44 protein-coding genes (2 of these 44 cut by a window edge) are annotated in these 57,671 nt (G+C 52.9%); 18 read left to right on the top strand and 26 right to left on the bottom strand.

The window, feature by feature from the left end; all coding sequences use genetic code 11:
• From ABD931_RS20400 to ABD931_RS20380, 5 genes are all read left to right on the top strand, one after another.
• Positions 1-1,449 carry the final stretch of a SusC/RagA family TonB-linked outer membrane protein gene (locus tag ABD931_RS20400; protein WP_345269771.1) on the top strand. The gene continues 1,986 nt to the left of window position 1, outside the view, so the window shows 1,449 of its 3,435 coding nt (coding positions 1,987-3,435); its start codon lies off the left edge, out of view; the stop codon is at positions 1,447-1,449.
• A gap of 22 nt (positions 1,450-1,471) precedes the next feature.
• Positions 1,472-2,917, top strand: coding sequence for a RagB/SusD family nutrient uptake outer membrane protein (locus ABD931_RS20395; RefSeq protein WP_345269770.1), 1,446 nt, complete (start codon positions 1,472-1,474; stop codon positions 2,915-2,917).
• A 147-nt stretch (positions 2,918-3,064) separates the two neighbouring features.
• Positions 3,065-4,366, top strand: a complete 1,302-nt coding sequence (locus tag ABD931_RS20390; protein WP_345269769.1) for a mandelate racemase/muconate lactonizing enzyme family protein — start codon at positions 3,065-3,067, stop codon at positions 4,364-4,366.
• Positions 4,367-4,374: 8 nt separating this feature from the next.
• Positions 4,375-5,697: a mandelate racemase/muconate lactonizing enzyme family protein gene (locus ABD931_RS20385; protein WP_345269767.1), complete on the top strand. Its 1,323-nt coding sequence runs from the start codon at positions 4,375-4,377 to the stop codon at positions 5,695-5,697.
• Positions 5,698-5,863: 166 nt separating this feature from the next.
• Positions 5,864-6,271, top strand: a complete 408-nt coding sequence (locus ABD931_RS20380; RefSeq protein WP_345269766.1) for a Dabb family protein — start codon at positions 5,864-5,866, stop codon at positions 6,269-6,271.
• 385 nt (positions 6,272-6,656) lie between these two features.
• Here the strand turns inward: ABD931_RS20380 and ABD931_RS20375 are convergent, their stop codons facing one another.
• Entirely contained in the window at positions 6,657-7,271 is a 615-nt protein-coding gene (locus tag ABD931_RS20375; protein ID WP_345269765.1) for an RNA polymerase sigma-70 factor, read from the bottom strand.
• Positions 7,272-7,600: 329 nt separating this feature from the next.
• Positions 7,601-9,925, bottom strand: coding sequence for a TonB-dependent receptor (locus tag ABD931_RS20370; RefSeq protein WP_345269764.1), 2,325 nt, complete (start codon positions 9,923-9,925; stop codon positions 7,601-7,603).
• 382 nt (positions 9,926-10,307) lie between these two features.
• Between ABD931_RS20370 and ABD931_RS20365 the strand changes: the two genes are divergently transcribed.
• The 7 genes from ABD931_RS20365 (at position 10,308) to proC (ending at position 18,172) form a co-directional block, all read left to right on the top strand.
• Positions 10,308-10,823, top strand: a complete 516-nt coding sequence (locus tag ABD931_RS20365) for an RNA polymerase sigma factor (RefSeq protein ID WP_345246811.1) — start codon at positions 10,308-10,310, stop codon at positions 10,821-10,823.
• Positions 10,824-10,968: 145 nt separating this feature from the next.
• A complete protein-coding gene (crtID, locus tag ABD931_RS20360; RefSeq protein WP_345269763.1) occupies positions 10,969-12,498 on the top strand; it encodes a bifunctional phytoene desaturase/3,4-desaturase in 1,530 nt (509 codons plus the stop codon).
• A 15-nt stretch (positions 12,499-12,513) separates the two neighbouring features.
• Positions 12,514-13,350 (top strand): phytoene/squalene synthase family protein, encoded by an 837-nt coding sequence (locus ABD931_RS20355; protein ID WP_345269762.1) that lies wholly within the window; start codon positions 12,514-12,516, stop codon positions 13,348-13,350.
• Positions 13,351-13,619: 269 nt separating this feature from the next.
• Positions 13,620-14,414: a bacteriorhodopsin-like gene (locus ABD931_RS20350; protein WP_345269761.1), complete on the top strand. Its 795-nt coding sequence runs from the start codon at positions 13,620-13,622 to the stop codon at positions 14,412-14,414.
• A 167-nt stretch (positions 14,415-14,581) separates the two neighbouring features.
• A complete protein-coding gene (gene gatB / locus ABD931_RS20345) occupies positions 14,582-16,096 on the top strand; it encodes an Asp-tRNA(Asn)/Glu-tRNA(Gln) amidotransferase subunit GatB (protein WP_370469341.1) in 1,515 nt (504 codons plus the stop codon).
• Positions 16,097-16,104: 8 nt separating this feature from the next.
• Positions 16,105-17,238 carry a redoxin domain-containing protein gene (locus tag ABD931_RS20340; protein ID WP_345269760.1) on the top strand — a complete coding sequence of 378 codons (1,134 nt, stop codon included), beginning with the start codon at positions 16,105-16,107 and terminating at the stop codon, positions 17,236-17,238.
• Positions 17,239-17,368: 130 nt separating this feature from the next.
• Positions 17,369-18,172 carry a pyrroline-5-carboxylate reductase gene (gene proC / locus ABD931_RS20335; protein WP_345269759.1) on the top strand — a complete coding sequence of 268 codons (804 nt, stop codon included), beginning with the start codon at positions 17,369-17,371 and terminating at the stop codon, positions 18,170-18,172.
• 91 nt (positions 18,173-18,263) lie between these two features.
• Here the strand turns inward: proC and purB are convergent, their stop codons facing one another.
• The 8 genes from purB to ABD931_RS20295 form a co-directional block, all read right to left on the bottom strand.
• Positions 18,264-19,604 carry an adenylosuccinate lyase gene (purB, locus tag ABD931_RS20330; protein ID WP_345269758.1) on the bottom strand — a complete coding sequence of 447 codons (1,341 nt, stop codon included), beginning with the start codon at positions 19,602-19,604 and terminating at the stop codon, positions 18,264-18,266.
• Positions 19,605-19,616: 12 nt separating this feature from the next.
• Complete coding sequence (locus tag ABD931_RS20325; RefSeq protein WP_345269756.1) at positions 19,617-20,492, bottom strand: DUF1207 domain-containing protein; 876 nt, start codon at positions 20,490-20,492, stop codon at positions 19,617-19,619.
• A 78-nt stretch (positions 20,493-20,570) separates the two neighbouring features.
• A complete protein-coding gene (locus ABD931_RS20320) occupies positions 20,571-21,935 on the bottom strand; it encodes a dipeptidase (RefSeq protein WP_370469340.1) in 1,365 nt (454 codons plus the stop codon).
• A gap of 165 nt (positions 21,936-22,100) precedes the next feature.
• A complete protein-coding gene (plsY, locus tag ABD931_RS20315) occupies positions 22,101-22,754 on the bottom strand; it encodes a glycerol-3-phosphate 1-O-acyltransferase PlsY (protein ID WP_345269755.1) in 654 nt (217 codons plus the stop codon).
• A 162-nt stretch (positions 22,755-22,916) separates the two neighbouring features.
• Positions 22,917-24,200 (bottom strand): M16 family metallopeptidase, encoded by a 1,284-nt coding sequence (locus ABD931_RS20310; RefSeq protein WP_345269754.1) that lies wholly within the window; start codon positions 24,198-24,200, stop codon positions 22,917-22,919.
• 74 nt (positions 24,201-24,274) lie between these two features.
• On the bottom strand, positions 24,275-25,480 hold the full coding sequence (gene porV, locus ABD931_RS20305) for a type IX secretion system outer membrane channel protein PorV (protein ID WP_345269753.1): 1,206 nt from the start codon (positions 25,478-25,480) through the stop codon (positions 24,275-24,277).
• A 117-nt stretch (positions 25,481-25,597) separates the two neighbouring features.
• Positions 25,598-29,002 carry a type IX secretion system sortase PorU gene (gene porU, locus ABD931_RS20300; RefSeq protein ID WP_345269752.1) on the bottom strand — a complete coding sequence of 1,135 codons (3,405 nt, stop codon included), beginning with the start codon at positions 29,000-29,002 and terminating at the stop codon, positions 25,598-25,600.
• Positions 29,003-29,024: 22 nt separating this feature from the next.
• Complete coding sequence (locus ABD931_RS20295; protein ID WP_345269751.1) at positions 29,025-29,630, bottom strand: SprT-like domain-containing protein; 606 nt, start codon at positions 29,628-29,630, stop codon at positions 29,025-29,027.
• Positions 29,631-29,698: 68 nt separating this feature from the next.
• Between ABD931_RS20295 and ABD931_RS20290 the strand changes: the two genes are divergently transcribed.
• Positions 29,699-29,986: a hypothetical protein gene (locus ABD931_RS20290; protein ID WP_345269750.1), complete on the top strand. Its 288-nt coding sequence runs from the start codon at positions 29,699-29,701 to the stop codon at positions 29,984-29,986.
• A 77-nt stretch (positions 29,987-30,063) separates the two neighbouring features.
• Here ABD931_RS20290 and ABD931_RS20285 read toward each other — a convergent pair whose 3' ends face one another.
• From ABD931_RS20285 to glpK, 7 genes are all read right to left on the bottom strand, one after another.
• Positions 30,064-30,552, bottom strand: a complete 489-nt coding sequence (locus ABD931_RS20285; RefSeq protein WP_370469339.1) for a GtrA family protein — start codon at positions 30,550-30,552, stop codon at positions 30,064-30,066.
• 123 nt (positions 30,553-30,675) lie between these two features.
• Complete coding sequence (locus tag ABD931_RS20280) at positions 30,676-32,079, bottom strand: NADH-quinone oxidoreductase subunit N (protein ID WP_345269747.1); 1,404 nt, start codon at positions 32,077-32,079, stop codon at positions 30,676-30,678.
• A gap of 39 nt (positions 32,080-32,118) precedes the next feature.
• On the bottom strand, positions 32,119-33,612 hold the full coding sequence (locus ABD931_RS20275) for a complex I subunit 4 family protein (RefSeq protein WP_345269746.1): 1,494 nt from the start codon (positions 33,610-33,612) through the stop codon (positions 32,119-32,121).
• Between the two features lie 91 nt (positions 33,613-33,703).
• The gene (nuoL, locus tag ABD931_RS20270; RefSeq protein ID WP_345269745.1) at positions 33,704-35,632 is read right to left on the bottom strand and encodes an NADH-quinone oxidoreductase subunit L; all 1,929 of its coding nucleotides are present in this window, start codon (positions 35,630-35,632) and stop codon (positions 33,704-33,706) included.
• A gap of 43 nt (positions 35,633-35,675) precedes the next feature.
• Entirely contained in the window at positions 35,676-36,020 is a 345-nt protein-coding gene (gene nuoK / locus ABD931_RS20265; protein WP_345269744.1) for an NADH-quinone oxidoreductase subunit NuoK, read from the bottom strand.
• A gap of 118 nt (positions 36,021-36,138) precedes the next feature.
• The gene (locus ABD931_RS20260; RefSeq protein ID WP_345269742.1) at positions 36,139-36,969 is read right to left on the bottom strand and encodes an exonuclease domain-containing protein; all 831 of its coding nucleotides are present in this window, start codon (positions 36,967-36,969) and stop codon (positions 36,139-36,141) included.
• A 134-nt stretch (positions 36,970-37,103) separates the two neighbouring features.
• Positions 37,104-38,600: a glycerol kinase GlpK gene (glpK, locus tag ABD931_RS20255; RefSeq protein WP_345269741.1), complete on the bottom strand. Its 1,497-nt coding sequence runs from the start codon at positions 38,598-38,600 to the stop codon at positions 37,104-37,106.
• 297 nt (positions 38,601-38,897) lie between these two features.
• On the opposite strand from glpK, the gene ABD931_RS20250 reads away from it, so the two are divergent.
• Complete coding sequence (locus ABD931_RS20250; RefSeq protein ID WP_345269778.1) at positions 38,898-39,341, top strand: OmpA family protein; 444 nt, start codon at positions 38,898-38,900, stop codon at positions 39,339-39,341.
• On the opposite strand, the gene ABD931_RS20245 is transcribed toward ABD931_RS20250, so the two are convergent.
• Genes ABD931_RS20245 through ABD931_RS20235 form a run of 3 tightly spaced genes read right to left on the bottom strand, consistent with a single transcriptional unit; the run spans position 39,338 to position 42,798 of the window.
• Positions 39,338-41,200: a patatin-like phospholipase family protein gene (locus tag ABD931_RS20245; protein WP_345269740.1), complete on the bottom strand. Its 1,863-nt coding sequence runs from the start codon at positions 41,198-41,200 to the stop codon at positions 39,338-39,340. The two genes, ABD931_RS20250 and ABD931_RS20245, sit on opposite strands and share 4 nt — an antisense overlap.
• 42 nt (positions 41,201-41,242) lie before the next feature.
• Complete coding sequence (locus ABD931_RS20240) at positions 41,243-42,055, bottom strand: GNAT family N-acetyltransferase (protein ID WP_345269739.1); 813 nt, start codon at positions 42,053-42,055, stop codon at positions 41,243-41,245.
• Positions 42,056-42,072: 17 nt separating this feature from the next.
• A complete protein-coding gene (locus ABD931_RS20235; protein WP_345269738.1) occupies positions 42,073-42,798 on the bottom strand; it encodes an MIP/aquaporin family protein in 726 nt (241 codons plus the stop codon).
• Between the two features lie 76 nt (positions 42,799-42,874).
• Between ABD931_RS20235 and ABD931_RS20230 the strand changes: the two genes are divergently transcribed.
• From ABD931_RS20230 to ABD931_RS20215, 4 genes are all read left to right on the top strand, one after another.
• The gene (locus ABD931_RS20230; RefSeq protein WP_345269737.1) at positions 42,875-43,846 is read left to right on the top strand and encodes a zinc-dependent alcohol dehydrogenase family protein; all 972 of its coding nucleotides are present in this window, start codon (positions 42,875-42,877) and stop codon (positions 43,844-43,846) included.
• An 18-nt stretch (positions 43,847-43,864) separates the two neighbouring features.
• Entirely contained in the window at positions 43,865-44,980 is a 1,116-nt protein-coding gene (locus tag ABD931_RS20225) for an alkane 1-monooxygenase (protein ID WP_345269736.1), read from the top strand.
• A gap of 127 nt (positions 44,981-45,107) precedes the next feature.
• On the top strand, positions 45,108-45,800 hold the full coding sequence (locus ABD931_RS20220) for a MotA/TolQ/ExbB proton channel family protein (RefSeq protein ID WP_345269735.1): 693 nt from the start codon (positions 45,108-45,110) through the stop codon (positions 45,798-45,800).
• Between the two features lie 11 nt (positions 45,801-45,811).
• Positions 45,812-46,204 (top strand): ExbD/TolR family protein, encoded by a 393-nt coding sequence (locus ABD931_RS20215; protein WP_345269734.1) that lies wholly within the window; start codon positions 45,812-45,814, stop codon positions 46,202-46,204.
• 21 nt (positions 46,205-46,225) lie between these two features.
• Here the strand turns inward: ABD931_RS20215 and ABD931_RS20210 are convergent, their stop codons facing one another.
• The 6 genes from ABD931_RS20210 to ABD931_RS20185 all read right to left on the bottom strand — a co-directional run.
• Complete coding sequence (locus ABD931_RS20210) at positions 46,226-47,368, bottom strand: mechanosensitive ion channel family protein (protein WP_345269733.1); 1,143 nt, start codon at positions 47,366-47,368, stop codon at positions 46,226-46,228.
• A 126-nt stretch (positions 47,369-47,494) separates the two neighbouring features.
• Positions 47,495-48,943 carry a DUF1501 domain-containing protein gene (locus tag ABD931_RS20205; protein ID WP_345269732.1) on the bottom strand — a complete coding sequence of 483 codons (1,449 nt, stop codon included), beginning with the start codon at positions 48,941-48,943 and terminating at the stop codon, positions 47,495-47,497.
• Between the two features lie 8 nt (positions 48,944-48,951).
• Positions 48,952-52,506, bottom strand: coding sequence for a DUF1553 domain-containing protein (locus ABD931_RS20200; RefSeq protein WP_345269731.1), 3,555 nt, complete (start codon positions 52,504-52,506; stop codon positions 48,952-48,954).
• Positions 52,507-52,593: 87 nt separating this feature from the next.
• Complete coding sequence (locus tag ABD931_RS20195) at positions 52,594-55,962, bottom strand: DUF1553 domain-containing protein (protein WP_345269730.1); 3,369 nt, start codon at positions 55,960-55,962, stop codon at positions 52,594-52,596.
• A 70-nt stretch (positions 55,963-56,032) separates the two neighbouring features.
• Positions 56,033-57,556 carry a c-type cytochrome domain-containing protein gene (locus tag ABD931_RS20190; protein ID WP_345269729.1) on the bottom strand — a complete coding sequence of 508 codons (1,524 nt, stop codon included), beginning with the start codon at positions 57,554-57,556 and terminating at the stop codon, positions 56,033-56,035.
• A gap of 22 nt (positions 57,557-57,578) precedes the next feature.
• On the bottom strand, positions 57,579-57,671 hold the end of the coding sequence (locus ABD931_RS20185) for a hypothetical protein (RefSeq protein ID WP_345269728.1). Its footprint extends 1,905 nt past the window's final position; 93 of the gene's 1,998 nt are visible here — the last part of the coding sequence; the start codon falls outside the window, past its right edge; it ends in the stop codon at positions 57,579-57,581.

The raw sequence follows: 57,671 nt of genomic DNA, 5'->3' as shown, positions 1-57,671 counted from the left end.
AATAATCTGGTGCCGACGCTGAGTGCAACAAGCGGAATAATCTCTGGCGGAACCTCCGACGTATATGAGTGGTCGTTAGTATCCTATCTCGGCCGGCTCAACTATAATTATGACGGGAAGTATTACCTGACAGCCTCGTTTCGGACGGATGGGTCCTCCCGGTTTGGGTCGGAAAACAAATACGGGATTTTCCCGTCAGCGGCCGTAGCCTGGCGTATTTCTGACGAACAATTTTTAAAGGATGTTCGGTCTGTCAGTGAAATGAAGCTCAGGGCTAGTTACGGAGAAACCGGGAATAATAATATTGGGAATTACGAGCATTTTGCCACCATCAATTACCTGAAGTATGCGCTGGGGGAAACGGCAGCTTCCGGATTTGCGCCGGGCAAACTGGCAAATCCGGACCTGACCTGGGAAAAACAGAAATCGTTGAACCTGGGTATTGATGCCGCCTTTTTTAATAACCGCATCACGCTGAATGTCGACTATTTCCGGTCCCGCAACACCGATCTCCTGCTGAATGTAAATATACCAGGCATTACCGGGTTTAGTAATACGCTCCAGAATATCGGCGAAATCCAAAATACAGGGTGGGAATTTGTGGCCAGTGCCGTGGCCGTTAATAAGGCGATCCGGTGGTCTACTGATTTTAACATTTCTACCTTTAGAAATCAAGTCGTGAAATTAGGGCCGAACGGGGACCCGATTTACGTTGGGGCGAACGTCACTATGATTGGTCAGCCTATTGGCATGTTCTTTGGCTGGCTGACTGACGGTATATTTCTGAATCAGGCAGAAGTTGACAAAGGACCCGTTTTTGCCCCGGGGACGCGAAACCGGTCACGCCCCGGCGATACCCGATTCGTGGACGTAAGTGGCCCTTCTGGAAAGCCCGATGGGATCATCGATAACTTCGACCGGACCATTATGGGATCTCCCTACCCGGATTTCTACTATGGTATGACCAATAATGTCTCCTATAAAAACCTGACCCTAAGTATCTCCATTCAGGGCTCGCAGGGTAATCAGGTCGTTAACATGGCCCGAAACGGAGCTTTGTCGACCCGGGGGCGTATTCCTGCTCTTGCTTATCTGAATAATTACTGGAAGTCGGAAACGGATATTGGCGACGGCAAGACGGTAAGGCCCAATGATCAGCCTACCGGCAATGTGCGGGGTAACTTCAGCCAGCGGTTCGTGGACAACGGTTCGTATCTCCGGGTAAACAATGTAACACTGAGCTATGCGCTGCCAAACCCTATTTATCAAAAGCTTGGGTTAAACGCAGCCAGGGTGTACCTGAACGCGACGAATCCGTTGATTTTCACGAAGTATACAAACTTTAATCCGGATGTCAGCAATAGCGAAAACCCACTCACGCCGGGTGTCGATAATAATGATTATCCGTTGCCCAAGAGCATCATACTTGGCTTAAATATTGCTTTTTGACCCACGCTAAATGCATATAGCTATGAAAAAAATGGTAAGTCTGCTGCTCGTACTGCTAGGTACCCTGTCATGCAGCCAGGATTTCATTGACAGAAAGCCCATTTCTACGGTCAGTACGGATGTATTGTACAAAACCGACAAGGATTTTGAGGATGCGGTCATTGGTATTTATCAGCCTTTTCATGCCCAGTATCTGAATTTCTGGCAGATAGGCGATCTGACCGCCGATGATACCGAACAACAGCATTCGGCAGCCCTGGACCTGGTGAATATCAATAACTTCATCATAAGCAGTAGTTTGGGCGTTCTTAATAGTAGCTGGTTAAACTACTACCAGGCTATTTTCCGGGCCAACACGGTGCTTAGCAACATCGACCAGGCCAACGCGGCCACCATCCCCCGAAAAGATCGCCATATTGGTGAGGCTAAATTTCTCAGGGCGCTGGCTTATTTTGATCTGGTCCGAATTTTTGGCGACGTTCCTATGATTTCAGCGCCTATCAGTGCCCCCGAGGCCGCCAAGAAAGGACGCGATAAGGTCAGCACTGTTTATGACGAGCTTATCATCAAAGATTTGCTGGATGCCGAAAGCAAATTACCGGAGAAATACGCCGGTGCCGACGTGGGCAGGGCCACAAAAGGGGCAGCCAAAGCCTTGCTGGGTAAGGTATATCTGACCCGCAAGGACTTTGCTAAGGCAGAAGCCAAATTAAAAGAGGTAACCACTATGGGCTACGCCCTGCTGCCAAATTATAATGACTTATGGGACTATACCAAGAATGAACACCACTCCGAATACATCTTTGACATCGAATATATCGACGGAGGACTGGGCCTGGGCAGTACGTTTTCGAACATCTTTGCCCCGAACCTGTCTCCGATCATTAACTTTTTCGGGCTCAAAGGCGCGGGGGGACAGAATGGCTCTCCAACAGAAGCTTTGTTTACGCTCTACGAACCATCCGATAAACGGAAAGCTATTTCCATCGCGCATGTAAAAGATGGGCTTATTGACAGAAATGGCAATCTGATTCCAATGACCCCAATTGACGCCACCTCGTACACGAAAAAGTATATGGCTGCCTTGGTCAACCCCAATGATAGCAAAGCCAACTGGAAGGTGATTCGCTATGCCGATGTGCTGCTGATGTATGCCGAAGCATTGAATGAAAATGGCAAAACCACAGAAGCACTGACTGTTTTGAACCAGGTTCGGGCAAGGGCGGGGGTACCGGCGCTTACCGGTCTGTCGCAGAGTGAAGCCAGAGATAAAATCTATCTGGAGAGAAGACTGGAAATGTACCTGGAGGGCCACCGGTGGTTTGACCTGGTTCGGACGGGCAGAGCCTTAGCCGTCATGCAATCGCAGGGCATGAAAGCGCACATGACGGTATTTCCGATTCCGCTAAGTCAGATTCAGGTGATTAACAACCCAGCCATTTTCCCCCAAAATCCGGGGTATGATTAGACGACGTAATCTTCCATTGTGCTAATTGAACGGATGTTGTCAGCATCCCATCATGCCCCCGGCTTAGTCTCACCGGGTGCAACGGGACTCTGTTTATCCGGGGCATACGCAATACTCAGCTAATCTTCCGGATGCAAACCGAACAGTATGAAAACGAATCGAAGAAAATTCCTTAGTTCAGCCGTCGCCGGAAGTTTGGGGACGGCTTCGTTACCGCTACTTACCCAGCCGACTTTCCGGCAAACGGCAAACGCTGCCCCGTTGGATATACTGGCCAGGTATGATTCGCTGGATGAGGTTCTTAAACGACCCGTTTTGCGAAAAGAGCTGTTTTCGGCCCCCGTTATCATTGACACCATTGAACTGCTTAGAGATAGAAATAATTTTCTGGTCCGGGTACGCTCTAAAGAGGGAGCCGAAGGAATTGCGGCCGGTCACGGGAGCCAGAATAGCAAAAGCTGGCCGGCCTTTGGCGGCTTGATAAGCCGTTTCCAGGGGAAGGATGCCCGCGACCTGGATGCCCTGATTCCGGGTGACAATGGCAAAAGTGGCGGAATTCCCTTTAACGTACAGGTGGCCGTGCTGGAGTTTGCCATCCTGGATATGATGGGCAATACCATCCGGAAGCCTGTCGGGGAGCTTATCGGTACCATTCACAACCCCATGATTTCGGTGTACCAGGGTTCCCGGGTTGTGGAACTGCGACAGCTCCCTCCGGAAGAATCCCTTGAAATTGTGAAAAAAGACTTGTTGGAGAGCAAAGCTAAAGCCGTAAAAATAAGAGCGGGCGGTGGTGGTGTGCTGGATGGCGATAACGCCCCCGGCAGAACCGAAAAGCTGATCCGGATGGCTCGGGAAACCTTTGGGGATCAGATGGTACTGGGCTGCGACGGGAATGGCAACTACACCCGGAAAGGAGGTATTCGCATCGGTAAAATCCTGGAGGAGTATAAGTATGCATGGTGGGAAGAAATGGTGCCCTTTGGCTGGTATGATGACCTGAAACACGTTAAAGACGGCCTGCGCATCCCCATCTCTACCGGCGAGTCAGAAGCACACATCAGCACCTTCCGGTGGCTGATTGCCAACGACGCCTGTGATGTGGTCCAGCCCGACCAGCTCTACTTCGGCGGCATGATCCGCTCGATGAAAGTAGCCCGCATGGCTGAAGCCTTCGGTAAGACCATTGTTCCGCATATCACCCAATACGGGCTAGGTTACATTTACATGCTGCATTTCATTTCGGCTTGCCTCAATGCCGGTAAGTTCCAGGAGTTCGATTTGTTCTCCACCCGTGACGCCAATGGCAATACGATTCCAATCATGTATAAATCTGGTGATCCAATCGTGAGTTATGATGGCGTGCTGAAAGTGCCTACCGGTTCAGGTCTGGGCATTGTTATTGATCCTGATTATATCAAAAAGCATACGGTCGTAAAAGACTGGTAATCAAAACTATGAAAACGAACAGACGACACTTTATTAGTTCAGCAGTTGCCGGTACATTGGGCGCTGCCGCTTTGCCGGGAACCACTTATGGATCTGGTTTACCCGGTTCGGGCTCCCTACCCTTGGATCTTAAATCCAGATACGCTTCTCTGGATGAAGCCGTACAACGCCCCGTTTTCAGAAAGGAATTGTTTTCATCGCCTGTCATTCTTGAGACGCTCGAATTGCTGCGGGATAGAGAGAACTTCATGGTCCGGGTACGTTCGAAAGATGGGGCCGAAGGTATCGCAGTCGGACATACCGGCCTGAATCCAAAAGGAGGTGGTGGACAAAGCGTGAGGAACTGGCCCGTTTCGAAACTTTTGTTTGATCAGTTTCAGGGAAAAGATGCACGCGAACTCGATTCGCTTATACCCGGGGACAACGGTAAAGGCGGTGGCATTCCCTTCAATATCGCGCTGGCTACGCTGGAGTTTGCCATCCTGGATATGATGGGCAACACAATTAAGAAACCCGTTGGGGAACTCATCGGAAAAATTCACAATCCAATGGTTACGGTCTATCAGGGAAGCCGAATGCCGGAATTGCTTTCTCTGCCACCGGAACAATCGCTTGAAATTGTAAAAAAAGACCTGGAGGAAACCAAAGCCAAGGCGATCAAGATGCGGGTTGGCCTTCCTGGTGCATTGGACAAAGACAGTAAAGCGGGGAATGAAAAACTAATCCGAATGGCCCGCAAAACCTTCGGAGACCAGATGGTTTTGGGCTGCGACGGGAATAATAAATTTTCGGTTGAGGGTGGAATTCGCATGGGGAAAGTTCTGGAAGACTACAATTACGTCTGGTGGGAGGAAATGGTACCCTTTGGCTGGTATGACGAATTGAAAATGGTTAAAAACGGGCTAAAGATTCCAATATTCACCGGCGAATCGGAAGCACACATCAGCACCTTCCGGTGGCTGATTGCTAATGATGCCTGTGATGTGGTCCAGCCCGACCAGCTCTATTTTGGCGGCATGATCCGCTCGATGAAAGTAGCCCGCATGGCTGAAATCTTCGGTAAGACCATTGTTCCCCACATCACTCAGTACGGACTAGGCTACATCTATATGCTGCATTTCATTTCGGCTTGTCCTAATGCCGGTAAGTATCAGGAGTTCGATACATTCTCCACGCGGGATGCTAACGGCAATCAGATTCCGATTGTCTATAAGTCAGGAGATCCTATGGTCAGCTATGATGGAGTTCTGAAGGTACCTACAGGTTCAGGTCTGGGTATTGTAATCGACCCTGATTACATTAAAAAACACAAAGTTGTTAACGATTGGTAGCCCGCATATTTGAGCCCTCCTCAAATATGCAGGATAAGCGTTTGTCAGCTTTCACCTCTTTATACGCTGGGGTAGCCTTGCCAAAGCTACCCCAGCGTAAGCTTTACTATTCTTAAACAACGTTTGCTAACGCTTTTATTCCTTACTTTTTAGCTCCTGAAAAAATATGAAACGCCCGAATCGAAGAACGTTTTTAAGCAAAGCGATGACCTTAAGCGGGGGAATCACTATGGTTCCCGCGGCCATGGCATCACCTGACAAAAAAAGGCAGGTTATTCATCACGTATTTTTCTGGTTAAAAAACCCCAACTCAACGGAGGACCTTAATAAACTTCTGGATGGATTAAGGTCCCTTGAAAAGATTGAAGCTGTTCGGCAGTATCATATCGGCATTCCGGCACTTACCGAAGCACGTGCGGTAGTAGATAAAACATATGCCGTTTCAGCTCTGTCCTTCTTTGACGACCTGGAAGGACAAAATGCCTATCAGGTTCACCCACTCCACAAAAAATTTGTAGAAACCTGTTCTCCCCTTTGGTCCAGAATTCAGGTGTACGACGCAGTGGACCTGTAGCCATTACCAACTTGGTTCAAACCACTGGCCGGCCGGCGGAAAGCTGACTTTAACAGCTATACTTGTAAAAGCAGTAGCTCAGGCGCTGCAGGTGTTTCCTTTTCCGAATGCCGGTATTGACCCGGCATATTGGGTCTGTCGAGTGGGCAAATGGCGCCTGTTTGGCAAGAGGGCCTGTTTGTTGCCTGGAGAAGAATACCCGTAGGATGATTAATGGAACTGAGGGCGCTCGTTTCCGGCTGCACCTGTAAAATATTCTGGAGGATACGTTTCGGCTACCCCTTTAACCACAAGCAAACCCTTAACTCTATGCGATTCTATTTTAATAGACAAAGGCCACCGTCCGGGCCGAGTGCGTATGAACTACCTTCTAAGCCAAAGCAAATCACTCGTTCCATGAATTCAGCACTTTGACGAGGATCAGGACTGGGGCCTCTATTGTGTACAAGATCCTGTACTTGTCAAACTTCTGCCGGATAGTTAGTAAGGCTTTGTAGATATGATTTTCAATATTGCTGGTACTAGTATGCAGAATGGCGGCTATTTCGCTGTTACTTAGTCCCTCAATCCGGCTCATGATAAACACCTGTTTGCGAACCGGAGAAAGAGCACTGTAGATCTCTTCCAGTACCTGCCGAAGTTCCTCAAAATTTAGCCGTTCTTCGGTTACATTTCTTAACGGGGCACCATCGGCATCTAAATATTTTAAATAGGCTACCTTATAGGCTTGGTGACGGGCGTGGTTGTAGACGATGTTTCGGGTAATCAGAAACAGGTAGCCATCAAAGTTTTTAGACGTATCAATCAGTTGTCTGGACTCCCATAAACGGACAAAAACCTCCTGAACAACTTCTTCTGCTTCTTCCTGGTCTCTGGTTAATTTAAAGGCAAACTGATACAGTTTTGCCTGAAAATGAAAGTATATCTGTTCAAACGCATATTTATCCCCTGAGCGTAAATCGCTTACCCATCTGGCTAGAGTGTTATCTGAGTTGATCATTAGCTTTGCTCAAGATCAAGTTTTCACGGCAGATTATGGAATATGCTTCCTGGAAAAAGTTTGTTAAGATAAATTTTTTCTAGGTATAATCAAATATTCGTCCGTTCATCACCAGTTTAAGTCTTTCTGAGCATATAGAAGCTTACCGTCAGATGCCCAATCAAGGAGTTTGTAAAGCGCTAAACCTGCAATGCACCGGGCGTACGCATTCTGAAGGGCATAAGCAGCAAGGACCATATCCACTGTCGTTTAGTCTGGGTACCAGAACTGGCTTTTCGGCCTCTCTTACCACCAGCGGGGGCAAAGCAACAGGAACTTTCATTTATTCATCAAAAACGCCATTTGACCCGCACCGATAAATTTCGGCCTAAATCATCGGCAAAATAGCGGAAGCGGTTCAGGTAGTCGCGGTAGGTAACGTCGAAGAGATTAGTTACCGTTACACCAAGCTCCAACTGCTGGTGCTCGCTGAGCGGCAGTAAACCGCCCGCCGATAGGTTCCACAGGCTGTAAGCCGGGGGCGGTGCCATAAAGTCGCTGTTGGCCGATACCCGGTTTTGCCGCGCTACTGACCGATTGCCTATACTCAGGTAGGCATCCCGGAAGTTGCCGGCCTTCGCCAATTCGTAGCGCAGACTGTTTTCCCAGCGGTTGGGCGGAATCATCACAATTGGCTGATTCTGCCGCACATCCTGCACGTACAGATAAGAGGGCCTGGTGGTCCAGTTCAGCCCTGATAGTAGCTTTACATTTACCGTCGCATCGACACCGGTGTAAATAGCGTCGGTCTGTGTGTAGCGGAAATACGGGAACGCACCCCGGATGGTCAGAATGGGGGCGTCCTGTGGTTTCAGGTAAATGTAATTACGGAGGTAATTGTAGAAGACATTTACCTCCGCCTGCACCCGCTTCCCCTGGTAGTCGCTGCTCAGGTTCAGGTTATAGGCCGTCTCCGGACGTAGGTTGATGTCGCCCTGCTCGTAGGCGGCAGCACCATGGTGTACGCCACCGCTGAACAACTCACTGACATTGGGTGCCCGCCAAGCCGTTCCGGCATTAAAGCGAAGCTGCCACTTTTCCTGTACTGAATATGTCGTGCCCAGCGTTCCGGAGCCGGCGCTAAATACAAACGCGGGCTGGTCCAGCACCCCATTCACGTACCGGAACGCCTGCATATGCCGCAGGTCGTACCGCAGCCCGGCTTCCCACTCCCACTTACCGGTGCGCAGCTTCTCAATCCAGAACAGGCCGGTATTGTACAGCCGGAAATTAGGAATCAGCGGCCTACCGTTCATAATATTATATTGGTACAGGCCACTAATGCCGGCCGTACCACTCAGCTTTCCAATTGGTTTGTGGGTATAGGCCAGATCGCCTGTGTAGGTGGTGAGCCGGAAGCGCAGCTCGGGCCGGTTTAGGCCGGCGAGGGAGTCATTGCGCGGCCGGTGCAGGTCGTACTCCATGCGGTCGTCGAACTGCCGGGCTAGAGTGAGGTTCCATTCGCCCCCGGCGCTGGGCTTAAATGTCGTCTTCCACTTCAGCAAATCGTGCTGAATCTGCTGGTATGGCCGGCCGATAGTGTAGCTGAATCCGGTTTTAATCAGCGGCTGACCGGTCTCCAGCACCTGTTGTAAATCAGTGAGGCTGCCGATGTGCGAGCCGGAGAAGATACCAACTTTTGAATTAAACCGACTGTAGAAAACGTCACTCCGCCAGTTGCCGGTGCGGTAACCGGCTGCGGCCGAAAAATTCTGCTCGGCCAGTCCGGTATTAGCTAAATAATAAGAAGGGGTTTGCAGATTACCCCCCCGCTTCAGAGTTCCCTGCAACCGCCAGCCAAACGCGTTCGATTTGCCAAACGCACCTTCCGTTTGCAGCGAGGCCACGCCCTGGCGACCATTCGTAAAACCCACCATATTCAGTTCACCATGCAGGCCGGATTGGGTTGGTAGTGGCGCCGGTTCTACCAATACTACGCCACCGATGGCATCGGAGCCGTAACGAACGCCCGAAGCGCCTTTAATTACCGTAACGCGGCTGGCCACAAACGGGTCAATCTCCGGCGCGTGCTCTGACCCCCACTGCTGACCTTCCTGCCGGATGCCGTTGTTCAGAATCAGCACGCGGTTGCTGTGCATGCCGTGAATGACCGGCTTGGTAATGCTGGCCCCTGTTTGCAGCGTAGTAACTCCATTGATGGCCCGCAGCGCATCGCCCAGAGACTGTCCGCGGGTCTGCTCCAGATCTCTTCCCTCCAGGGTCGAGATGGGCTGGCTGTTGAGGGCGTCGGTGCGCTGGGCGGTTACGTTGATGTTGTTGAGGTGAATGACTTCTTCCGGCAGCAACAGGTCCTGCTGCTCGGCTGTATCATTGTGCGCAAGAATAATGGATTGCCGAACTTCTTTATAGCCGATAATCCGGCTAAGTAATGTGTAGTGTCCCTGGCAGAGTTTATCCAGCCGGTAGGCCCCGTTGATATCGGTAATTGTACCCTGCCCCGTCTCTTTAATGAGCACCGTAGCACCCGGAATGGGCTGCCGGGAGTCTCTATCCAGCACTACTCCTTTGACAAAACACTGGCAGGGCGACTGTGCCAGAGTGGGGAATACAGTCCACACCACAAATAATCCCACCAAAATCCGGAGAAGCAGCATGCAAATGGAGTAAGAATAGCTTTATTCAACAAAAATAAGCCTTATTCGCAACAATGTTGCAATCTAAGCCGCCAAGTTTCCCGTATGTTTCAGTGTTTTCTCTGAATTCCTTAGAAACTCATTAGAGAATGTTTAAGATTAGGTAAAGAATGGTTAAACAGAAATTTGTGGAGACTTTCTACAGTGTGTGGGAAAAATTCCACACCTTCAATGAATTAGTTAGCCAGAGATTTGGGCCATTCACACATAAAACGGGTATTTAATCGGCTGAAATTGATGATTTTGGGGGTGAAACGGGATATATGAAAAAAAAATTGGCAGGATTGGTTGCTTTTTTGTTTAAGTCCTGTATAAATTTGGTTCAACAAAAATAGATACTACCATGACAGCGCTTGAATTCACCTATCATATTGGCAAAGTGTCGAAGTCGTTACGGCCATTCGCTCTCCGGCTAACGAAGGATGTGGAAGATGCCAACGACTTGTTGCAAGACACGCTGCTAAAAGCCTTTACCAACCGTGATAAATACACCGACGGTACCAATCTGAAGGCCTGGTTGTATACGATCATGAAGAACACATTCATTACCAACTATCAGCGCATGGTTCGTAAGAATACGTTCATAGATACGACCGATAATCTGCATTATATTAATTCGCTGGACAGTAGCACGGACAATACTGCCTATTCAACGTTTGCTCAGGAAGACATCAACCGGGCGGTCAACGGACTGGACGAAACCTACCGCACACCGTTTATGATGCACTTCCGTGGATTTAAATATCATGAAATTGCGGCAAAATTGGACATACCTATTGGTACTGTGAAAAATCGTATCCATATTGCACGTAAAGAACTGAAAGACAAGTTGAAGGTCTATGCCCATCTCAACGTCTAACGCCTGCAGCAATCCAGATCGTTCCGGCGATCGTAGATATGATTGAGTAGTTTTTGGTTAAAAAAGAGGAAGGTTCCGAAAAGTTAGATGGTTTCCGTCTAACTTTTTTGGTTTATAGCGAAACGTATACACCCCGTACTTGTGAATGAGTCAGCCTACACGTGTTATTGTTATTGGGTCGGGGTTTGCCGGCCTTTCGGCCGCAACCAGCCTGGCCGATAAAGGATTTGCCGTAACGCTCCTGGAAAAAAACGGTATGCCCGGCGGGCGGGCTCGCATCTTTCGCGCCGAAGGCTTTACCTTTGATATGGGGCCGAGCTGGTATTGGATGCCTGATGTTTTTGAGACCTATTTTGCCCGTTTCGGCAAAAAGCCGGCTGATTATTACAACCTGGTTCGGCTCGACCCGTCTTACTCCGTCATCTTCGGCCCCGACGATGCCGTTGACCTCCCCGCTGACTTTGCCCAGTTAAAACAGCTCTTCGAACGCATGGAACCCGGCAGTGGCGTCCGGCTCAACGAGTTTCTACGGCAGGCTGCCTATAAATACGAGGTTGGTATCCACAAGTTTGTCTGGAAGCCCAGCCGCTCCATTACGGAGTTTATGAGCCCAAAGCTGCTGTATGATGTGCTGCGGCTCGATGTGTTTCAGTCGTTTGCCGGCCACGCCCGCAAATTTTTCAGCAACCCGAAGCTGCTTCAGTTAGTAGAGTTTCCCATTCTGTTTCTGGGGGCTACCCCGCAGAATACCCCGGCCATGTACAGCCTGATGAATTACGCCGAAATGATGATGGGTACCTGGTATCCAATGGGGGGTATGCATGAGATTGTTAAAGGCATGGTGCGCCTGGCCGAAGAGAAAGGTGTACAGATACGGCTGAACCATATGGTGAAGCATATTGAGGTAACCGACCGGTCGGCCCGGCGGGTGATTACCGATAAAGGGACTTTTGACGCCGATGTGGTAGTGGCCGGAGCCGATTATAATCACGTCGAGATTAATCTGGTTGCTCCTGAATTTCGTAACTACAGCGACACCTACTGGAAAAAGCGGGTTATGGCTCCATCGTCGCTGTTGTTTTATCTGGGCGTAAATAAGCGGGTGCCTCGTCTGCGGCACCATAACCTGTTCTTTGATGAAGACTTTACCCTGCATGCGCAGGAGATTTACGAGACTCCCCGCTGGCCCAGCCGGCCGTTGTTCTACGTCTCGGCACCGTCGGTGACCGACCCCAGCGTTGCCCCACCGGATTGTGAGAATTTGTTTATCCTGATACCGGTAGCGCCTGATTTAAACGACCCCGAAGAGACCCGCGAACACTATTTTAATCTGGTCATGGAGCGGCTTGAAACGTATACTGGTATACCTATCCGTAACCATCTGATATATAAGCGGAGTTACGCCCATCAGGATTTTAAAACCGACTACAATGCGTTCCGCGGAAACGCGTACGGACTGGCTAACACCCTGTTCCAGACCGCATTTTTAAAACCGGGGCTGAAAAACAAAAGGGTAAACAATCTGTTTTACACGGGCCAGCTTACAGTACCAGGGCCGGGTGTACCTCCTTCGCTAATTTCGGGATTGGTTGTGGCAGAAGAAGTTGCGAAGGATTTTGCGAGTAACCACTTGAAACCTAATAAACCACTGGCTTCCGTAACAAGTCAGGCGTAGTAACTCTTTTTGGTTATGATGGCATTATTCAATCAAACGGCGCTGGAATGCAGTAAGCTGATTACTGAGTATTACAGCACCTCCTTCACCCTGGGCATCAAAACGCTCGACCGGCGTTTCCACCTGCCCATTTACGGCATCTACGGCTTTGTTCGCTACGCCGATGAAATTGTCGACACATTCTTCGACTACGATCAGAAAACCCTGTTCGAGCGCTTCAAAACCGATACTTATCTGGCACTGGAAGAAGGCATCAGCCTGAATCCTATTCTGCAATCCTTCCAGTTCGTTGTCAAAGAGTATGACATCGATTACGCCCTGATCGACGCGTTTCTGAAAAGTATGGAAATGGACTTGTATTGTCAGGAGTACAATGCCCAAACATACGTGGAGTATATTTACGGCTCTGCCGAAGTAGTGGGACTGATGTGCCTGAAAGTGTTTTGCGAAGGCGATGTGGCCATGTACAACCGCCTGAAAGAACCGGCCTGCAAACTGGGATCTGCCTTTCAGAAAGTAAACTTCCTCCGCGACCTTAAGAGTGATTACGTCGACCGGGGTCGGGTCTATTTTCCGGGTGTTGATTTCCGGGACTTCTCCCGCGATGCCAAGCGATTAATCGAAGCGGACATTCAGCGGGATTTTGATGATGCCTACAAAGGAATTCTGGACCTGCCCCGTGGTGCCCGTATGGGTGTTTACCTGGCTTACACCTATTACCTGACTTTGTTTAAGAAAATAAAGCAATTGCCGGCATCCCGCATTCAGGAGGCTCGGGTACGGGTGCCTGATACTAAAAAGGTAGCGTTGCTGGCCCAGACTTATCTGAAGCACCAACTAAATTTTATATGATTTTATACTAATATACCGTTCAAAACAGAAACGCCTGATGTGAAAGTATCAGGCGTTTTTTTAGGCCTAAAAGACCAGTTTTTTGCAATTTTCGAATAAGAATCCGCTCGCCACCACGTATATAGATATTACTTTTTCAATGAAAAACATGAAAAAATTTGTTTAACTTTTGTTAAACAAAACCAAACAAAAAAGATGGACAGGGGTTTTTACGAGTGATAATCACCTTTATTTTCAAACAATTAGACACCTAAAAATCACTATCACTCATGGAAAAGTTTTCGTTGCTTACGTTGATCCTGGCAGCCGATCTCCAGCCTGGCGACGTAGTAGGATTTACCTTCTTCACCGGCTACATGTCTATGCTGGCCGCATCTATTTTCTTCTTCTTCGAGCGGACCGAAGTAGACGGGAAGTGGAGAACGTCGCTGCTGATCTCCGGCCTGATTACCTTCATCGCGGCTGTTCACTATTTCTACATGCGCGGAGTATGGCTTGAAACCAAAACCTCACCGACCGAGTTTCGCTACATCGACTGGACGCTGACCGTGCCCCTGATGTGCGTGGAGTTCTACCTGCTGATCCGTCCCTACGGCGGCAAAGTAAGCACCATGTGGAAGCTAATTGCTTATGCTGTGCTTATGCTGGTAACCGGTTATATCGGCGAAGCGATCGATACAGGGAATACGGTGCTTTGGGGGGTAATTTCAACCCTGGGTTATGTCGGTATCCTGTATGAAGCTACGCTGGGTGATGTGAAGAAGGTCGCCGATGCGTCCAGCAACCCGGAAGTAGGCAAAGCGGTTCGCCTGCTGCGTAATTTCGTGATTGTGGGCTGGGCCATTTACCCGATTGGCTACATGACCATGTCGGGTAACCTGCTGGCTGGTACGGGCTGGAATCTCGACCTGATTTACAACATCGGCGACGCCGTCAACAAGATTGGGTTTGGTCTGGTCGTATACAGCGCGGCTATTGCCTCTACCCGCAACGAACGGACCATAGAGTCGGCCATCACTGATAAGATCCTGAGTGGCCAGACCGCAGGCAAAGTAACCGTCTAAGGCTTTACCCCTAACCTTTGAGAAGCCCAGCCCAACGGTTGGGCTTCTTTGTGTCTCATTGAAACAATGAACAGTGCTGGCTACCGGCAGTTTATTGATACCCCTGCATTCCGGCCAAAAGCTGTATCTTTGTTGTAAATCAGTTTTTCCGCTAAACAGCCGTTTGCATGGTGTTCGAAAAAACCGCTTCAGAAGCAGGCGCTACCGGAACCCGGTTTCCGACCGACGCGTATGCACATTATGAAATGGTAATTGGCCTGGAGGTTCACTGCCAGCTCCTGACGGCAACCAAAAATTTTGCCGCCGATTCAAATCAGTTCGGTAGTGAGCCTAACACCAATATCAGTGTGATTACCCTGGCGCATCCTGGTACACTGCCGAAGTTGAACCGGAAAGCCGTCGAGTATGCCGTGCGCATGGGTCTTGCCTGCGGCTGTGAAATTACCCGCTACAATACTTTTGCCCGTAAGAACTACTTTTACCCCGACCTGCCGAAAGGCTACCAGCTCTCGCAGGACAAAGGACCTATCTGTGTAGGCGGGGGCATTCCAGTGAAGGTAAAAGACCCCGTTACCGGCGAGCCATACGAGACAACCATCCAGATTCACCATATCCATTTGGAAGAAGATGCCGGTAAATCCATCCACGATGCTGACGATTGGGCTACCTGTCTGGACTACAACCGCGCCGGTACTCCGTTGATCGAAATGGTGACGGACCCCTGCATCCGTACTGCCGAAGAAGCCGGTGCGTATCTGACCGAAGTTCGCCGGCTGGTGCGCTACCTCGACATCTGCGACGGTAATATGGAAGAAGGCTCGCTGCGGTGCGATGTCAACATCTCCATCCGGCCTAAAGGCGCTACGGCCTTAGGAACCAAGGTTGAAGTAAAGAACCTAAACTCCATCCGTAACGTACAGCGGGCCGTGGAGACCGAATTCCGGCGGCAGGTGGAACTGGCCGAAACAGGCGGCCGTATCATTCAGGAGACTCGTACGTTTGATGCCAACGCCGGCCGGACCTACAGTATGCGGGAAAAGGAAACGATGAACGACTACCGCTACTTTCCGGACCCCGATCTGTGCCCGGTTGTTATCTCCGACGAATGGCTGGAACAGATTCGGGCGGCTATGCCAACCTTACCGCAGGTATTATACCAGAAGTTTGTTGGGCAATATGGCCTGCCGGAGTATGATGCCGCCCTGCTGACGGATGCCAAAGAGCTCGCCGGGTATTTTGAAGAAGTCTGTCGCCATACGCAAAATTATAAAGCCGTATCAAACTGGATCATGGGTGCGGTGAAGGCGCAGTTGACGGAAAAAACGCTGCGGGAGCGCCAGTTTCCGGTAACCGCCGACGCGCTGGCCTCCCTGATTCAGCTTATTGATGAAGGAACCGTGAGCCAAACAGCCGCGCAGCGTATATTTACGTTGATGACCGAACAGCCGGGGCAGTCGCCCGCCGAACTGGCTCAGGCCCATAATCTTATCCAGAACCGCAATACCGATGCCCTGCAAACGTTGGTAGAAGAGGTATTGGCCGCCTGGCCTGATAAAGTCCAGCAATACAAAAAAGGAAAGAAAAACCTGCTGGGGCTGTTTGTGGGCGAAGTCATGAAGAAATCCAAAGGCTCGGCCGACCCGAAGCTGGTTAATCAGTTGATTATTCAGAGTCTAGCGTAATCTTATATATGAAAAACATAATTGCTCAAACAGCGCTGCTTTTAGCGGTCGGCTTTTCGGCCGTTGCTCAGAAAGAAGTGACCATAACGGGAAAGGTTAAAAGTGCCAGTCCCGGTAGTATGGTGTACCTCGAGTCTAATGGTCAGCCTCCGGTGCGGCTCGATTCGGTCCGGCTGGATAATACCAATTCGTTCACCTTCAAGAGCAATCGCATCGCCGACGGTGGCGGCATTTACCTGCTGAACATTGCCAATGCTCAACGTATGGTGCTGCTGCTGGAAGGGGGCGAAAGGCTGAACATCACGGCTGACGGCTACCAGGCTGATCCAAAAACAGGCCAGAAAGGGATGGCAACGGTAACGGGTTCTCCTAACATGACCTACTACCAGCAGTTGATGGACCTGAAAACGAACATGGATACCCGCGTGGCCGAATGGAACAAGCAGTATGCAGAAGCTACCGAGAAGAAGGACCAGAAGAAAATGCAGAAAATTCAGGATGACTATCAGGTAGCCGAAAAGCAGATGGTGAGCAAAGTAAAATCGATGCTGCCGCAGATGGGTACCTCACTGGCAGCTTTATTTGCCACCAACTTCCTGAATGTTGAGAACGACTTTTCCACCCTGGACTCGCTGGCCCAACGCTTTGAGCGCGAAAACCCGAACAGTCCGCAGGCAAAAGCCTTTATCGGCAACATCGCCCGGATACGGGGAGTAATGGTTGGTTCGCTGGCACCGGATATTGAATTGAATGACCCTACGGGTAAGCCGATAACCCTGTCGTCGCTGCGGGGTAAATACGTGCTGATCGATTTTTGGGCATCGTGGTGCGGTCCGTGCCGGATGGAGAACCCGAACGTAGTTCGGATGTACAACAAGTTTAAAGACAAAGGCTTTGCCATCTACGGCGTTTCGCTCGACCAGAGCAAAGACAACTGGGTAAAAGCCATCGAGAAAGACGGCCTGACCTGGACGCACGTATCTGACCTGAAATACTGGCAGTCGGCAGCCGCCCAGAAATACGGGGTCAATGCCATTCCGGCTACGTTCCTGCTCGATAAAGACGGTAAAATTATTGCCAAGAACCTGCGGGGCGAAGCACTGGAGAAAAAGCTGGAAGAGGTGCTGAATATGAAGCAGTAAGTAACCTATTTAGCGCGTAATCATACCCAACCAGTCCATAAAAATGGGCGGTTGGGTTTTTTGTTATCGTTTTATTCAGAATTTTGAGCCCTTTGCCAAGTTTGTTCTAACCAGCTACTCCTGAAGTACCATGAAAATTGCGATTGCCGGTTGCGGAAATATGGGTATGGCCTTCGCCAAATCGTTTTTGCAGTACGACCTTGTTAAAAAAGATGACCTCTTGCTCATCGAAAAAAGCGCCAGCCGCTGCGAAGCGCTGAAGGCGGAAAAAACCGGGGTGGTGGTCGATACCATTAGCCCCCGTGTATCGGAATACGACCTGATTATCCTGTCGGTAAAGCCCCAGGATTTTGCCGGTCTGCACGAGGCTCTGCGCGCGGTAATCCGGCCGGAGCAGGTGGTGCTGTCTATTATGGCGGGTATTCCCATCGCCCAGATTCAGGAGAAGCTGAACCACCCGCTGGTCATTCGGGCCATGCCCAATACACCCGCCATGCTCGGTATGGGTATTACCGGGTTCACGGCCGCCAAAGAAGTGGATCTCAGTAACCTCCGGAAAGTAGAAAACCTGATTAATGCCACCGGCCGGTCTATCTTTCTGGAAGACGAAAGTATGCTGGATGCGGTAACCGCCCTGAGCGGCAGCGGCCCGGCCTATTTTTATTACGTAGTAAAGGCAATGGTAGAAGCCGGCCGGCAAATGGGATTTGACGATGCTGTAGCCGCCTTGCTGGTCAAACAAACCATGCTGGGGGCGTACCACCTCATCAATACCGCCGATAAGAGCCTCGACGACCTGATCAAAGCAGTAGCCTCCAAAGGCGGCACCACCGAAGCTGCCCTCCGCGAATTCGAAGCCGGCGCTCTGGCCGATACGCTCGTCGCCGGCATCAAAGCCGCCCAGGTGCGGGCCACGGAGCTGTCGAAGGAGTAAATGTGTACCCCGGAATGGAATTCCGGTTGTGAAGAGGCCCTGACTAACTGTAGTGCATATCACAGCCGGAATTACATTCCGGGGTACGGTACTACACCCCCGTATAACTAAACGGCGTCACCGCCCGCAACTCCTCCTTAATCGCGTCGGACACCTTCAGGCCGTCGATAAACTGGCTGATGGTGTCGGCCGTGATTTTGGTATTGGTGCGGGTGAGGGCCTTCAACGCTTCGTAGGGTTGTGGGTATCCCTCGCGTCGGAGAATGGTCTGGATGCCTTCCGCTACTACGGCCCAGTTTTCTTCCAGATCTGCCCGAATGGCGGCTTCGTTCAGCTCCAGTTTATCCAGTCCTTTCAGGGAGGCATTCAGCGCAATAACGGAATGGGCAAACGGAACGCCAATGTTGCGCAGTACGGTTGAATCGGTCAGGTCGCGCTGTAGCCGCGAGATGGGCAGCTTGGCAGACAGGTGCTCCAGCAGGGCGTTGGCGATGCCCAGATTCCCTTCCGAGTTCTCGAAATCAATGGGGTTGACTTTGTGCGGCATGGCTGAGGAACCGACTTCATTGGCTTTGATCTTCTGCTTGAAGTAGTTCATCGAGACGTATGTCCAGATATCCCGGTCGAGGTCAATCAGAATGGTGTTCAGCCGCTTGATAGTATCCAGCAGAGCCGCCAACATATCGTAATGTTCGATCTGGGTAGTAAACTGACTGCGAACCAGGCCCAGGCTCTCCACAAATTTGTCGCCAAACAGTTTCCAGTCAACATCCGGGTAGGCCACCCGGTGGGCGTTGAAATTTCCGGTGGCACCCCCAAATTTGGCAGCGGCTGGGAGCTGCTCCAGTAAAGCCAATTGCTTCTCCAGCCGTTCGCAGAAAACCAGCAGCTCTTTGCCTAATCGGGTTGGCGAGGCAGGTTGGCCGTGGGTACGAGCCAGCATCGGGATGGCTTTCCACTGCTCGGCCAGTTCCTGCAAGCGTTGAATCGCCTTCTGGTAGAGAGGGATAATTTCGCTCTCGATAGCTTCATTGAGTAACAGCGGAATGGCGGTGTTGTTAACATCCTGAGACGTTAACCCGAAGTGGATAAACTCCAGATACTGCTCATCCAGCTGCCCCTTTAGCTTTTCTTTAATAAAATACTCAACCGCCTTCACATCATGATTTGTTACTGACTCAATCTCTTTGATGCGAAGCGCATCGGCCTCCGAAAAGTTTTCGTACAAGCCGCGCAGCACCGGAAAAAGGGAAGGGTTCACCGCTTTGAGCTGAGGTACCGGCCACTCGCAGAGAGCAATAAAATATGCTACCTCAATGCGAACGCGGTAGCGGATCAGCCCGTATTCCGAAAAGTAAGGAGCCAGGGCGGTGACTTGCCGGCGATAACGGCCGTCGATAGGGGAGATGGCGGTAAGGGCGGATAAATCCATAAAAAATGCTTATTAAAGAGGGTTCAAATAAGCGCCGAAACCCAGCCATTGAACCCGCTGGTTTTCATATTGGCTATAGGGGCGAAAGCCACTGTAAAATTCAGCAAGAAATGTAAGTTGGCCGGCACGCCGGCCAACTTCAAATCCTGCTCCGGCTTTGGCTCCCGGTCTGAAATCTGTCTGCTCCCAGAACTTAACATCCACGCCCCCCACCAGCCGAATCAAATTTTGGGTAGGCTGCCGGTAAAAGAACCCCAGTTGGGCACTCAGCCGCTTGCGTTCCTCCGGTTTACGAAGGCCGATACCCACGCCGGCATAGGGCCGCAGCCCGTTCATGTCGCGGCTAAAGGTTACATCAACAACCTCATAATTTACGGCATTGGGCGTGTAAAAGTTGATCTGGTTCCGAATCAGGTAATCATCGCCCAGGTGCGACGATAGGTGATAAAGCCGGAAACGCCAGCTATTTGCTCCCCGACGGAGGTTATACAGAAAACTGATTTTATAGTCGGTGTTTAGTAACTGACGGCGTTGCTTTTGCTGCATAGGGTCGTGGAATACCTCAAACTGCGTAAAAGAGGCTGCGTCAATCACAAACTCGGCCGCCCGGTCGGGTGCAGTGGTCCGGCGCCAGAACGGCTTGGCAAAACCGAAAGCAAACGGCACAATCGTGCCGTTGTAGCGCTTCCCATCTGTGCTATAAGAAGGTAATATACTAATATAGGTTTGAGCCTCCAGCGGATCGAGAATAATAGGGTCGAATAAGTGGCCGCCGGGCAGAAACTCGCTTCGGGGGTACTTGCCGGGGGGGGGCGCCGATTCAGCAGGCTGGGCAAAGGCGGCTGTAGACAAAGCGAACGCGAGAAAGAACAGATAAAAGCGTTTCATAACCAACGTACGGTGAGGGGGCTGGGCCGGCCGCAATCGATACTCCGAAGCAGGAGATCAGCCTCTCACCGTACAGACCTATTTCTTTAATTCAGCGTAATGTTTGTAAAAGTAAGGTATCGTTTCGATGCCTTTATAGAAATTAAACAGTCCGTAGCTTTCATTGGGCGAGTGCAGCGCGTCGGCATCCAGGCCAAAGCCCATCAGAATACTCTTTATACCCAGCTCTTGTTCAAACAGCGCGACAATGGGAATGCTGCCGCCACCACGGGTTGGTATTGGCTTCTTACCCCAGGCTTCTTCAAAAGCTTTGCTGGCAGCCTCAAATTCTACGGAGTCTGTGGGCGTTACATAGGGCAACCCGCCATGATGCGGCATTACCTTCACTGTAACGGTTGGCGGAGCAATGGCTGTAAAATGCCGGGTAAATAAGTCCGTAATTTCGTCGGGTGTCTGGTTAGGTACCAGCCGCATACTGATTTTGGCGTGGGCTTTGGCCGGCAATACCGTTTTGGCACCTTCGCCGGTATAGCCGCCCCAAATGCCGTTGACATCCAGTGTCGGGCGGATCGAGGTACGCTCCGGTGTTGAGTAACCTGCTTCGCCGGCTACAGCGTTCAGTCCCAGGTCCTGCTTGTATTCTTCCTCATCAAACGGCGCTTTGGCCAGTTCGGTCCGTTCGTCGGCGCTCAGCTCCACAACGGCATCGTAAAAGCCCGGAATAGTGATGCGGCCCTGTTCATCTTTCAGCGAGGCTATCATCCGGCAGAGTACATTAATAGGGTTCTCCACACCGCCACCGTACACCCCCGAGTGCAGGTCGCGGTTGGGGCCGGTTACCTCTACCTCTACGTACGATAAGCCCCGCAGGCCACTCTCCACAGACGGCGTATCATTGTTGATAATGCTTGTATCAGAGATGAGAATTACATCGGCTTGCAGGCGGTCACGGTTCGCGGCCACAAAGGCACCCAGGTGTTCGGAGCCTACCTCTTCTTCGCCTTCGATCATGACTTTGACGTTGCAGGGAAGGTTACCGCCGGCAATCATACCTTCAATGGCCTTTATGTGCATGTAAAACTGACCTTTGTCGTCGCAGGCTCCGCGGGCATAAATGCGTTCGTTGCGGATGGTAGGCTCAAACGGGGGCGTTTGCCACAACTCATACGGGTCGGCGGGCTGAACATCATAATGGCCATACACCAGTACAGTTGGTTTAGTGGCATCTATTTGCTTCTCACCGAATACGACCGGATGGCCGGCGGTTTCAATTACGTCGGCGGTATCCAGGCCGGCGGCCAGCAGTTTGTCTTTAACAAAATCGGCCGCCCGGCGCATATCTTCTTTATGCTTTGGGTCGGCCGATACCGACGGTATCCGAATCAGGTCGAATAGTTCATTCAGGAAGCGGTCTTTGTTCTCCTCCAGATACGCTTTTATCATTTCAGTTTGAGGTTTGACGTTTGTAGTCTGGGCCACCTTGAAAACAGGTGCGGTGTATGTCTGTGAGCCGTTTCCGGCAGCTCCGGGTAAATGGTAAAACGCCCCCAAGTTACGCACTTCTGTGCTACTTGAGGGCGTTTTTAGCCGGTAAATATCGGAAAATTACTAACTGCGCTTCCGGCGCAGACGAATCAGAACCGTACGGTTTTCTTCGCCCCGCAGCAGCCGGCCAATGTTTTTCTGATGGGTAAACACAACAATCAGAAACATCACAAAGCCGAAGATAATCAGCAGGGGGCTTTCGTTTTCCCCAAAAATACGGAGCAGCAACAAGACCGGAAAGGCCAGAGCGGCCATAATTGAGCCCAGCGAAACATATTGAGAGGCAATGAGCACCAGCAGAAAAACGCCGATACACACGGCCGCCAGTTCCGGGTGAATGGCCAGTACCATACCCAATAGCGTGGCCACACCCTTACCCCCTTTAAAGCCGGCAAATACCGGATATAAATGGCCGATAACCGCCACGGTCCCAAACGCCAGTTTCCAGGTGAGCAGTTCGGTTTCTGGTATTATTTCAAAATTATACAGCAGCGCGGCCAAAGCCGTTGCTAAATATCCTTTCAGAACGTCAGCCAGCATTACCACCGTACCGGCTCGCCGGCCCAACACCCGGAAGGTATTGGTAGCACCCGCGTTGCCGCTGCCGTGCTGCCGAATATCAATACCAAAGAAGGTTTGACTGTACCAAACCGCCGATGGAATTGAACCGAGAAGATAAGCCAGAATGGTAGTGGCAATAATAAGGAGTACGTTCATAACAAGGATTCAGGCAACAGGTTAAAAAACGTTTGAAAATTAACGATAAACGGAATTCCGTCCGGTTTATTACCTAAGTGTGACCTCAAAGTTACGCTTATTTTATGGAATCGGTTCCGTCTGTACTTTAAAAACTCATTAATAATCGATAAGTTTTGTAGACTACTGCTTGCCGCCGACGACAATTTCAAGCAGATTATCATCTGTCAGGTAGCGGTTAACTGTTTCCTGAATAGCTTCAGCCGTGATCGCCCGCAGATTGGCAATGTGGTTGTGGAGAAAGTCGGCAGGCAGGTTGTCGTACAGGACAATCTTGAACCGGTCGGCAATTTCAAAGGGTGTGTTCAGCGAGCCGACAAACTCACCGGCCATGTAGTTTTTTACCGTCTCGAGCTCATCGTCGGGTACGGGTTCTGTGGCCAGCATCAGAATCTCCTTCCGGATTTCGTCCAGGGTAAGCTGGGTAAATTCTTTCTTCACATCGGTGCCGATCAGAAAATACCCTTCGTGCCGGAATGCTGCCACGCTGGACCAGATACCGTATGTGAGGCCTTTTTCCTCGCGTATGTTCTTCATCAGGCGCGATCCAAAATAGCCGCCCAGCACCTCGTTAGTCACCAGCATCTTGTAGTAGTCCGGATGCTGCCGGGTAAAAAGCCGCCGGCCCAGCCGGATCGATGATTGAATACTGGCCGGCTTGTCCAGCACAACCGATTGCGAACTGCCCGCGTCATAACGTGCAGGGGCGGTTGGTACACCCTCCTGCGCTATGGGTAACTGACCCAACACCTCATTGACCAGGGCTATCTCCGGAATACCGGCCTGCCCAGCCAGCAACACACGGAAGGGCTGGTGCCGGATTGTTTTTTCGTAAAACCGAACCACTGCGTCGATCGACAGGTTGTCAATGTCGCTGAGTTGCTGGCTGCGGCCATAAGGATGGGTGTTGCCGAATACCTGCTCCCGGAAGAGTACACCCGCCAGGTAGCTGTTCTTTTCCAGGTTGACGCGCAGGTTCTGGGTTGTAATGTTTCGCAGGTCGTTAAATTCTTTCTGCGGAAAGGCAGGTTCCGTCAGCATCTCCCGAAGCATGGGCAGAATGGCCGGCAGGTGTTTGGTCAGGCAATAGACCACCAGGCTAGCCCGATCGTGGCCGCTGTTCAGTTCCAGAAAAGCACCGTAGCGGTCGAAATACTCGCTGATGTCGGCAGAGGAGCGCGTGGCGGTTCCTTCGGCCAGCATTTTCAGGGCGAAAAAGGCGGTGTTGGGTTGCGTTTCATACCACGCACCGGCTTCAAAGTTGCACTCCAGCCGCAGTACGGGTTGCTGGTCAACGGCAATCAGGTAGAGGGGCTGACCATTATCAAGAAGGTGTTTTTCTACGGCCGGTAAGCGTATGTCGTGGATGGCCTGGTATGCCGGCGCTTGTGTTCTGTCTGCTGTCATGCACTAAAATTGCGCTAAATAATAAAAAATGGCATTCCAGTTGAAATGCCATTTTGATAAAAAGTCTCAAGAAATTATTCGTCGGAACCCTCGTTTACGCGGCCCACTCCCCGGTTAAAATTAATCAGCAGTGACACCCGGAAGGTATTGGCCAGCGGGCTGTTGCCTTTAAGCGGCATCAGGTAGGAGAAATCAATGCCGTAGCGATCCTGAAGCCGAACCCCCAGACCACTGGTCAGGTATTTACGACCGCCTTTCTCATTCGATTCGTTGTAGTAACCGAGTCGGGCGGCAAACAGATCGTTGTACCAGTATTCGACACCGGTCGAAATCGTGATTTCTTTCAGTTCTTCGGCGAAACCACCCGGTGCGTCGGCGAATGAGCCAAAGATAGCACTCAGGTACGGACGGTTTGGGTTCTGGCCGGCTAAAATAGGAGGGGCCTGTCCGTTTACGGGAGTACCGTATATGGGTGGCGTGGGCACCATGAGTTTATTGAAGTCAAGCACAAAATTGAATTTGTTGACCTGATCGGCAAAATAAGTGAACCGGCCTCCTAGCCGCAGGTTCGTCGGGATAAAGTAGCGTTCTTCACTGCCGTAGTTGATCCGGCCACCCAGGTTCGAGAGCATGGCCCCGTAAGCCCAGCCAATTCCTTTTCCGCTAACCTCATCCCGCACCTGATCCTGATAATACGCGCTGATGTCGACAGCCGCCGTAGCTCCGGGCTTAATGGCAGTACCGTTTACTGTGTATGAACCTGCGAGATTAGAGTTTATATACTTCAGGTTAACCCCCATCGAAAAGTTGCGAAACAACTGACGTGAATAGTTGGCCGTAAAGGCGTATTCCCGCGAGTTAAACGTACCGGCCGCTAAGCCCTGCGCAGTGGTGAATTGAATCGTGCCCAGATCGAAGTAAAGCAGCGACGCGCCAATAACCTGGTTTTTGCCAATTTTCTTATACCCGGTCAGATACGTATAATACATATCGCCGATCAGATCACGCAGCCAGGGGGTATAGGAAACCGATGCACCGGCATTTTCCTGCGCAAAAACCAGTTTTGCCGGATTCCAGAAAATGGCGTTGGCATCGGGAGACAGCGCTACTCCGGCCTCCCCCAACGCCCCACTCCGTGCATCGGGCGTAAAGTTGATAAAAGGAACCGAGGAGTTGACAACCCGTAGCTGTTGTCCGCTGGGCGTTGTTACCTGTGCTGAAACAAGAAAAGGCAGGAAACAGCCTGCTCCGATAAAACAACGGGAAAAAATACGCTTCATAGAAGGTTTTTACATTAAATGACAGTGACTTAGGCATGAGCCTGCGGAGTCCTGCAAGGCCAAAAATACAAGTATTCGGTGGAATTGAAAAAATGTATTATTCTCTGGTACGAATTATCATTTCAGCATTAGTAGCCGACCGCTTTGCACTGCTTCTGTTTTGTCGGTCAGTGATTGAAGGCGCAACCGATATAAATACATGCCATTAGGTAGCTGACTACCGCTGTTGCCCCGCCCGTCCCAATGCATCTCCGGCAGGGTTGACGGGCATTGATCGCAGGTACCCTGCCGTTCGGTCTGTAGGCGTCCGCTTACATCATAAATAGATAAAACCCACTCGATTGACTCACCCGGACGGTTTTGGGTGGCCTCGAGCGTAACCTGGGCGCTAAATGGGTTCGGAAAGGCCCGAATTTCCCGAAATGCCAGGGCCGGCTTTTCGGAAACTTTAAACGTCAACGAGGCCCCGGCAGAATTATTGCTAATATCGGAGGCTTTTACCTGAACGGTGTATATGCCCGGTTCAAGCCCCCGGAACGTGTACCGTAACTCGCCCTGCCGCCCATTTGGGTCCAGGGCGGTATAAGACTCATTCGCAATGACCGGTGGCTGCGTATTCAGTTGGACCGTTAGATTATGACTGCTGCTCCGGGCGGTACTAATGCCCCAGTTATCGCTCAGTTGACCCACCAGCGTTACATCCGGTCCGGCTACTGTTAGCGGCTCCTCACTCAGTACCTGACTCGCTATAGCCAGCTTAATGACCGGTGGCTGAGTGTCAACGCTATCGGGTGCCGAGAGGCCGCCGATGCTAAAGTTCTCGTAACTGCCTGCTGCTTCCTGCAGACTATCGGCCCGGATGGCGTAGGTAACTACTTTGCCTAACCCAAAGGTCTTGTTCAGTTCGTTGGGAAGTCTGAACCGCAGCATAAACCGCCCCTGCACCACCTTAACCTGTCCGGTATACAGCGGGCTTATATAGGCCGGATAGTTCATTTTTGGCCCGTTAGTGCCCAGCGTAGTCTGAACCACCGGTTTATCGTAAAGCGTAAGCCGCAGGCTGCCCGTAAAATCGCTGAGCAACTGATTGCCGGCGGGGTCCCGTATTTCCCCCTTCAGCTCCACGGCCTGAAGAGCCCTGAGGGTGTCTGTTTTCGCTGGTGACAGGGGTTGCCCGTTCAGGTGTGTCAGATTAACCCTTGCCTGTGGATAGGCTAGCTGCATAGAGGGGTCACCCAGCAGCGCGAAGTTTCGGTTCAGGCTGCCGCTCAGGCTGTTGTTTTTGGTCTCGCGCATGATGTCACCCAGGCGCGGCAGCCCGCCTTTGGTCATGCGGAAGACACGCTCGTAGAAGGCCTGGTTGAGCAAAAAGTTGGTGTTGGCAAACACTGGCCGGGTCGTGGTCAGCAAGCCAATGCAACCGGCGGCATTGCCAACCAGCGCCAGCTCGGCTCCTGAATTGCGGCCGGGATCATCGTACCGCCCAAACTCGCAAGTGGCCGTTACCAGGAGCGGGAGCCGCCGGTTTTTCCAGGAGAAAATATCCTGAAGTGTCAGAATCTGCTCCTCGGCCCAGCCCGATACACCCCCATGACCGGCATAATTGATGATGAGTCGACCATCGTCTATGCCCCGGTTAATGACCTGATTGACGGCGGGCGCTTTCTGACCCGTTGGCGCTTTCTCGATCGGAAAGGCATCGACAAAGACCCGCTCGGGCCGGAACGCAGGGTATTGCGTTTCAACCTGCCGGGCCAGACGGTCGGCGTCAAGCTGGTGCATGTTGTCGTCACCGTCGTCGGCCACCAGCATCAGGCGGGTACGCCACTCACCGGCCAGCGTTGGGTTGCCGCTGTAGTTGATTAGTTTATCAACAACTATTTTAGCTTCGGTCAGGGATTTTACCGGCAACCGGCCTACCCCTATATCGAGCAGTTGGTCACCCGCCGGATTTTCGGCCCATTCGCCATCCGTGTCTTTCAGAAAGCCGAAATAATCGTCGGAAGAATATGTGAGTACCGGGTTCAGGGATTCGCGGCTCTCGTAAACCGGTATGGTGTTGGCCTGCTCCGCCGGGGTCAGTATCTTGCTTTTGTTCCGGTAGTCGTATGTAGCATCGCCGAACAGGAGCAGATAGCGAAGCCGGTCGGGCTGCTTCTGGTTAAAATAGCGGGCCATGTCCCGAATAGCAGATACATCGGGCTGACCGGAGGCAAACTCGTTATACACCTGCTGCGTAGTCACCACCAGCACCGTTAATCCGTCGTGGCTGCGCCGGAAGGTAGCCAGCCGCTCCGCTTCGCTTTTCCAGGCCGCTGGGGTTACAATCAGGAGATTCGGGGTGGCTTCGGCACGGATATTCTGGTTAGGTATTGGCGTAACAGAAGCCGGCTCTGCGGTTTGTGTGTCTGTAAAGAGCCAATAGTCGTTGACGGAGCGGGTTGCGCCTGACCAGGTTGCTTCCTGCCCAGTAAGCGCATAGCCTTGTGCCACAATCCGAAACGGGTCTGAAATATCCCAGATGCGGAGATTGGCGTCGGCGGCTTTGGCTCCGTACCGGCCGGCTGGTCCGCGCACCCAGACGGGCTGGGCGTACTGCCGGAGTTCGCGCTGAAACTGAATTGCCAGAAAGTTCAGGTATCCCTGAGCGCCTGACTGGTTGCTTTTGTCGTAGTCGAGCGTCAGCTTCAGCGGGCTGGGCATTGTGGCTGGGGTGTAGCTGAAGACCTGTCGGTTTTCAATGCCTTTACGGTCATAGCGGTAATCAGTCACGGCACCTATTTCCTGTGTACCAATGAGCCGGTTGTCCTGCCGAATGATGAATTTAGTCGGAACTGTGGCTTCGGCCATGACCGACGAGGTGACCATAACTGGTGTGTTAGCTACGTAGCCGCTCAGGTCGAACGTGAACGCCTGCGAGGCATACACCCCAAAATAATCACCCCACCACTCACGGCCTGATTGGATGCGGTTGGTCAGGTCTTCTTCCCGAAAGGCATAATCGGTGAACGAACTGATCACCGGCAGTCCGGTGGCCGAACCGGCGCTTCGGTTTTCAATGCGCAGCCCCGGTTCGTTGCCGACGGTCAGAAAATAAAACGTAGTGTCACAATACGGGTTGATCTGATGCGTCAGCCGCCGGGCCGTCGAGTCATAGCGAACGGTGTGGGGGCTTTGGCCGAAGAACAGAAGGGCATCGGAGCGGTCAAAACGGCCATCAGCTTCACCGGTTACCAGTACGGCATTTTCGGTAAGGTCCGGCAGACGGGCCGCAGCATTGGCCTGGGGCAGCGGAGCCCCTCCGTTGCCGTAGAGCCGGAACCGGCGTGGGTCGGCATTAGCAAAGGCCGGCACTTGTTTTGTCAAGGTAGCATAATCGAGTCGGTGTACCCCTGTTTTGGTGACCCCAATCTTCACCCAGGCCCCTGTTTTCAGGACCGACGAGGCTGGTTGGGCCAGGGCGGGTACTGAACAGGTGATAATAGTAAGGAAGAGCCCGTAAAGAAAATGCCGGAATTGCATTCCAGGATTCGTTGGTACACGTTTATTCACATCGATCTACCCAGGCATGAGCCAGAATGGCGTACGAAACACCTGAACTTACTTCTTTACAAACGACGCGGGTTCGCCGTAACGCACCCCGTACGTAAATTTTTTTTCGAAAGATAAAAGATTGTCCTTCCGGTAAGTCTTTCAGCGATACCTGAGTTCCATCGGGCTGGGGCCGCCTATCATATTGGCGGAGTGCCTGCACCAGGGCTGGGCTACCGCCGGTCGTAGCAGCCGGCCGCAGCATGTAGGTCTGGAGCGGGGGCAGAATAGGAGCCGGAAAAATTTGTTCGGTCAGCAGCGGCTGCATCAGCCGCTGAAAGGTCGTCTGCCAGGCTTTGCCGTGGGGCTGTGGTCGCCGGCGGTAGGTACGGTGTACAACCAGATGGGCTATCTCATGAACAAGGGTAATCAGAAAGGCGTACGGGTTCAGGTCGGCATTGACGGTAATCTGAACCTGCCCGTCCGGAAACACCCGGAAGTCGCCAAACTTGGTACGTCGGGGTCTGGTAACCCGGAAAAGAAATGGATATTGCGTAAACAATTGCTGGCAATATGGAACTGCTTCGGCCGGAATATGACTTGTAAAAAGGTCTTTCAAGGAGAATAGAAACAAAAAAGCCCTACCAAAGATAGGGCTTTTTTGTAGTGACTGACAACGATTACTTCGTGGAGCTTTCGGTACCGGTTGTCGCCGTAGTAGCTACAACTGTTGTTGAGGTAGCTGTAGCGGCAGCCGATGTAGTATCTGTAGCGGCAGGGGTCAATGTTGTATCCGAAGAGGTTGCTGTAGTAGCTGTTGTATCGGTTAATGTGACATCTGTTCTGGTTTTGCTCTCGCAGGCAGCCAATGTCAGCAGGCTACTTACAACCAGTAAAGCAAATACTTTTTTCATTTTCTTAGTGGCGTTTAAGATCCGGCAGCAAAATTACCAGGTTTCTGAACAGTGCAATTAAAGTCAGCTTAAAATTCAGTTAAACCCACACTCTAATGAGGAAAGTACAAAAAATGATTAGAACGTTTCTAATAATCTTTAAAATTGCTTTTCACTTTGACGGGCAGACTTCGAGCGAATCCGGTCGTACATGCCGGTGCTGCGAAAGGTAAGCAATTTATGGCCGAAGTAATTGGCCATAAAACTAAAGCCCATACCGACTACGTGTGAGCTTTTTTCGCGGTAGAATTTTCCGATAGAGGGCAGAAGCGGGTTGGCTACCCACTCCAGGGTATACTTTGATACAAATACCTGAACCACCAGGGCCACCAGGGCAATGACAACAAACTTGATGGCTTCCCGACCGGTATTGCCGGTTTGCTTTGCCGAAAACGCAAAAATTTTGGTGGGCAGGAAACTAACGACCGTTGCCGTCAGATAGCCCATGAACACACTGGTGTCAAAATCAAAATAGCGTCTGTAGACTATCTGGCTGATAAAATTCACGGACGCCCCCAGCAGAGCTGTCAGAAAAAAATTAAAGAAGCCTCTAAGACCCTTATATTTTACAGGTTGCGTCGCGGTCACGTTCACGTTCTAACAAACAGGAAAGATTGCTACATTTTCTCATTAGCCGACCTGCGAAACTACAAAAAGCTTGGTTGTCTGACCACATATTTAGTAGTATATGAGCCAACGGTCGGCGTACCCCTATACCAGACCCTGAAGCAGCCCAGGCACAATACCCAGCGCAATGGTCAGTACAGTGGCGGCAATCAGCACAAACCGGTAGAAGGGCGCAATCCGGATATTCTCCGTAGTACCCTCCCGGAAGTACATGGCAATAACCACCCGGAAGTAATAATAGATACCTACTGCCGACATCAGCACGGCTACCACAAGCAGCCAGATCATACCGCGCTCCACGGCTGCCGAAAACACCATAAACTTACCCCAGAAACCGGCCGTCAGCGGAATACCCGCCAGCGAGAGCATAGACACGGCCATCACAAAGCCCAGCAGGGGGTTTTTACGGGCCAGCCCGTTGAAGGCGTCAAAACTTTCGTCGGAACGATTATCGGTATTCAGCCGGTTTAAGGAACGCTCACGGGCTACCAGCAGCAGGATGCCAAACGCCGAGATGGTCGCCAGCGAGTAAGCCAGCGAATAGAAAACCAGGGCCTGCCGGCTTTGTTGGGTCAGGGCAGCTAAACCGATTAACAGGTACCCGGCATGAGAGATGCTGGAATACGCCATCATCCGCTTGAAGCTGTTCTGGTATACAGCCGTAACATTACCGGCCACCAGCGTTAGCGCCGTAATGATGGCCAGAATAACCCACCAGAAGTTATAGACATTATTGAATGGTACCGACAACAGGCGGAGCAGAGCCGCGAAACCCGCCGTTTTTACCACGGTTGACATATAGGCCGTAAACAGGGTAGGAGCGCCATCGTATACGTCGGGCGTCCAGAAGTGGAACGGTGCCGCCGATACTTTAAACAGAATACCGATCAGCAGCAGCAGCAAGCCTACATACAGCAGGAGTGACGCCCCACTGCCGGCTCCTATAACCCCTCTGATCCCTGAAACGGCAAACGAGCCGGTAGCTCCGTACAGCAACGCAATGCCAAACAGCATGATGCCGGTGGCAAAAGCTCCCATCAGAAAGTATTTGATGGAGGCTTCGTTGGCCCGCAGATTATGCTTGTCGCTGCCGGTCAGGATGTACATGGCCACCGACAGGATCTCAATGCCAACGAAAAGCATAAGCAGGTTCTCGAAGCTGATCATCATAATCGCCCCCACCAGCGAGAACAAGAGAATGGCGTAGTACTCGGCGGGTTGGGCGGATTCATCTTCGAGGTAATGCCCCGACAGGGCTACAACCATGAACGCCGAAATGAGCACGATCCCGATAAATACCATCGCCAGGTTGTTCATCAGCATCATGCTGTTGAAATATAAGTAGGTTTTATTCCAGTCGATAAAGTTGGAGGCCAGCGCCAGCGTAATAAATAACAGGCAGGCCGGCAGCAACACCGCCCGGGATTTCATAAAGCCCAGAAAAAGGAGGATGATCCCAAAAACCGATAACAGAACGATGGGAAGCATAGTATTTGGTTAAGTTCGTGTGTCTATGGTTACAACCGGTTAGCCGGTGATGTATTGTAATAAATTGGTAACGGCCGGTTCGGTCATCTTCAGGAAGGAGTTGGGGTACATCCCGATCCAGAAAACCATAAACACCAGCGGAATCAGGACCCAGCTTTCGGAGCCGCTCACGTCGGCAAAGCCTTCGGTACGAGCCGAGGTTGCGCCGAACATGCTTTTCTGGTACATCCGAAGCATATACACCGCCCCCAGAATGATGGTCAGACCGGCCACGGCACCCAGCCAGTTGTTATAGCTGAATACGCCCGACAGCAGCAGAAACTCGCCGACAAAGCCGTTGGTCAGCGGCAGCGCTACGCTACCGAGCAGGATAATCATGAAGTAAACCGTCAGTCTCGGTGTGGTGCGGGTAATGCCGCCCAGTTGGTCGAGCATCCGGCTGTTGGTGCGGGAGAAGATGATTTCGGCGATGAAAAACAGACCGACTACGTTGATGCCGTGCGCCAGCATCTGCACCAGCGCGCCCTGCAAACCGTTGGCCGTTTGGGAAAATACCCCGGCGGCCATCAGACCCACGTGCGCGAAGGACGAGTACGCAATCAGCCGCTTCATATCGCGCTGCCGGATGGCAATTACGGAGCCGTAGACGATTCCGATAATGGCGAGGACCATCGCCGTAGTGCCCCAGACATCGACGCCCGCCGGCACAATCGGCAGGACGAGACGAATAACGCCGTAAACCCCCATCTTCAGCATGATACCGGCCAGCAGCATAGTTGCCGGGGTGGGTGATTCTACATAGGTATCGGGTTGCCAGGTATGGAACGGGAAAACCGGCATTTTGATGGCAAAGGCAATAAAGAACGCCCAGAATAACCAGCTTTGCACGGTCGGGCTGAGGTTCAGCGCATAGAAGTCGGCAATGGCTGAGGAGTGAGCGGCACTGATGGCAGGAGCACCCGCAACCGGCGGACCCGCCACCATCGAACCCGTCTGGTAGTACAGGTAAATAATTCCCAGCAGCATAAACAAACTGCCGAAGATGGTGTATACAAAAAACTTGAACGTGACCGGTATCCGGTTTTCACCGCCCCACATAGCCGCCAGGAAGTACACAGGAATCAGCGCGGCTTCGAAAAAGAGGTAAAACAGAAAGGCGTCACGGGCTGTAAAGACACCCATTAGAGCCGCCTGCATAAACAGGATCAGGGCGTAGAACGCCGACGTCCGGTCATACTTCTGCCGGAACGCCGACAGGATGATCAGGGGCACCAGCAGGCCCGTCAGCACGACCAGCAGCAGACTGATACCGTCGATACCGGCGCTGAACCGAATGCCACCGGATGCCAGCCAGGGATAATCGAACCCGAACTGCGACTGCGCATTGGGTACAAAGCGTATGAAGGCATAAGCCGCCAGTGCCAGTTCAATCAGGGCCGCGCCAAAGGCCAGTCTCTTTGCCGACTCACCGTTCATGGCCAGCACGACCAGTGCCGCTACGATGGGAAATAATATAAGTGCAAGCGTAAGCATTTCTTAGAGTTTGAAGTTTGAGGTTTGAGGTTTGAGGTTAAAATTGCTTCCGCGCAACTTCAAACTTCAGACTACAAACCTTAAACTAAATTTAGAATCTGACAAAGAATCGTAAGGCAACGATGGCGGCAATGCTAAGGACCATCGCAAAAACGTAGAAGCCGATGGAGCCGTTTTGCAGCAGCCGCAACTGACCGGAACTTGCCCGTACCAGCCAGGCTACGCCATTGACAACACCATCGATCACGAACTCACCGAAGCTGTACAGGGCATCACCCAGACCGCGAATCGGCCGGACGATGATTGTTTCGTAGAATTCGTCAATATAATATTTGTTGTACAGCACCTTCTCGGTTACCGGCCGCTCTACCGTTTCTGGAGCCGGTACAGCCCGGCGGCTGACATACACCACATAAGCGGCAACGAGCGAAAGTACCGCAACACCGGTCGAAATAGCCATGAGCATGTACTCCGTGCTGTGGTCAATGGTACCTTCAGCAAATGCCTGTGGATTCACCCGGCGCGAGGGCTCAAACAGCGGAGCCATAAAATCGCTTAACCAGCCGCCACCCGGCAGGTTAAGCAGTCCGCCCACGGCTGATAATACGGCCAGCACAAGCAGCGGAATGGTCATGGAGGCCGGCGACTCGTGCAGGTGGTGGCGCTGCTCGTCGGTCCCCCGGAACTCACCGAAGAAGGTCAGGAACAGCAGCCGGAACATATAGAAGGACGTCATGGCCGAGCCGATCAGACCCAGTACCCAAAGGACCTTGTTATGTTCAAAGACATGCGCCAGGATCTCATCTTTGGAGAAGAAACCAGCAAACGGCGGAATACCCGAAATGGCGATGGTGCCGATCAGAAAAGTCCAGAACGTAACGGGCAGGTACTTCCGCAGGCCACCCATGTTCCGGATGTCCTGCTCGTCGGACATGGCGTGAATAACGCTGCCGGCTCCGAGGAACAACAGGGCTTTGAAAAACGCGTGGGTGATAACATGGAACATACCAGCCGTATAGGCCGTAACGCTAAGACCCAGAAACATGTAGCCTAACTGACTAACCGTTGAATAAGCCAGCACCTTTTTAATGTCATTCTGCACCAGACCGATCGAAGCGGCCAGCAGGGCCGTTGCGATGGCAATGCCGCCGATGATGTCGAGCGTCAGCGGAGCCAGCGTATACAGCACGTTGGAACGGACAATCATATAAATACCGGCCGTCACCATCGTGGCAGCGTGGATCAGTGCCGATACCGGTGTCGGACCCGCCATAGCGTCGGGCAGCCAGGTGTATAGCGGAATCTGCGCCGATTTACCGGCTGCGCCCACAAATAGCAGCAGCGTGATAGCCAGCATGGTCTTATCGCCGACGGCAAAACCGGTAGCCTGATCGAAAATAGTGACGTACTCAACCGAACCGAAGGTGGTGATTAGCATGAAGATGCCCAGCAGAAAGCCAAGGTCACCAATCCGGTTCATCACAAAGGCTTTGCGGGCGGCATTGTTGTAATTGGTATTGGTATTCCAGAAGCCGATCAGCAGATACGAGCACAAACCAACGCCTTCCCAGCCGATAAACATGACCACGTAGTTGGAGCCCATCACCAGCAGCAGCATGAAAAACAGGAAGAGGTTCAGGAAAGCAAAGAACTTACCGAACCCCTCATCATGCTTCATGTAGCCGATGGAATAAATGTGAATCAGCGAGCCAACGCCGGTGACAATCAGCAGCATTAGCAACGAAAGCTGATCAATCTGGAAGGAGAAGCTGATGTTCAGGTTACCGACGCTGATCCAGTCGAACAGGTTAGCGATAATGGGCGCATTGCTGCCGGTAATGCCCACCTGCGTCCGGAAAAAAGCGAACAGGTACAGCGAAACGGCAAACGAAGCCAGCGCGGCCGCCGAGCCGATCAGGCCAACGGCACCCTTAGGTATCTGGCGGAACCCAAGTCCGTTAATGGCAAAGCCGATAAGCGGAAATAACGGGATTAAAATACAGAGTAGGTCTATCTGCATGGATGTAAATCAGTCAGAGTCAAGTGATACAGTTCGGGTACGGTTACCACTTCAGTTTATTGAGCAGCCCCACATCGATGGAGCGGATGTTGCGGTAAATCATTACGATAATGGCCAGTCCCACGGAAACCTCAGCGGCTGCCACGGCCATAATGAAGAAGACAAACACCTGCCCGGCCGGGTCGGATCGGTACGACGAGAAGGCGATCAGTAGCAGGTTTACGGCGTTCAGCATCAACTCAATAGACATAAAGATGATAATTGCATTCCGCCGGGTCAGTACGCCGATGATACCAATGACAAACAAAGCCGTACTGATAATCAAATAGTAATTAAGAGGTATCTGTTGGATAACCTCCGGTATATTAACTGGTTGTGAGGGCTGCATAGAACGCAGGTTAAAAAAGTCGCGGCAAAGTTAGGGATAAATACCGCTTGCTCAAAGGGATGATGAAATTAGCGAACGGTCAAACAAAAGCCACCAGGCTATTTTTCCTCCGGAAAAATCACTTTCGTGTAGTGCTGGCAAGTCCGCTGCTAAACATCCGCAGGCGTATTTCGGTTAGTTTGCGCTTGGTGTCGAGCGGGAAATCGCCGTTAAGCATCCAGTCATAGTAGGAGGGTTCTTTCTGTAATACGTCAATAACGGGTTTGCCCGTATGCTTGCCGAAGTTGAAGACTTCCTGCCCTTTGTCGTTATACACCATTCGCCCGGCAAAATCGACCACATTGCTGGCGCTCAGGGAATGGAGTACGTCCACATCATTCTGGAGCAGGATTTCGTTGCCTTTATCGTCTTTCACTACACGGCCGAGGTAGCGCTGAACCTGGGCGTTCAGCACCTCAAACGACGCCAGCGTATCGGCCTGGGCACTATGGGCATTTATCAGGTCTTTGCCGCAATAGAATTTGTAAGCGGCCGAGAGGTTCCGGGGTTCCATCATGTGGTAAATGCGCTGCGCATCTACCAGTCGCCGGTTCTTCATGTCAAAATCGACATTCGCCCGCAGAAACTCCTCTACCAACATAGGCACATCGAAGCGGTTGCAGTTGAAGCCGGCCAGATCGCAGCCGTCCAGAAACTGCGCCAGCGTTCGGGCTACCGCCTTGAAGGGGGGCGCATCTTTTACATCCTCGTCGTAAATGCCGTGAATCAGACTTGTCTCCAGCGGAATCGGTATTTGCGGGTTAATACGCTGGTCTTTAATCACCACCTCTCCGTTGGGCAATGCCTTGGCAATGCAGATTTCGACAATGCGGTCCTTAGCCACGCTGACCCCGGTTGTTTCGAGGTCAAAGAAGGCCAGCGGCTTTTTTAGTACAAGTTGATGTGTCATAACCCAGTCCGGTGCTCACGTCTAGCTGCAAAGTTAGTAATGTAAACCGGAATATAATTCCGGTTAGGTGAGCCTGTGCGCTAAACTATACTGCATTGGTCCGGAAACCACAACCGGAATGCAATTCCGGTTTACTACTCCGCCCACCCGAACGAGCGCTCCACGGCTTTCTGCCAGCCGCGAATGAGCTGGTTGCGGTCTTCGGAGCCCATGCTGGGTTCCCAGGTTTTGGCTACGGCCCAGTTCTGCCGCAGGTCGTCGAAGCTGGACCAGAAGCCGACGGCCAGCCCGGCGGCATAGGCGGCTCCCAGCGCGGTTGTCTCGGTAATCAGGGGGCGCACAACGGGTACATCCACCAGATTGGCCTGGAACTGCATCAGGAGTTCGTTTACGGTCATGCCACCATCGACCCGGAGGGAGTTGAGGTGAATACCGGCATCCTGCTCCATGGCCTTTACTACATCCAGCGTCTGGTAGGCGGTGGCTTCCAGTACAGCCCGCGCCAGGTGGCCTTTGTTCACAAAACGGGTTAAGCCAGCAATAACTCCGCGGGCGTCGGATTTCCAGTAGGGGGCATATAAGCCGGAGAAGGCCGGTACAAAGTAGGCTCCGCCATTGTCGGAAACCGTTGCGGCCAGGGACTCTATATCGGCGCTGTTTTCAATAATGCCCAGGTTGTCGCGCAGCCACTGCACCAGCGCACCCGTGATGGCCACGCTGCCTTCTAGGGCATAGTGGGCGGGCTGGTCCTGAAAGCGGTACGCCACCGTGGTGAGCAACCCGCAGGTCGATTGGCGGATTTCGGTGCCGGTGTTCATCAGCAGAAAGCAGCCGGTACCGTAGGTGTTTTTGGCCTGTCCGGGCTCATAGCAGGTCTGCCCAACCAGAGCCGCCTGCTGATCGCCCAGGATACCCGCCACCGGCACGCCCGGCAGCACCTCCGAGGTCACTTTGCCGTACACCTCACTGCTGGACCGGATTTGCGGCAGCATCGCCCGCGGAATATCAAACGCCTGGAGCAGATCATCATCCCATTCCAGGGTTTTCAGGTTCATGAGCTGCGTCCGGCTGGCGTTGGTTACGTCGGTGATATGCAGGCCGTTGTAATGACCGCCCGTCAGGTGCCAGATAATGTAGGTATCGATATTGCCGAAAATAGCCAGACCCCGCTCAGCATCTTCCCGCACGCCGGGCACGTTGTCCAGAATCCACTTCAGTTTGAGGCCGCTGAAATAGGTAGCCAGCGGCAGCCCCGTAGCCTCCCGAAACCGGTCCTGCCCTCCTTCGCGCTCGTACTGGGCTACCAGCGCATCGGTGCGGGTATCCTGCCAGACCAGGGCGTTGTAGTACGGTTTGCCGGTCCGGCGGTTCCAGACCACCGTCGTCTCGCGCTGGTTGGTGATGCCCACCGCTACAATATCGTGGGCCTGTAACTGCGCTTCAATTCGGGCCAGGGCAATTACTTCCTGCGTATTATGCCAGATTTCTTCGGGGTTATGTTCGACCCAGCCGGGTTGGGGGTAAATCTGCTGGTGTTCTTTCTGGGCGAGGGAGACAATCTTTCCCTGGCGGTCAAATACAATACAGCGGGTACTGGTGGTTCCCTGGTCAATAGCGGCTACGTAAGGCATAGGAGTTGTAGGCAGGCGTTTAAACGTACGCCAAAGTCAGCCGCAATATATGAATTTATTGGTTTTCTGTAGGATTGTTACTATGCTTGCTAGAGCAAACATTTAGAATACATATCCTATAGATGTCTTATCTTTATACTTGGAGTACTTGGCTGGATGTTCGGTATGTATGGCAATGATCCTGACCAAAGCAAGGCACCACAACCGAATAACACCGTTGTAATCTATGGCAGTTGCTATGATATAGCACTTGCTTACCGCATCGAGTGCCGACGGTCGCTTGTTACTCAATGAAGAATTGGCTTTGAGCCAGGAGTAAACTTTAAATCAGTTTATATCCGGAAATCGGAAGAGACGAATGCCTCAAACCTGTCTAACGCCACTAAAGGGACAATAGCCAATCCTTTTGATGCCCAAACGCTTTATTTTGATCAGAGCCGTTACGACTTGAGAGATGCTAGTAAAATGACATTAGACTCTATCTCTGCGTTTCTGGTCAGCCAGCCTGATAAGGTGATACGGGTAACCGGATATACTGACACTATCGGAAAACGTGACCAGAATCTGGCCCTTTCCGAGTTCCGGGCGCGAACAGTCGTAAACTACCTGCAACAGAAGGGTGTGAAGCCTGGCCAGATCAACATCACCCGGAAGGGTCCTGACTCACCGGTTAGCCCTAATGGGTCGGAAGAAGATAAAGTCAAAAACAGGAGGGTGGTTATTGAGATTAATGCTAACTAACTCCGCAACCAGTTCAACTCCTCGTCGGTGAGCTTGCTCAGCACTTCTTTTGCATGGTTGTAGCCAATATCATATATGGTGTCATAGGCACTCCAGCTCATGAGACCAAATCGGCCAACATCCGGGTTAAAATAGATATCTGTGTATTGCTTATTTTCCTGGCAACGCGCAGTGCTGTGCATAATAGTGGTGTTGAGTAAAATGGATGCCAGTGATGGCAGGTGATATTTTCGTTTATTGCGGGGTTTAAACTTATCTATGAGCAGGGCCCAGCTACCAGGCATCTCCGGGATATCTAAGGTAAAGACTTTGTCCCGGCTTAGGTCAACGCCGAGAATTTTGCCTGCGCCCATACGGCTCATTACATCGGTAGGAAAATTATTGAATGTTCCGCCGTCGACCAGAAGATCATTGTCCCGGATGACGGGAGGAAAAACACCAGGTATGGCGATGGTGGCTTCGAGGCATTTAGCCATGTTACCTTGCGTATGTACTTCTTCGTAAGCTTTGGTATAATTGCCGGCTACGGTAAAGAAGGTTCGCCAGACATCTTCCATCCATACGTCGAATCCCACACAATTGTTAATACCATCCTTAATAATCCGCCTGAATCGCCGACCTTTAATCAGAGATATGAGCGGAAAAAGGTTGTAATCGGTAGCAGGTTTAGCTTTGGCTGCTTTTCGGGCAAAACCCCTGATTATTTCAGGCGGAAGGTCAAAGGATATATACGCACCCATAAGCGCTCCGGCGCTGGCTCCCCCTACAAAGTCAATGGGTATATCGTATTCGTAAAGAGCTTGATATACACCTAAATGAGAAAACCCTTTAGCTCCTCCACCCGCCAGAACCAGCCCTACGGCCGAACCGCTGAGGATGCGGGCCAATCGCGCTATGTCTTTGGGAAGCTCGGGCCGGATATGATAGTGGGCCTTAACACGTCGAAGCGCCAGCCACTGATTTGTTTCCGATGGACAAACGGTGTGGGCATCATGCAGGAGGAGCAGGATTTGTGTAGCACCGGTTTGCGGATGGCAGAGTTGGGGGATCTGCTTCTCCAGCGTACTCAACGCCGGTGGCTGACGGGCGTCGGCTACCAACAGTATTTCATCGGCATGGCGGATACAGCGCTTGGTCCACTCGGTCGGTTCAGGATCGGCGATGTACAGCATAAATTCATGCTGTAGCTCCTGTTCTTCCAGCCAGCGGGTCAGCTTTCGGTAGTTTTCTAAATGGGTGTGGTGAGTTTGAGAAAAACCTTCCTGCCCAAGGCATTGGTCCACAGAGCGGCTGGTCAGCACAAGGCTTTGTCCCTTACGTTGCAGATGGGGATAAAGCGTATCAACTAAAGCCGGCAGATCAACGGTGCCAGTCACCGGAATTAGGCAGATGGTTATGGGTTTCTTTAGAGTTTTCTTGGGCTTTTGGGTTGTATACAGGCGGTTGGTAACGATTTTAGTTACGTTCATCAATACCTTGGGGTAGGTCAGCGCTAACTCTTCAAAGGTGTCTTTGGTGAGTTTAATCAGCACACTATCGCGTACGGCAACAACGGTAGCCATGCGGGGCTGACCCGTGAAGATAGCCATCTCGCCGGCTGATTCGCCCCGTTTGGCCTCACCAACGCTAACCGGACCGGCCTCTGTATGAGTAAAAGCCCGTAAACGACCACTAACAACAAAATATAGGGAGTCACCGATTTCGCCCTGGTGAAATAACGTTTCTCCGCCAGGAAGTTCCATCCAGATTAGTTTTGATTCTATCTCGGATAGGACTTTATCCGATAGCGCACCGAAAATTCCGGTGAGGCTGCTTCTCAGCAGGTCTTGGTGGTACTGGTGTTGAGATCGCTGGTTCATAGAAGCAGGTTTCAATTGCCTGTATTTGTTTTGGGGCACTTCTTAACCAAGTATAGTCAACAAATGCCGGTTTTCAAATACCTGAACAGTACAGACCTCCTGGAACCCTGCCCGTTTATAAATGTCAATGCCATCCGGCGAGGCCTGCAAAACAGCCGTTCTCGCCGGACTCTCCCGAATGCGGTTGAGCAGATGCTGAAACATGGCCGAGCCAAAGCCCCGGCCGCGCATTCCTTCTCGGGTCGCGATGTCGTAAATACCGGCAGATTCTGCTCCATAGAAGATAGCACCGGTGCTGACGACCTGACCTCCGTATCTGCCCAGATACAACTGGAGGCTGTCGTCCGGACGTTGCAGCGAACCGACAATTTCGTAGTAGCGCCGTACCTGCTGGGCTTCCGGGGAACTTCCGAACAGAGTGGCCAACACATCGGCAAACAGGTGGTAGTCTTCAGGTTGCCGGACGCGATGAATGGTGAAGTCTTCAATCGCCCGGTTTGCGGGTGGACGTTCATCAAGGGCGGCTACCATCCCCAGGTTTACCTCATCACCCGTCAGACCCATGTTCCGGATGAGCGGGTAAAGGCTTTCGGCGTAGGTGTCTTCCCACACCCACAGCGACATAGGATAGTTTTTCTGATTGAAATAGCTGACTTTCCGGGCCAGAACAGAGTGCAGCCGGTCAGGATTGTTGGTTTTGGGAATCAGTACATTAAAGGTATCGGCGGGCAGGCCACAATCTACCAGTGCTATATCGTCATACTCGTCCACGTACATAGCCGGAGCGATCCGGGCTATGTACGTAGCTTTTTCAATGAAGTTATCGCGAATTAAGAAAGATTGGCTTTTCGACATATTGACGCCACGGAATCCTACAACGCATACCACCGAATGAACAGGCCCCCCAGAATTCCTCCGACAATGGGTGCCAAAACGGGTAGCCAGGCGTAGCTCCAGTCTGACGGACCTTTGCCGGGAATGGGCAGTATGGCGTGCGCCAGCCGGGGGCCGAGGTCGCGGGCGGGGTTGATGGCGTAGCCGGTGGTGCCGCCCAGCGAAAGCCCAATGCTCCAGACCAGAATACCGACCATATAGGGCGCAAAGCCTACCGCCAGCGTACCGATGTTGCGCGACGAAATACCCGCCACCCCCAGAATAAGCACCAGCGTACCAATAACCTCACTGATGAAATTGCCTGAGGTGGTGCGCATGGCCGGCCCGGTGGCAAATACGCCCAGTTTCAAACCAGCGTCGGACGTGGTGGCCCAGTGGGGCAGGTAATGCAACCAGACCATGATGGCCCCAAGAAATGCCCCAATAAACTGAGCGGGGATATACGTGGATACATTGCTGAAATCGCCGGTGGCTACGGCAAAGGCTACGGTCACGGCAGGGTTGAGGTGGGCATCGATGCTGCCGAATGCTTTGGCCACAAAGATGCCTATGGTCACGGCAAAGGCCCAGCCGGTAGTGATGACAATCCAGCCGGCCCCCTCGCCTTTGGTATGGCGTAACAATACATTGGCGACGACACCGTCGCCTAACAGGATAAGAACAAGGGTTCCGATAAGCTCACCAAGGAATGGAGAAGTTTGCATGCTGACTTCGTTAAGGAATAGTTTGTGCGAATTAAATGATATTTTTGGGTCTCGTACAACCTCACTCCTGCATTCTATGAAAACTATTTTGTTCTACAAGAGCGGTAAGCCCGAAGACGTTCTGGAAGTAGACGAAAGACCCCTGCCCGAACCCCAGCCGGGAGAAGTGCGTATCAAAGTGATTGCCAGTCCGGTGAATCCATCGGATCTGATGTTTATACAGAACCTGTACGGTATTCGGCCGCAATTTCCCTCGGGAGCTGGTTTCGAGGGAGTAGGCATTGTAGATGCACTAGGTGAGGGCGTACAGATGCGGACGGGTATGCGGGTGAGTTTTACGAGTATCGGCACCTGGTCAGAATATGCTATTGCGCACCAGCGGAGCCTGATTCCGGTGCCGGACGCTATGCCCGATGAGGTGGCGGCCCAATTATTTGTCAATCCGTTTACGGCCTACGCCATGCTGCAGGAGTCGGGTGTGCAGGCCAACCAATGGCTGATGCTGACGGCCGCCGGTTCGGCATTCAGTAAAATGGTGATTCAACTTTGTAAGATGAAGGGCATTAAAACCATTGGCACGGTCCGGCGCGACGATCTCAACGATGAACTGAAAGCCCTGGGCCTGACGGAAGTAATCAATACCGAAACCGAGAACCTGGCGGGCCGGGTGAAGCAGCTTACCGAAGGCAAAGGGGTAGCCTGCGTGCTGGACGCGGTGGGCGGGCACGTGGCGACCGAAGCCCAAAAATGCTTATGCAAGGGGGGCGTTATGCTGATTTACGGCCTGCTGAGCCTACAGGACCCTACCCTCAATGCCGGGCTGATGATTTTCCGGGAACTGACCATCAAAGGCTTCTGGCTCACCGACTGGATGCGCCGGGTCGATAGCCAAACCCGACAGGGAGTGGCGCAGAACGTAATCAGCCTGCTGGCCTCCGGTAAAATTCAGTTGCCGGTAGAGGCTACTTATTCGCTGGACGAAATACAACAGGCCGTTGACCATGCCGACCGGCAGGGACGGCACGGAAAGGTGCTGATAAAAATGTAAGGCGTCATCGTATCTGCCATGAAGCCGCTGAAGAAATTTGGGTTTTTATGGTCGTATAGCCTGCTGGCGGTTATCGTCGGCAGCTACTATCTCGGCGGACCGGCCTGGACTTTCGCCGGCGTCGTATATGCCTATGGTGTGCTGCCGCTGCTGGATGCGGTATTCGGTAAAGACCGGTCTAACGTCGCGAGCGAGGACTACGAACAGGTCCTGAACGACCGGTATTTCGATGTGCTGGTTTATTCATTTGTGTACCTGCAATATAGCTTGCTGATCTGGGGTTGCTGGGTACTGGTATTCGAGCCCCTGACTGTACTTCAGCAACTCAGGCTCATCGTGAGTATTGGTGTTTTTTCCGGCACCATCATCAACATTGCCCATGAGTTGGGGCACCGGAGCAGCCGCTTCGCGCAGGTTCATGCGAAACTGGCCTTGCTGTCGGTGAGTTACATGCACTTCCTGATCGAGCATAACCGGGGGCATCACGTTCATGTCGCCACTCCTCTTGACCCGGCTACCGCCCGCAAAAACCAGTCGTTGTATGCGTTCTGGTGGCAAACCCTGGTTGGCAGTTACCGCAGCGCCTGGCGTATTGAAAAGCGGCTGCTGGCCAAAGCGGGGCATCCGGTCTGGAGTTCTCATAACAACATGCTCTGGTTTGCCGGCCTGCCGGTGCTGCTGGCCGTGGCGCTGACTGCCGGCTTTAGCCTGGCGGCCGGGCAGATTGCCTGGATTGTGCCCCTGTTTTTTGCGGGGCAGAGCCTGGTCGGTATTTTGCTGCTGGAGTCGGTAAATTACATCGAACATTACGGCATTACCCGCCGGGAAATTGCGCCCGGCAAGTACGAACGCGTCAATCCGCTCCACTCCTGGAATGCGGGCCAGTTTATCAGCAACCTGGTGCTGTTTCAGCTGCAGCGCCACTCCGACCACCACGCCTATGCCGCCCGGCCGTATCAGGTACTCCGGCATTTCGATGAGAGTCCGCAGTTGCCGTTCGGCTATCCGCTGATGATTCTGATGGCAATGCTACCCCCGCTTTGGTTCCGGCTGATGAACCCCCGCCTGGAAGCCTGGCAGGCGCGGGCGTGCAGTTCAGAAGAAATTTTGAAAACCGTTCGGCAGTTTGCTTGAATAAGTCTACCGGATGGGTTTTCTTTACGAATAGTATCAACGGAAACAATATTTGCGAGAATTGGCTCGTTGAACAGCGAGACGATTACGCGCATCCAGAGACATTATAACTTCCAGCTTACCACATATGATATTGCTTCAGGTTCCTGCCGCTGACTCGACGGCTGCTGCCGCATCCACCGAACAAAGTCTGCAACTTTTCGATCTGGTAGTCAAGGGCGGTTGGGTCATGATCCCCATCGCATTCCTGCTGTTGGCGACGATCTATCTGATGATCGAACGGTACATACTCATCCGTTCCCAGACCCGCATCGACGATGGGTTTATCGACAACATCAAAGACATGGTGTTGCAGGGGAACATCAAATCGGCGGAGTCGTTCTGCCGGAACCAGAAAACGGCGGCCGGTCGTATTCTGGAGAAAGGGATTGGCCGCATTGGTTCGCCCATCAAGGAAATTGAGAGCACCATGGAAACCATTGGCCAGATTGAAATCTCCCGGCTGGAGCGCAACCTGGGTTACCTCGGTATCATTGCCGGTATCGCGCCGATGCTCGGTTTTATCGGTACCATCTCCGGTATTATCCGGATTTTCTATAACATCTCGCTCTCCGACAACATCAGCGTGGGCATCATTGCCGGTGGTCTGTACGAGAAAATGATCACCTCAGGTTCCGGTCTGATTGTGGGGGTAATTGCCTACTGCGCCTACCACCTGCTGAACATGATGATCGAGAAGTTTACGCTCAAGATGGAGATCAACGCGTTTGAGTTCATGGAAGTGCTCCAGAAGCCGACCGAGCTGGCGCGGATGCGGTAATTTTTGTTTATATGAAACTAAGAAGAAAAAGTAAGTTTCAGGCTGAGGTCGCTACCTCTTCGCTGAACGACATCATGTTCTTTCTGCTGTTGTTCTTCCTGATTATATCGACGGTGGCCAATCCGAACGTGATCAAGCTGATGCTGCCTAAAGCTTCCTCCACCCAGCAGCTAAGCAAGAAGCAGGTGACGTTGTCGGTTGATGGAAGCAAACAGTATTTCATTGATAAGCGGCCGGTATCGCCGGATAATCTGGAGAATGAGCTTAAAACAATTATGGCTGGTATTGCCGAGCCGACCGTGGTGGTACGGTTCGACAAATCGCTGACGGTGCAGGATCTGGTTAATGTTCTACAGACCGGCGCCAAGCTGAACATTAAAATGGTGATGGCCACCTCGAAATAACAGACAGGCAGCTATCTGCTTTTACAGCGCAGGAGGATTCTCCTGCGCTTCTTTTTTGTCCGGAGATGAGGTAGACGCATCTACAAACTGAAGCCGGGTTTGCGGCAGACTCTCCGGATGTTCTTCCCGCAGGTATTCAATCATGGCTTCCCGGATCAGGCAGCGCAGGTCAAAGGCCTCACCCGAGTTGCGGGCCGATACCAGTACGCGTACCTGAATGCAGTCGGGCATGGTATCCGTTACCTGCACGGTCAGCACTTCGCCGTCCCAGAGCGGATGGTCCTCAACCAGCTCCCGGCACTTATGCCGAAGTTTATCGACGGGGACGCGGTAATCCAGATACAGCATGACGGCCCCCAGCACCGACGCCTGCGAGCGGGTCCAGTTCTGAAAGGGTTTCTCGACAAAATAGGTGATCGGCAGAATCAACCGACGCCGGTCCCACAGCCGCACGACTACATTGGTGAGGTTAATTTCCTCAATGCGCCCCCACTCGTTTTCAACGACCACCACATCATCTACCCGAATCTGCTGGTTCAGCGCAATCTGAATACCGGCCAGCAGGTTAGCTAGTGTGCGCTGGGCGGCAAAACCGATTACCACACTAACAATACCCGCCGAGGTAAGAATGCTCAGGCCTACCTTTCGTCCGCCCTGGAAACTCAGCAGCAGGATGGAAAAGCCAATAACGACCACGCCCGTGGCAACCAGCCGACGGACAAACTTTATCTGCGTAACGTATTTGCGGATATGCAGTTGGGTATCCTGGCTGGTGTCGTAGCCGCGTATCAACAGCAATTCAACCACTTTCAGTATGCGAATAGCCAGCCAAATACAGGCAACGATGAAGAATATCTCGGCAAGAGTGGTCGCAATGGGGTGCCGGATCAGTGCCCGGCGCTGTAAGTTGGTTAGTATCAGAAAACAGAGGGTGGGCGAGAAGACATAGAACGCATTGCGGACATGCAGTCGCAGCAGGCCGAGAACCTCGTGCTGCCCCCGGCGCAGGATAAACCGCACGATCTGCGTCACCAGAAAATTGATAAGTAGCCCGGCTACAATAGAAATTCCAAACAGAACCCAGCCCGAAAATTCCTTGTTCTGCCGCAGCCAACGGCTGAAATCGGTGTACGCATCCGTCCAGTTAAAGTCCATCCATTCCATGACAGTACAATTACGGTTTACAATAAAAAGGCTTTTCGCGGAAAACTGTTTAGTTTGACGTAAAAAACAAAAGCCTCCGTATGGGAGGCTTGACGTCGCAAACAGGATACTGCCGGTTTGCCAGCACTATGCCAGCAGCGGCTTCACTACTTTGCCGTGAACGTCGGTCAGGCGGTAGCGGCGGCCCTGGTGTTTAAAGGTTAGCTTCTCGTGGTCTACGCCCATCAGGTGCAGCACCGTCGCCTGGAAGTCATGGACGTGAACGGGGTCTTTGGCAATGTTATAGCCAAATTCGTCGGTTTCGCCGTACACCAGGCCTTTTTTAACACCCGCACCGGCCATCCAGATGGTAAAGCAGCGGGGATGGTGGTCGCGGCCGTAGTTGTCTTTGGACAGTTTGCCCTGCGAGTAGTTGGTCCGGCCAAATTCACCCCCCCAGATAACCAGCGTATCGTCGAGCAGCCCGCGCTGCTTCAGGTCCATAATCAGAGCTGCCGAGGGCTGATCGACGCTCCTGGTCTGAATCTGAATGTCATTCGGCAGGTTGCCGTGCTGGTCCCAGCCCTGGTGGTAGAGCTGCACAAATTTTACGTCTTTCTCAATCAGTTTGCGGGCCAGCAGGCAGTTAGCCGCAAAGGTGCCCGGCTTGCGGGAGTCGGGGCCGTACATATCGAAGATGTAATTCGGCTCTTTGGAAATATCCAGCGTTTCGGGCACAGAGGTCTGCATCCGGTATGCCATTTCGTACTGGGCCATCCGGTTGTTGATTTCCGGGTCGAGCACCTGCTTGTACTGCTCCTGGTGCATCTGGGCCAGGTAATCGAGCATGCGCCGGCGGCTGGCTTTGTCGATACCCGGCGGGTTATTGAGGTAATAGACCGGGTCGGGACCGGAGCGGAACACCACGCCCTGGTGGATGGAAGGCAGAAAACCGTTGCTCCACAGCTTGGCGTACAGGGGCTGGTCGCCGTTGCGGCCTTTGGAGAGCAGCACCACAAAGGCTGGTAAGTTCTGATTGTCGGAGCCAAGCCCGTAGCTGACCCAGGAGCCAAAGGAAGGCCGGCCGGCCTGCTGCGAACCGGTCTGGAAGAACGTTACGGCCGGGTCGTGGTTGATGGCCTCCGTGTGCATCGTGCGGATAAACGAAAGCTCATTGATAACTTTGGTTGTATACGGTAGCAGTTCGCTGATCCACATGCGACCCGGACCGTACTGCGCAAACTTGAATTTAGACGCAGCCAGGGGAAAACGGCTCTGGCCGGCGGTCATACCCGTCAGGCGTTGCCCCTTCCGCACCGATTCCGGCAGGTCTTCGCCCCACATGGTTTCAAGTTTGGGCTTATAGTCGAACAGTTCGAGCTGCGAGGGAGCACCGCTCTGAAACAGGTAGATGATGCGCTTGACCTTCGGCGGAAACTGAGGTTTGCCTAAAGCTCCGCCTTCGCTGGGCGCGGCCAGTAAAGATTTCGGATTGAGCAGCGAGGCCAGTGCCAGAGCACCTAAGCCGACGCTGGTCTTACCCAGAAAATTCCGGCGGCTGAGTTGGTCATGGATTTCGTCTTCCAGGTTGTACATGGCTCCTGTTATCGTTTAATAATGGCTTCGTCAAAATTCATAATGGTGCTGGTAACCACTGTCCAGGCCGCCAGTTCAGCAGCCGGCAGTTGCTTGTCGATGGGGTATTCACCCACACTAAGCAGTTCCTGAGCCCGCTTTGGGTTCTTCCGGAAGTCGGCCAGTTCCTCGTTGTACAGTTGCGTCATTAGCGTCACCTCGTTAGGGCGGGGCAGTCGGCTGATGATGGACTTAAATAAGCGATTAATCGTATTTGTACCATGTTGTCCGGCAGAATGATTTTGCACCCGCCCGGTGGTGGCAAACATAACGGGTATTTTTCCTGGCTGACTGGTTGAGGCAAAGGTTACGTTATTCGGTCGGTTCTCCGGTAGGCGTGTCAATGCTGCCTGAGCTAACACCCTGGCGGCTTCCACAAACTGCGGGTCATTAAGGGTGACCAGTGCCTGCAAGGGGGTAGAGGTCTTCTGCCGCTTGACAATGCAGAAGTGCCGTTCCGACGCATCGAAGTTGAGCATCATCGGCGGGGGGGAGGATCGTTTCCAGATGGTGTACATCGACCGGCGGTAGAGGCTATCGCCGTGGTTCTGTATGTATTTGGTCGTGTTGCGGGTAGCTAGTGCTTCCCAGATACCGTCCGGCTGATACGGATGCACGCTCGGCCCACCGACCTTCCGGTTTAGCAGTCCACTGGCGGCCAAAGCATTATCGCGCACCTGCTCCGCCGACATCCGGTAGCTGGGACCCCGGGAGAGATACGTATTATCCAAATCTTTCTCCCGCGCCTGGGGCGATATCGCTGATGACTGCCGGTACGTAGCCGACATGACAATCAGTTTCTGAAACGCCTTATAGTTCCAGGCGGATTCCCTGAAGTGAACCGCCAGATAGTCGAGCAGTTCAAGGTGGGAGGGGAGGGCGCCCTGGTTGCCAAAATCATCGCTGCTCTTAACCAGCCCCTGCCCGAAATACTGCTGCCAGACCCGGTTGACAATAACCCGGCTGAACAGCGAGTTTTCAGGGTGCAGCAGCCACTTGGCTAATCCAAGCCGGTTTTTGGGCAGGTCTTTCGGAAAGGCCATCAACTGCGCCGGAGTAGCCGGTGCTACTTCCTCCCCTGGGGCATCGTAGGCTCCGCGCTTCAGGACAAAAGTTTTGCGAGGGAACTTGCGATCTTTCATCACCATGACCTGGTCGGAGTTGGTGTACAGCATCAGCTCGTCACCCCGCAGCTTCATCAATTCCGCAAAAGTAGTCTGGTAGCCAGTATCGTGGTTGGTTAGGTAATAGTTGTACAGACCGTTGCGCTGGGCGTGTGTCCGCCTGGTGGCCGGGGTACGGAGGGCGTTCGTTAAAGCGTCAGGCTGACCGGCCAACGGCGGTATCTCCAGCGAGGTCAGGCAGCGGTTGTAAATCCGCAGCTCATCCACCGCATAATCCTTGGTGTAATAGTCGTGCATCCGGCCTACGTAGAATGAGTGCTGCGCCCAGTGGGTTCGGTCTTTGCCGTACACCATGCTGTGTTTCAGGTTATCGGTAATCACCTGCACCCGCATCGGCTTTCCGTTGAGATACAGGTGCAGCCCGGCCGTACGTCCCAGCCCATCGTAGGTCATGGCTACGTTGAACCATTGTTTAACGGGTACTTTGTCGATGGTTTCGATATCGAGCGTGTTGTCCGGCCAGACGTGGCTGAGGGTCAGTTTCAGCCGGCCATCCGGCAGCAAATCGAGCTGGTAGCCGCGGTTGCCGTCCATCGGGCCGGTGGTGCGGCCCATCAGGGTACCTTCGATAGCGGGCTTCGACAGGTTGAACCAACTGCTGATGGTAAATGGCTGATTCTGCTCGAATACGGCAAAGTCGCCGGGCAGAGTAATGTAGCTGTCGCCGGGCAGGTAGCGGGCTTTGCCGAAGCGGCCGGGTACGGCATACGGATATTTGTCAGGGTCGCCACCCAGCCTGGCCGGAATGGTATCATTAACGGAATTCCAGAACGCGTTGCGGGGGTCTTTAAATAACTCCTCTTTGGTTTTGCGCTTAACTACCTTTTTCTCTTCGGGCTTCTTGTCACCCGGCTTTCGGCGGGCTTCTTCGCGTTTGCGTTTTTCCTGCTCCAGTTTTCGCTTTTCCTCCTCCGCTTTGAGGTAAGCCTTAATGTCGCCCCGGTCGGCCTCGTCGAAGGTGTAATAGGCAATCAGACCTGTATTGAGCGAGGATACCGGGTTACGTTCGGCCTGAGAGAGCCACTGCGCAAAGCGCTGCTGGTAGTCCGGCTGGTTAGGGTTGAGTTGCTGCTGCAGCGGGGTCAGCTTTTCGCGGATAAATTTTAGCTGGGCGTCTACCTCGGGTGTCGTCAGCGTAATGGTTGGGGCAGCCTCGCCGTTGTAAGGGATTTGACCCCGGTCGTTGTTGCTGTTGAAGAAGGCATAGAGGGAGAAATAATCCTTTTGGCTGATGGGGTCGTATTTATGGTCGTGGCAGCGGGCACACTCCACCGTCAGACCCAGCATGGCTTTGCCGAAGGTATTGGTCCGGTCGGCTACGTATTCCACCCGGTATTCTTCATCGACAATACCGCCCTCCTGACTTTGCTGGTGGTTTCGGTTGAAGGCCGTCGCGATAAGCATATCCTGCGTGGGTGGTCCGCCGTCGCGGTTCGAGAGCATATCGCCGGCGAGTTGCCAGGCGATGAACTTGTCGTAGGGCAGGTTCTGGTTGTAGGCCCGGATGACCCAGTCGCGGTATGGCCACATGGTTCGCAGCCCGTCATCCTGGTAGCCGTGGGTATCGGCGTAGCGGGCTACATCGAGCCATTCCACGGCTTGTCTTTCTCCGTAATGCGGGGAGGCCAGCAGCCGGTCTACCACTTTTTCATAGGCGTTGGGCGAGGTATCGGCCAGAAACGCATCCACTTCGGCCGGTGTGGGCGGCAGGCCCGTCAGGTCCAGACTCAGCCGGCGCAGCAGCGTGGTCTTGTCGGCTTCGGCCGCGGGGGTAAGTCCTTTTTCTTCCAGCTTCTTCAGGACGAAGTTGTCAATGGCGTTGCGCACCCAGAGTCTGTTCTTCACCTCGGGCAGGGCTACTTTGACGGGCGCAATCAGTGACCAGTGGGGTTTGTATTCGGCCCCCTGTTCAATCCAGCGCACAATCAAGGCTTTTTCTTCAGCCGACAGCGCGAGGTTGGACTCGGGCGTGGGCATCATGTATTCAGGGTCGGTGCTGGTGATGCGGTGGTAGACCTCGCTCTGGCGCAGACTGCCGGGCACAATGGCAGTATGGCCGCTTTCTTTCAGGGCTGCGTAGGCGCTCTCCGGAAAGTCGAGTCGTAGGCCGGCCTGCTGTTTATTTTTATCGGGGCCGTGGCAGGCAAAGCAGCGGTCGGAGAGGATGGGTTTGATGTGCAGGTTGTAATCGACCTTTTCAGGCAGACTCTTTTCGGCCGCTACAATCTCGGCCGGTTTGTCTACGCTGCGGTCACAGGAACTCCAGACGGCTATACAAAATACAGCGAGAGCGGCACTACCGGCAATATATCGAAAGCGTATGTCGTTCCAGCGGAGCATACAGGCAGGGTTAAGGCGTTTGTGGACTATAAAACTACCATTATATACTAAAAATTCCTGAGGATGTGCAATCTACTTGCTCATACCTCACCGTTTCACGATGACTTCGTCGAAATTCAGGAGGGTACTGGCTACTACCGTCCAGGCCGCCAACTCCGGCGGAGGTATCCGCTTGTCGACCGGATATTCACCCACTGCGAGCAGTTCAGCCGCCTGTTTCGGGTTTTTCCGGAAATCGGCTAATTCACTGGCGTAAAGCTGTGCCATCAGCTCCAGTTCCTTCGGCCGCGCCGGCCGGCTGACGATGGACTTAACCATATACTGAACTACCCCTTCAACCGACTCGTCTGACCGCCCCATGCTTTTGTAATCAGTCCCCTGCCTTAACGACGAACTGCCCAAGCGCCCTGCCCCCTGCTTCTGCCCCCAGGCTCCATTCCCCACGCCCCATGCTCCTTGCGCCAGCACCCTTGCCGCTTCCACAAACTGCGGGTCGTTGAGGGTAATCAGCGCCTGGAGTGGGGTAGAAGTCTTCTGACGCTTGACGGTGCAGAAGTGGCGCTCCGGCGCATCGAACGTCAGCATGGCCGGGTGCGGGGCGGTGCGCTTCCAGATGGTGTACATCGACCGACGGTAGAGGCTATCGCCATGCTGCTGCCGATACTTCAGCGTCGACAGCGACTCCCAGACGCCGAAAGGCTGGTAGGGATACACACTGGGGCCACCGATTTTCCGAACCAGTAGCCCACTGGCGGCCAGCGCTCCATCCCGAATGATTTCGGCGGATAATCGGTAGCTGGGGCCATGGGATAACAACGAATTATCCGGGTCGGCTTCGCGCTTGCGGGCATCCGCTACCGACGATTGGCGGTAGGTGGTGGAGAGGACAATCAGCTTCTGTAACGCTTTCACATTCCAGCCAGACTCTCTAAAGTGTACTGCTAAGTAATCGAGTAGTTCGGGATGAGTGGGCAGGTTACCCTGGTTGCCGAAATCGTCACTGCTTTTGACCAGTCCCTGCCCGAAATACTGCTGCCAGAAGCGGTTGACCATAACGCGGCTGAACAAGGGATTATCGGGCCGGAGCAGCCACTGCGCCAGGCCTAAGCGGTTCCGGGGTAAATTACTGGGCATAGGGCCAAACTCGGCGGGGGTATCTGGTTGCACCGGTTCGCCAGGGGCATCGTAAACACCTCGTTTCAGCAAATGCGTTTTCCGCGCATACCGACGTTCTTTCATGATCATCACCTCATCACAACCGTCGTACACCGACGTTTCCTGCGCTCGCCATGCGGCTGCTTCCTGGGCGGCTTTAGCGTACTGCGGGTTAACGGCCGAGACATAATAGGCACGCAGCAGGTTTTGCTGCCCGGCGGTGATCGAGGGTTGTTTCAGCCATTCCCGGGCTAAATCCTTTTGCTGGTACAAGCCGGCGATTTCAAGGGGCGTGATAGCCCGGCAGTATATTTCCAGCTCATCGACCAGAAAATCGGCCATGGAGTCCCGGAATTTGCCGCCCAGTCGGAAGTTCTCAAACAGCCCGAATCCATTGGTATGGCCGGGGCCGTAGAGCATACTTTTCTTCAGATTGTCGGCAAAGACCCGTACCGGCACCAGCCTGCCGTTGAGGTATAGGTTGGTGCCCTTGGCCGAGCCGGAGCCGTCGTAGGTAATGGTCAGGTGGGTCCACTGCCGTACCGGGAACTTCTGCACCGTCCGCAGGTCGATGGCGTTATCGGGGTGGCTGTGGTTGAGGTTGATACTGAGGGTGCCGTCTTTCTGCATCAGGCATTCGATGCCCCGGTTGCCATTGTCGAGGCCGTTTGAGCGGCTGAAGACCGGCCCGCGCAGCCCGTCTTTCAACAGATACACCCACAGGCTGACGGAGAAGGGTTGGTGGCGGTCATAGAAAGCGATCTGTTTACCCAGGTCAATATGGCCTTCACCGTTCACCTTCCGGGCATTACCCCAGCGGCCCGGTACGATTTCGGGTATTCTATCGGTATCGCCCGATAACCGGGCGGTGTTAAACGGGTCGGCTTCATTGCAAAAGGTCTTCGGGTCGGTATCCTCAAACCGGTAGCGACCGGCCAGACCGGGTCTGTCGATAAGCTGCGCCGGTTGCCGGCGAATGGTACTCAGCCAGTTCTGGAACCCGTTGGTGTAGGCAGGGTTTGCCGGGTTGAGCGCCGGTTCCAGCGCGGTTAGCTTTTCGCGGATAAACCGGAGTTTGGCTTCCGCGTCCTCAGTGGTCAGCAGCAGGGTGGGGGTGGATTCGCCGTTGTAGGGAACCTGCCCGGCCTCGTTGATGGTATTGAAAAAGGCGAAAAGCTGGTAGTAATCTTTCTGGCTGATGGGGTCGTATTTATGGGCGTGACAGCGGGCGCACTCGACCGTCATGCCCAGCATGGCCTTGCCGAAGGTATTGGTGCGGTCGGCCGCGTATTCTGTGAGATATTCTTCCTCCACAATCCCGCCTTCCTGGTTCTGCGGGTGCATTCGGTTAAAAGCCGTAGCCACCAGCCTGTCGCGGGCGATTTCCCGACTGCCCGCAACAGGCAGCAGGTCGCCGGCGAGTTGCCAGGTGATGAACTTGTCGAACGGTAAGTTCTGGTTGTAGGCTTTAATCACCCAGTCGCGATAGGGCCAGGCGGTGCGCATCACGTCCAGTTGATAGCCGTGGGTATCGGCGTAGCGGGCGGCATCGAGCCACTCCACGGCTTGTCTTTCTCCGTAATGCGGGGAGGCCAGCAGCCGGTCTACCACTTTTTCATAGGCGTTGGGCGAGCTGTCGGCCAGAAACGCATCCACTTCGGCCGGTGTGGGCGGCAGGCCCGTCAGGTCCAGACTCAGCCGGCGCAGCAGCGTGGTCTTGTCGGCTTCGGCCGCGGGGGTGAGACCCTTTTCTTCTAGCTTCTTCAGGACAAAGTTGTCAATGGCGTTGCGCACCCAGCGTCTGTTGTTCACCTGGGGCAGAGCCACTTTGGTGGGGGCAATCAGTGACCAGTGGGGTTTGTATTCGGCCCCCTGTTCAATCCAGCGCACAATCAAGGCTTTTTCTTCAGCCGACAGCGCGAGGTTGGACTCGGGCGTGGGCATCATGTATTCAGGGTCGGTGCTGGTGATGCGGTGGTAGAGTTCACTTTTGCGCAGACTGCCGGGCACAATGGCGGTGTTTCCGCTTTCTTTCAGGGCTGCGTAGGCGCTCTCGGGGGTGTCGAGTCGCAGGCCGGCCTGCTGTTTATTTTTATCGGGGCCGTGGCAGGCGAAGCAGCGGTCGGAGAGGATGGGTTTGATGTGCAGGTTGTAATCGACCTTTTCAGGCAGACTCTTTTCGGCCGCTAGAATCTCAGCCGGCTTATCTACATGGCGGCACGACAGACCGATAACCGTTGCCAACAAGACCACGACTATCGGCCGTACTGGCCGGATCCATGATGTAAACGGCTGACCCATAGCGGCAATAGTTTGGGCATCACACTTTCAATAAGCGACAAAAAAGCCGGTTTTACCCCTGGGTGGCTGCTTAATTTTTCGTTCGGCTCGGGTCGTTAGCTGCCGATAAGGAATCTACCTTCATGAACTCGGCAATGGTCTTCTCCGCCAGACCCATGTTCACGTCAACGCCCGGATGCGCTTTCTTGAGTGCGGCCACCCCCGCATCGGTTACTTTCGTCTGCCACAGGTAGATGGTCCTGAGGTTCTTCAGGCCGGACAATTCGCGCAGACCGGCATCGCTGACCTGCGTACCATATAGGTTTATGTATTCAAGGTGGGGTAGGTCTTTCAGGTTTTTGAGTCCCGCATCGGTAACCTTCGTCTGCTCCAGATGAAGCTTTTGCAGGTTTTTTAGCTTAGCTACCTGCACCAGCGTAGCATCGGTGATATCAGTGTCACCTAACTTCAACCAGACAATCTGTTGCTCCAGTTTGGGCAGCAAAGCGGCCTGAGCGTCATTAAAGGTACGGGCATTCACCGCACTCACTTCCAACTGGTTCTGCTCTTTAGCTAACGGCAACACCAGCAGGCCAGTTTTCCGTAATTCATCAACGGTCTTTGCATCCGGAGCCGGCAGTTTCATGGTTAGCACCGGCGATGCCGGGGCCGGACCTGACCCCGCCAGGGTACCGCCCGAAGTGCCTGTAGTCAAGGCAGCCAGCGCGGGTTTAACATCATCGGTCACGGTCAAATCGGCCACTTTTTTGTCGAAAGGCGCCCCCTGGTTAATCCACCAGGTAAGGATGGCCACCTGGCCGTCGGTTAACTGGGTTTTGCCTTTGGGAGGCATGTGGTGGTCATCTTCCAGCGGCAACAGGCAGACTTTAATCATCTTGCTCTCGTCGGCCTTACCGGCTACGAAAATGGGGCCGTCTTCACTGCCTTTTTTAATCATCTCTGGGTTATCGAGCCGCAGGTCGGCTTTGGATTTCTTCGGATTATGGCATTGTACGCAGCGGGTTTGCAGAATAGGATGGATAATCTGCTCGTACACCTGCGCCTGATTCAGGTCGGTGATGGGTTTAAACGCGACTTCCTGCTCACGCGGAGGAATACCGGCGATGGATCGGAACGGTTCGGGTGTGTAGGCAGTCAGGTAGTCGGAGCCGTGGGTGAGGGAGCCGCCGTAGTGGCCGGCCAACGTCAGCATAATAACGGTGAGCGCCAGTGCCGGCAGGTAAAACAACTGGCTGATGGGCAGCATATCACCCCAGCGCTCGGATTTGACAAACCACGCCAGCCACGTAAATACCGCCACCCCGATGCCCTGCCACATGTGCTGGTCCAGCAGTTCCTCGTCATAGCCGCCCCCCAGCGACAGTAGATATCCAAATACACAGGCCACTGTTGCACTGATGGCCGACCAGAAAAAGATGGTCGCCATAGCCTGGCGGCTGATTTGTAGCTGATTGGTCAGCCGTCCCAGCTCCAGAATACCGGCCACAATGACAAAGCCAATGGGCAAATGCACCACCACCGGGTGAAAGTGGCCGAAAAACAGCACCCAATCGGAGGGGGAGGAGGGTGCTTGTAATAAAATCAGGTTGTTCATGGAATAGGAAATTACAGGGCAATTAGTCTACCTGTAAAATGGAATGAATATCCAATTTAGGAATTTTTACGGAAATAATACCACTCTGATACGTAAAGGAAGTGGGCTGGTTACC

Origin of the sequence: Nibrella viscosa, from assembly GCF_039541875.1 — a bacterium.
Classification (GTDB): domain Bacteria; phylum Bacteroidota; class Bacteroidia; order Cytophagales; family Spirosomataceae; genus Nibrella; species Nibrella viscosa.
The sequence above is the reverse complement of the archived record's forward strand: the minus strand, read 5'-3'. Positions and strand labels throughout refer to the sequence as shown.

Excerpts from the sequence above, each read along its gene's own strand:
- ABD931_RS20260 (WP_345269742.1), bottom strand. The coding sequence starts at position 36,969 with ATGACACATCAACTTGTACTAAAAAAGCCGCTGGCCTTCTTTGACCTC.
- ABD931_RS20375 (WP_345269765.1), bottom strand. The coding sequence starts at position 7,271 with ATGATCAACTCAGATAACACTCTAGCCAGATGGGTAAGCGATTTACGC.
- proC (WP_345269759.1), top strand. The coding sequence starts at position 17,369 with ATGAAAATTGCGATTGCCGGTTGCGGAAATATGGGTATGGCCTTCGCC.
- ABD931_RS20325 (WP_345269756.1), bottom strand. The coding sequence starts at position 20,492 with ATGAAACGCTTTTATCTGTTCTTTCTCGCGTTCGCTTTGTCTACAGCC.
- ABD931_RS20310 (WP_345269754.1), bottom strand. The coding sequence starts at position 24,200 with ATGACAGCAGACAGAACACAAGCGCCGGCATACCAGGCCATCCACGAC.
- ABD931_RS20380 (WP_345269766.1), top strand. The coding sequence starts at position 5,864 with ATGAAACGCCCGAATCGAAGAACGTTTTTAAGCAAAGCGATGACCTTA.
- gatB (WP_370469341.1), top strand. The coding sequence starts at position 14,582 with ATGGTGTTCGAAAAAACCGCTTCAGAAGCAGGCGCTACCGGAACCCGG.
- ABD931_RS20235 (WP_345269738.1), bottom strand. The coding sequence starts at position 42,798 with ATGCAAACTTCTCCATTCCTTGGTGAGCTTATCGGAACCCTTGTTCTT.
- ABD931_RS20210 (WP_345269733.1), bottom strand. The coding sequence starts at position 47,368 with ATGGAATGGATGGACTTTAACTGGACGGATGCGTACACCGATTTCAGC.
- ABD931_RS20340 (WP_345269760.1), top strand. The coding sequence starts at position 16,105 with ATGAAAAACATAATTGCTCAAACAGCGCTGCTTTTAGCGGTCGGCTTT.
- ABD931_RS20350 (WP_345269761.1), top strand. The coding sequence starts at position 13,620 with ATGGAAAAGTTTTCGTTGCTTACGTTGATCCTGGCAGCCGATCTCCAG.
- ABD931_RS20365 (WP_345246811.1), top strand. The coding sequence starts at position 10,308 with ATGACAGCGCTTGAATTCACCTATCATATTGGCAAAGTGTCGAAGTCG.
- porV (WP_345269753.1), bottom strand. The coding sequence starts at position 25,480 with ATGAAGCGTATTTTTTCCCGTTGTTTTATCGGAGCAGGCTGTTTCCTG.
- ABD931_RS20195 (WP_345269730.1), bottom strand. The coding sequence starts at position 55,962 with ATGGGTCAGCCGTTTACATCATGGATCCGGCCAGTACGGCCGATAGTC.
- ABD931_RS20275 (WP_345269746.1), bottom strand. The coding sequence starts at position 33,612 with ATGCTTACGCTTGCACTTATATTATTTCCCATCGTAGCGGCACTGGTC.
- ABD931_RS20320 (WP_370469340.1), bottom strand. The coding sequence starts at position 21,935 with ATGATAAAAGCGTATCTGGAGGAGAACAAAGACCGCTTCCTGAATGAA.
- ABD931_RS20215 (WP_345269734.1), top strand. The coding sequence starts at position 45,812 with ATGAAACTAAGAAGAAAAAGTAAGTTTCAGGCTGAGGTCGCTACCTCT.
- ABD931_RS20220 (WP_345269735.1), top strand. The coding sequence starts at position 45,108 with ATGATATTGCTTCAGGTTCCTGCCGCTGACTCGACGGCTGCTGCCGCA.
- crtID (WP_345269763.1), top strand. The coding sequence starts at position 10,969 with ATGAGTCAGCCTACACGTGTTATTGTTATTGGGTCGGGGTTTGCCGGC.
- ABD931_RS20200 (WP_345269731.1), bottom strand. The coding sequence starts at position 52,506 with ATGCTCCGCTGGAACGACATACGCTTTCGATATATTGCCGGTAGTGCC.
- ABD931_RS20395 (WP_345269770.1), top strand. The coding sequence starts at position 1,472 with ATGAAAAAAATGGTAAGTCTGCTGCTCGTACTGCTAGGTACCCTGTCA.
- ABD931_RS20370 (WP_345269764.1), bottom strand. The coding sequence starts at position 9,925 with ATGCTGCTTCTCCGGATTTTGGTGGGATTATTTGTGGTGTGGACTGTA.
- ABD931_RS20190 (WP_345269729.1), bottom strand. The coding sequence starts at position 57,556 with ATGAACAACCTGATTTTATTACAAGCACCCTCCTCCCCCTCCGATTGG.
- purB (WP_345269758.1), bottom strand. The coding sequence starts at position 19,604 with ATGGATTTATCCGCCCTTACCGCCATCTCCCCTATCGACGGCCGTTAT.
- ABD931_RS20225 (WP_345269736.1), top strand. The coding sequence starts at position 43,865 with ATGAAGCCGCTGAAGAAATTTGGGTTTTTATGGTCGTATAGCCTGCTG.
- ABD931_RS20230 (WP_345269737.1), top strand. The coding sequence starts at position 42,875 with ATGAAAACTATTTTGTTCTACAAGAGCGGTAAGCCCGAAGACGTTCTG.
- ABD931_RS20355 (WP_345269762.1), top strand. The coding sequence starts at position 12,514 with ATGATGGCATTATTCAATCAAACGGCGCTGGAATGCAGTAAGCTGATT.
- ABD931_RS20280 (WP_345269747.1), bottom strand. The coding sequence starts at position 32,079 with ATGCTTCCCATCGTTCTGTTATCGGTTTTTGGGATCATCCTCCTTTTT.
- ABD931_RS20240 (WP_345269739.1), bottom strand. The coding sequence starts at position 42,055 with ATGTCGAAAAGCCAATCTTTCTTAATTCGCGATAACTTCATTGAAAAA.
- glpK (WP_345269741.1), bottom strand. The coding sequence starts at position 38,600 with ATGCCTTACGTAGCCGCTATTGACCAGGGAACCACCAGTACCCGCTGT.
- ABD931_RS20385 (WP_345269767.1), top strand. The coding sequence starts at position 4,375 with ATGAAAACGAACAGACGACACTTTATTAGTTCAGCAGTTGCCGGTACA.
- ABD931_RS20390 (WP_345269769.1), top strand. The coding sequence starts at position 3,065 with ATGAAAACGAATCGAAGAAAATTCCTTAGTTCAGCCGTCGCCGGAAGT.
- plsY (WP_345269755.1), bottom strand. The coding sequence starts at position 22,754 with ATGAACGTACTCCTTATTATTGCCACTACCATTCTGGCTTATCTTCTC.
- nuoL (WP_345269745.1), bottom strand. The coding sequence starts at position 35,632 with ATGCAGATAGACCTACTCTGTATTTTAATCCCGTTATTTCCGCTTATC.
- ABD931_RS20245 (WP_345269740.1), bottom strand. The coding sequence starts at position 41,200 with ATGAACCAGCGATCTCAACACCAGTACCACCAAGACCTGCTGAGAAGC.
- ABD931_RS20205 (WP_345269732.1), bottom strand. The coding sequence starts at position 48,943 with ATGTACAACCTGGAAGACGAAATCCATGACCAACTCAGCCGCCGGAAT.
- porU (WP_345269752.1), bottom strand. The coding sequence starts at position 29,002 with ATGCAATTCCGGCATTTTCTTTACGGGCTCTTCCTTACTATTATCACC.
- nuoK (WP_345269744.1), bottom strand. The coding sequence starts at position 36,020 with ATGCAGCCCTCACAACCAGTTAATATACCGGAGGTTATCCAACAGATA.